The sequence below is a fragment of the Mesorhizobium sp. M0676 genome, assembly GCF_040320535.1.
Lineage (GTDB): Bacteria > Pseudomonadota > Alphaproteobacteria > Rhizobiales > Rhizobiaceae > Mesorhizobium.
Map to the genome: position 1 here is coordinate 111,528 of NZ_JAMYPU010000013.1, position 55,239 is coordinate 166,766.

The 55,239-nt window shown below is 62.5% G+C and carries 60 protein-coding genes, 1 tRNA gene and 1 pseudogene (2 of these 62 running past the window's edge); 45 read left to right on the forward strand and 17 right to left on the reverse strand.

All coding sequences use genetic code 11. The features are described 5' to 3' along the window. From coaD to tgt, 7 genes are all read left to right on the forward strand, one after another. A protein-coding gene (coaD, locus tag NKI35_RS16540; RefSeq protein ID WP_023670954.1) for a pantetheine-phosphate adenylyltransferase crosses the window boundary here: on the forward strand, positions 1-241 show its end. Its footprint begins 260 nt before the window's first position; the window shows 241 of its 501 coding nt (coding positions 261-501); its start codon lies beyond the left edge, outside the window; the stop codon is at positions 239-241. A 168-nt stretch (positions 242-409) separates the two neighbouring features. After that, positions 410-904 (forward strand): peptidylprolyl isomerase, encoded by a 495-nt coding sequence (locus NKI35_RS16545; RefSeq protein ID WP_352740972.1) that lies wholly within the window; start codon positions 410-412, stop codon positions 902-904. A gap of 43 nt (positions 905-947) precedes the next feature. Further along, positions 948-1,460 carry a peptidylprolyl isomerase gene (locus NKI35_RS16550; protein WP_023730156.1) on the forward strand — a complete coding sequence of 171 codons (513 nt, stop codon included), beginning with the start codon at positions 948-950 and terminating at the stop codon, positions 1,458-1,460. Between the two features lie 12 nt (positions 1,461-1,472). After that, positions 1,473-1,922 (forward strand): DMT family transporter, encoded by a 450-nt coding sequence (locus NKI35_RS16555; protein ID WP_352459386.1) that lies wholly within the window; start codon positions 1,473-1,475, stop codon positions 1,920-1,922. Next, positions 1,922-3,010 carry a tRNA preQ1(34) S-adenosylmethionine ribosyltransferase-isomerase QueA gene (gene queA / locus NKI35_RS16560; RefSeq protein WP_352740916.1) on the forward strand — a complete coding sequence of 363 codons (1,089 nt, stop codon included), beginning with the start codon at positions 1,922-1,924 and terminating at the stop codon, positions 3,008-3,010. The genes NKI35_RS16555 and queA overlap by 1 nt, the downstream gene beginning before the upstream one ends. Further along, positions 3,000-3,269 carry a hypothetical protein gene (locus tag NKI35_RS16565; protein ID WP_023684641.1) on the forward strand — a complete coding sequence of 90 codons (270 nt, stop codon included), beginning with the start codon at positions 3,000-3,002 and terminating at the stop codon, positions 3,267-3,269. Before queA ends, NKI35_RS16565 begins: the two co-directional genes overlap by 11 nt. Next, positions 3,262-4,392 carry a tRNA guanosine(34) transglycosylase Tgt gene (tgt, locus tag NKI35_RS16570; protein WP_352740918.1) on the forward strand — a complete coding sequence of 377 codons (1,131 nt, stop codon included), beginning with the start codon at positions 3,262-3,264 and terminating at the stop codon, positions 4,390-4,392. The genes NKI35_RS16565 and tgt overlap by 8 nt, the downstream gene beginning before the upstream one ends. A gap of 6 nt (positions 4,393-4,398) precedes the next feature. On the opposite strand, the gene NKI35_RS16575 is transcribed toward tgt, so the two are convergent. Beyond that, on the reverse strand, positions 4,399-4,821 hold the full coding sequence (locus NKI35_RS16575) for a DUF4864 domain-containing protein (RefSeq protein ID WP_023684643.1): 423 nt from the start codon (positions 4,819-4,821) through the stop codon (positions 4,399-4,401). Positions 4,822-5,014: 193 nt separating this feature from the next. On the opposite strand from NKI35_RS16575, the gene NKI35_RS16580 reads away from it, so the two are divergent. The 18 genes from NKI35_RS16580 to NKI35_RS16665 all read left to right on the forward strand — a co-directional run bounded on the left by NKI35_RS16580 (position 5,015) and on the right by NKI35_RS16665 (position 23,068). Further along, on the forward strand, positions 5,015-5,578 hold the full coding sequence (locus tag NKI35_RS16580; RefSeq protein ID WP_352740920.1) for a DsbA family protein: 564 nt from the start codon (positions 5,015-5,017) through the stop codon (positions 5,576-5,578). A 100-nt stretch (positions 5,579-5,678) separates the two neighbouring features. Then, positions 5,679-5,915, forward strand: coding sequence for an Lrp/AsnC family transcriptional regulator (locus NKI35_RS16585; protein ID WP_023670963.1), 237 nt, complete (start codon positions 5,679-5,681; stop codon positions 5,913-5,915). Positions 5,916-6,188: 273 nt separating this feature from the next. Continuing rightward, positions 6,189-7,601 (forward strand): circularly permuted type 2 ATP-grasp protein, encoded by a 1,413-nt coding sequence (locus tag NKI35_RS16590; RefSeq protein WP_023670964.1) that lies wholly within the window; start codon positions 6,189-6,191, stop codon positions 7,599-7,601. Between the two features lie 144 nt (positions 7,602-7,745). Beyond that, the gene (locus NKI35_RS16595) at positions 7,746-8,687 is read left to right on the forward strand and encodes an alpha-E domain-containing protein (RefSeq protein ID WP_023670965.1); all 942 of its coding nucleotides are present in this window, start codon (positions 7,746-7,748) and stop codon (positions 8,685-8,687) included. A gap of 85 nt (positions 8,688-8,772) precedes the next feature. Continuing rightward, entirely contained in the window at positions 8,773-9,567 is a 795-nt protein-coding gene (locus NKI35_RS16600; RefSeq protein ID WP_352740922.1) for a transglutaminase family protein, read from the forward strand. Between the two features lie 32 nt (positions 9,568-9,599). Then, positions 9,600-10,331: a proteasome-type protease gene (locus NKI35_RS16605; protein ID WP_023684646.1), complete on the forward strand. Its 732-nt coding sequence runs from the start codon at positions 9,600-9,602 to the stop codon at positions 10,329-10,331. A 90-nt stretch (positions 10,332-10,421) separates the two neighbouring features. Further along, positions 10,422-11,837, forward strand: a complete 1,416-nt coding sequence (locus NKI35_RS16610; protein WP_352740924.1) for a pyridoxal phosphate-dependent decarboxylase family protein — start codon at positions 10,422-10,424, stop codon at positions 11,835-11,837. Positions 11,838-11,851: 14 nt separating this feature from the next. Continuing rightward, positions 11,852-12,298, forward strand: a complete 447-nt coding sequence (locus NKI35_RS16615) for a hypothetical protein (RefSeq protein WP_023693406.1) — start codon at positions 11,852-11,854, stop codon at positions 12,296-12,298. Positions 12,299-12,413: 115 nt separating this feature from the next. After that, positions 12,414-13,181: a DeoR/GlpR family DNA-binding transcription regulator gene (locus NKI35_RS16620; RefSeq protein ID WP_023742487.1), complete on the forward strand. Its 768-nt coding sequence runs from the start codon at positions 12,414-12,416 to the stop codon at positions 13,179-13,181. Positions 13,182-13,298: 117 nt separating this feature from the next. After that, complete coding sequence (gene glpD, locus NKI35_RS16625) at positions 13,299-14,819, forward strand: glycerol-3-phosphate dehydrogenase (protein WP_023700779.1); 1,521 nt, start codon at positions 13,299-13,301, stop codon at positions 14,817-14,819. A 38-nt stretch (positions 14,820-14,857) separates the two neighbouring features. Continuing rightward, positions 14,858-15,937 (forward strand): ABC transporter ATP-binding protein, encoded by a 1,080-nt coding sequence (locus NKI35_RS16630; RefSeq protein WP_023696518.1) that lies wholly within the window; start codon positions 14,858-14,860, stop codon positions 15,935-15,937. A gap of 14 nt (positions 15,938-15,951) precedes the next feature. Then, complete coding sequence (locus NKI35_RS16635; RefSeq protein ID WP_023696519.1) at positions 15,952-17,043, forward strand: ABC transporter ATP-binding protein; 1,092 nt, start codon at positions 15,952-15,954, stop codon at positions 17,041-17,043. After that, on the forward strand, positions 17,044-17,910 hold the full coding sequence (locus NKI35_RS16640) for a carbohydrate ABC transporter permease (RefSeq protein WP_023670975.1): 867 nt from the start codon (positions 17,044-17,046) through the stop codon (positions 17,908-17,910). A 1-nt stretch (position 17,911) separates the two neighbouring features. Further along, the gene (locus tag NKI35_RS16645) at positions 17,912-18,826 is read left to right on the forward strand and encodes a carbohydrate ABC transporter permease (protein ID WP_023670976.1); all 915 of its coding nucleotides are present in this window, start codon (positions 17,912-17,914) and stop codon (positions 18,824-18,826) included. 67 nt (positions 18,827-18,893) lie between these two features. Next, a complete protein-coding gene (locus NKI35_RS16650; protein ID WP_023670977.1) occupies positions 18,894-19,181 on the forward strand; it encodes a DUF2160 domain-containing protein in 288 nt (95 codons plus the stop codon). A 77-nt stretch (positions 19,182-19,258) separates the two neighbouring features. Continuing rightward, complete coding sequence (locus tag NKI35_RS16655; protein ID WP_023670978.1) at positions 19,259-20,986, forward strand: ABC transporter substrate-binding protein; 1,728 nt, start codon at positions 19,259-19,261, stop codon at positions 20,984-20,986. An 89-nt stretch (positions 20,987-21,075) separates the two neighbouring features. After that, a complete protein-coding gene (gene glpK, locus NKI35_RS16660; protein ID WP_352740928.1) occupies positions 21,076-22,569 on the forward strand; it encodes a glycerol kinase GlpK in 1,494 nt (497 codons plus the stop codon). Positions 22,570-22,591: 22 nt separating this feature from the next. After that, complete coding sequence (locus NKI35_RS16665; protein WP_023826984.1) at positions 22,592-23,068, forward strand: DUF6882 domain-containing protein; 477 nt, start codon at positions 22,592-22,594, stop codon at positions 23,066-23,068. Between the two features lie 90 nt (positions 23,069-23,158). On the opposite strand, the gene NKI35_RS16670 is transcribed toward NKI35_RS16665, so the two are convergent. Next, positions 23,159-23,650, reverse strand: a complete 492-nt coding sequence (locus tag NKI35_RS16670; protein WP_023684657.1) for a BA14K family protein — start codon at positions 23,648-23,650, stop codon at positions 23,159-23,161. A 322-nt stretch (positions 23,651-23,972) separates the two neighbouring features. Between NKI35_RS16670 and NKI35_RS16675 the strand changes: the two genes are divergently transcribed. Continuing rightward, a tRNA-Lys gene (locus NKI35_RS16675) sits at positions 23,973-24,048 on the forward strand. 40 nt (positions 24,049-24,088) lie between these two features. On the opposite strand, the gene NKI35_RS16680 is transcribed toward NKI35_RS16675, so the two are convergent. The 6 genes from NKI35_RS16680 to NKI35_RS16705 form a co-directional block, all read right to left on the reverse strand. Continuing rightward, positions 24,089-25,150 (reverse strand): ABC transporter ATP-binding protein, encoded by a 1,062-nt coding sequence (locus NKI35_RS16680; RefSeq protein ID WP_352740931.1) that lies wholly within the window; start codon positions 25,148-25,150, stop codon positions 24,089-24,091. A 39-nt stretch (positions 25,151-25,189) separates the two neighbouring features. Further along, positions 25,190-26,011, reverse strand: a complete 822-nt coding sequence (locus tag NKI35_RS16685; protein WP_023700756.1) for a carbohydrate ABC transporter permease — start codon at positions 26,009-26,011, stop codon at positions 25,190-25,192. Further along, the gene (locus NKI35_RS16690) at positions 26,012-26,950 is read right to left on the reverse strand and encodes a carbohydrate ABC transporter permease (RefSeq protein ID WP_023670984.1); all 939 of its coding nucleotides are present in this window, start codon (positions 26,948-26,950) and stop codon (positions 26,012-26,014) included. Further along, a complete protein-coding gene (locus tag NKI35_RS16695) occupies positions 26,950-28,287 on the reverse strand; it encodes an ABC transporter substrate-binding protein (protein ID WP_023745127.1) in 1,338 nt (445 codons plus the stop codon). The genes NKI35_RS16690 and NKI35_RS16695 overlap by 1 nt, the downstream gene beginning before the upstream one ends. Before the next feature lie 63 nt (positions 28,288-28,350). After that, positions 28,351-29,010, reverse strand: a complete 660-nt coding sequence (locus NKI35_RS16700; protein ID WP_023706209.1) for a GntR family transcriptional regulator — start codon at positions 29,008-29,010, stop codon at positions 28,351-28,353. A 23-nt stretch (positions 29,011-29,033) separates the two neighbouring features. Beyond that, positions 29,034-29,918 (reverse strand): dihydrodipicolinate synthase family protein, encoded by an 885-nt coding sequence (locus tag NKI35_RS16705; protein ID WP_352740933.1) that lies wholly within the window; start codon positions 29,916-29,918, stop codon positions 29,034-29,036. Between the two features lie 249 nt (positions 29,919-30,167). Between NKI35_RS16705 and NKI35_RS16710 the strand changes: the two genes are divergently transcribed. Next, complete coding sequence (locus NKI35_RS16710) at positions 30,168-31,310, forward strand: hypothetical protein (RefSeq protein WP_352740935.1); 1,143 nt, start codon at positions 30,168-30,170, stop codon at positions 31,308-31,310. A gap of 235 nt (positions 31,311-31,545) precedes the next feature. On the opposite strand, the gene dprA is transcribed toward NKI35_RS16710, so the two are convergent. Genes dprA through NKI35_RS16730 form a run of 4 tightly spaced genes read right to left on the reverse strand, consistent with a single transcriptional unit; the run spans position 31,546 to position 35,577 of the window. Then, positions 31,546-32,673: a DNA-processing protein DprA gene (dprA, locus tag NKI35_RS16715; protein WP_023670989.1), complete on the reverse strand. Its 1,128-nt coding sequence runs from the start codon at positions 32,671-32,673 to the stop codon at positions 31,546-31,548. Beyond that, positions 32,670-33,275: a glycerol-3-phosphate 1-O-acyltransferase PlsY gene (gene plsY, locus NKI35_RS16720; RefSeq protein ID WP_023670990.1), complete on the reverse strand. Its 606-nt coding sequence runs from the start codon at positions 33,273-33,275 to the stop codon at positions 32,670-32,672. The genes dprA and plsY overlap by 4 nt, the downstream gene beginning before the upstream one ends. 56 nt (positions 33,276-33,331) lie before the next feature. Next, entirely contained in the window at positions 33,332-34,618 is a 1,287-nt protein-coding gene (locus NKI35_RS16725) for a dihydroorotase (protein ID WP_023706213.1), read from the reverse strand. Then, positions 34,615-35,577, reverse strand: a complete 963-nt coding sequence (locus tag NKI35_RS16730; protein ID WP_352740938.1) for an aspartate carbamoyltransferase catalytic subunit — start codon at positions 35,575-35,577, stop codon at positions 34,615-34,617. The genes NKI35_RS16725 and NKI35_RS16730 overlap by 4 nt, the downstream gene beginning before the upstream one ends. A gap of 196 nt (positions 35,578-35,773) precedes the next feature. Between NKI35_RS16730 and NKI35_RS16735 the strand changes: the two genes are divergently transcribed. The 3 genes from NKI35_RS16735 (at position 35,774) to NKI35_RS16745 (ending at position 38,455) form a co-directional block, all read left to right on the forward strand. Then, on the forward strand, positions 35,774-37,402 hold the full coding sequence (locus NKI35_RS16735) for a DNA alkylation response protein (RefSeq protein ID WP_023670993.1): 1,629 nt from the start codon (positions 35,774-35,776) through the stop codon (positions 37,400-37,402). Positions 37,403-37,526: 124 nt separating this feature from the next. Then, positions 37,527-38,114, forward strand: a complete 588-nt coding sequence (locus tag NKI35_RS16740; RefSeq protein WP_023670994.1) for a hypothetical protein — start codon at positions 37,527-37,529, stop codon at positions 38,112-38,114. After that, on the forward strand, positions 38,114-38,455 hold the full coding sequence (locus tag NKI35_RS16745; protein WP_352740941.1) for a DUF6105 family protein: 342 nt from the start codon (positions 38,114-38,116) through the stop codon (positions 38,453-38,455). Before NKI35_RS16740 ends, NKI35_RS16745 begins: the two co-directional genes overlap by 1 nt. Here the strand turns inward: NKI35_RS16745 and ruvX are convergent. Further along, positions 38,373-38,879, reverse strand: coding sequence for a Holliday junction resolvase RuvX (gene ruvX / locus NKI35_RS16750; protein ID WP_352740943.1), 507 nt, complete (start codon positions 38,877-38,879; stop codon positions 38,373-38,375). The genes NKI35_RS16745 and ruvX overlap by 83 nt on opposite strands. A 165-nt stretch (positions 38,880-39,044) precedes the next feature. On the opposite strand from ruvX, the gene NKI35_RS16755 reads away from it, so the two are divergent. The 7 genes and pseudogenes from NKI35_RS16755 (at position 39,045) to NKI35_RS16785 (ending at position 43,976) form a co-directional block, all read left to right on the forward strand. Then, on the forward strand, positions 39,045-39,752 hold the full coding sequence (locus NKI35_RS16755; protein ID WP_023684673.1) for a metal-dependent hydrolase: 708 nt from the start codon (positions 39,045-39,047) through the stop codon (positions 39,750-39,752). A gap of 44 nt (positions 39,753-39,796) precedes the next feature. Next, positions 39,797-40,213: a hypothetical protein gene (locus NKI35_RS16760; RefSeq protein ID WP_352740945.1), complete on the forward strand. Its 417-nt coding sequence runs from the start codon at positions 39,797-39,799 to the stop codon at positions 40,211-40,213. Between the two features lie 110 nt (positions 40,214-40,323). Then, positions 40,324-40,611, forward strand: coding sequence for an Asp-tRNA(Asn)/Glu-tRNA(Gln) amidotransferase subunit GatC (gatC, locus tag NKI35_RS16765; protein WP_023670999.1), 288 nt, complete (start codon positions 40,324-40,326; stop codon positions 40,609-40,611). A gap of 7 nt (positions 40,612-40,618) precedes the next feature. After that, positions 40,619-41,074: a GNAT family N-acetyltransferase gene (locus tag NKI35_RS16770; protein WP_023726661.1), complete on the forward strand. Its 456-nt coding sequence runs from the start codon at positions 40,619-40,621 to the stop codon at positions 41,072-41,074. Next, positions 41,074-42,639, forward strand: a complete 1,566-nt coding sequence (locus tag NKI35_RS16775; RefSeq protein WP_023693429.1) for an amidase — start codon at positions 41,074-41,076, stop codon at positions 42,637-42,639. The genes NKI35_RS16770 and NKI35_RS16775 overlap by 1 nt, the downstream gene beginning before the upstream one ends. 1 nt (position 42,640) lies before the next feature. Then, complete coding sequence (locus NKI35_RS16780) at positions 42,641-43,171, forward strand: hypothetical protein (RefSeq protein WP_023671002.1); 531 nt, start codon at positions 42,641-42,643, stop codon at positions 43,169-43,171. Positions 43,172-43,178: 7 nt separating this feature from the next. Further along, positions 43,179-43,976: pseudogene (locus NKI35_RS16785) on the forward strand (YdcF family protein). On the opposite strand, the gene NKI35_RS16790 reads toward NKI35_RS16785, so the two are convergent. Then, positions 43,925-44,668, reverse strand: a complete 744-nt coding sequence (locus NKI35_RS16790) for a DUF599 domain-containing protein (RefSeq protein WP_023671004.1) — start codon at positions 44,666-44,668, stop codon at positions 43,925-43,927. The pseudogene NKI35_RS16785 and the gene NKI35_RS16790 overlap by 52 nt on opposite strands. Positions 44,669-44,940: 272 nt before the next feature. On the opposite strand from NKI35_RS16790, the gene NKI35_RS16795 reads away from it, so the two are divergent. From NKI35_RS16795 to NKI35_RS16810, 4 genes are all read left to right on the forward strand, one after another. Then, on the forward strand, positions 44,941-46,344 hold the full coding sequence (locus NKI35_RS16795; protein ID WP_352740947.1) for an L-serine ammonia-lyase: 1,404 nt from the start codon (positions 44,941-44,943) through the stop codon (positions 46,342-46,344). Between the two features lie 78 nt (positions 46,345-46,422). Further along, positions 46,423-46,860 (forward strand): DUF1489 family protein, encoded by a 438-nt coding sequence (locus NKI35_RS16800; protein ID WP_352740949.1) that lies wholly within the window; start codon positions 46,423-46,425, stop codon positions 46,858-46,860. A 102-nt stretch (positions 46,861-46,962) separates the two neighbouring features. After that, positions 46,963-47,694, forward strand: a complete 732-nt coding sequence (locus tag NKI35_RS16805; protein WP_352740951.1) for a VWA domain-containing protein — start codon at positions 46,963-46,965, stop codon at positions 47,692-47,694. Beyond that, positions 47,694-48,392 (forward strand): DnaJ domain-containing protein, encoded by a 699-nt coding sequence (locus NKI35_RS16810; protein ID WP_023700739.1) that lies wholly within the window; start codon positions 47,694-47,696, stop codon positions 48,390-48,392. The genes NKI35_RS16805 and NKI35_RS16810 overlap by 1 nt, the downstream gene beginning before the upstream one ends. A 46-nt stretch (positions 48,393-48,438) precedes the next feature. On the opposite strand, the gene NKI35_RS16815 is transcribed toward NKI35_RS16810, so the two are convergent. Continuing rightward, entirely contained in the window at positions 48,439-49,833 is a 1,395-nt protein-coding gene (locus NKI35_RS16815; RefSeq protein WP_502897146.1) for an SPOR domain-containing protein, read from the reverse strand. Positions 49,834-49,901: 68 nt separating this feature from the next. On the opposite strand from NKI35_RS16815, the gene NKI35_RS16820 reads away from it, so the two are divergent. The 4 genes from NKI35_RS16820 (at position 49,902) to clpA (ending at position 53,603) form a co-directional block, all read left to right on the forward strand. Further along, positions 49,902-50,177: a hypothetical protein gene (locus tag NKI35_RS16820; protein WP_352740955.1), complete on the forward strand. Its 276-nt coding sequence runs from the start codon at positions 49,902-49,904 to the stop codon at positions 50,175-50,177. Then, a complete protein-coding gene (locus NKI35_RS16825; protein WP_023671011.1) occupies positions 50,174-50,503 on the forward strand; it encodes a phasin family protein in 330 nt (109 codons plus the stop codon). Before NKI35_RS16820 ends, NKI35_RS16825 begins: the two co-directional genes overlap by 4 nt. A gap of 277 nt (positions 50,504-50,780) precedes the next feature. Further along, a complete protein-coding gene (gene clpS / locus NKI35_RS16830) occupies positions 50,781-51,107 on the forward strand; it encodes an ATP-dependent Clp protease adapter ClpS (protein ID WP_023671012.1) in 327 nt (108 codons plus the stop codon). A 6-nt stretch (positions 51,108-51,113) separates the two neighbouring features. Further along, positions 51,114-53,603 (forward strand): ATP-dependent Clp protease ATP-binding subunit ClpA, encoded by a 2,490-nt coding sequence (gene clpA / locus NKI35_RS16835; protein WP_352740957.1) that lies wholly within the window; start codon positions 51,114-51,116, stop codon positions 53,601-53,603. A 99-nt stretch (positions 53,604-53,702) separates the two neighbouring features. On the opposite strand, the gene NKI35_RS16840 is transcribed toward clpA, so the two are convergent. Further along, positions 53,703-54,845, reverse strand: a complete 1,143-nt coding sequence (locus NKI35_RS16840; RefSeq protein ID WP_245265788.1) for a phosphatase PAP2 family protein — start codon at positions 54,843-54,845, stop codon at positions 53,703-53,705. Positions 54,846-54,918: 73 nt separating this feature from the next. Next, positions 54,919-55,239: the 3' portion of an HIT family protein gene (locus tag NKI35_RS16845; RefSeq protein ID WP_023742447.1), read on the reverse strand. The gene runs 108 nt beyond the window's last position; 321 of the gene's 429 nt are visible here — the last part of the coding sequence; its start codon lies off the right edge, out of view; the stop codon is at positions 54,919-54,921.

A 55,239-nucleotide genomic window follows, 5' to 3' on the forward strand; every position in this document is an offset into this window, starting at 1 on the left:
TGGCGCCTCGATCATGATCCGCGGCCTGCGTGACGGCACCGATCTCGACTATGAGATGCAGATGGCTGGAATGAACGAGACGATGGCGCCGGAACTGCAGACGGTTTTTCTGCCCGCCAGCCCGTCGGTACGCACCATTACCGCCACACTTGTGCGCCAGATAGCCTCGATGGGCGGCGACATCCGTCCGTTCGTGCCGGCCGCCGTTGCCGGCGCGCTCACCGCCAAATTCGCGAAATAGTGCATGTCGCCCAAAAGTGGATGCCGGTTTTGGGGCAACGACATGCACCCTAACAAAGACCTTCGGAGATCCCTTATGCAGCTGAAAAAGCTCGCCTCGTTCCTCGTCGTGCTTGCCGGTCTCGTGACCGCATCCGTTTCGGCCTTCGCCGCCGAGCCGGAAAACACCATGATCATCACCTTGAAGAACGGCGACGTCACCATCGCGCTGCGCCCTGATCTGGCGCCCAAGCATGTCGCGCAGATCAAGAAGCTGGTGCGTGAAGGCGCTTATAACGATGTCGCATTCCACCGGGTCATCAACGGCTTTATGGCGCAGACCGGCGACGTCAAGTTCGGCAACATGAAGAAGGGGTTCAGCCCCGAGGCCGTCGGCACCGGCGGTTCAGACCTGCCCGACCTGCCGGCCGAATTCTCGCAGAGCGAACATTTCAAGCGCGGCACGCTCGGCATGGCCCGCTCGCAGGATCCGAACTCCGCCAATTCACAGTTCTTCATCATGTTCGCGCCGGCGCCAAACCTCGATGGCCAGTACACCATCGTCGGCAATGTCGTCAGTGGCATGGAGCTGGTGGACAAGATCAAGAAGGGCGACGAGGCCGACAACGGCACGGTCAGCGACCCCGACCGCATGATCAAGGTACGCATCGCCGCCGACAAGTAAACCTATCAAATCATTCTGTTTTCTGAGATAAAGGAGATCCGACATGGCTGAGATCAAGGACCGCGAAAACGCGCTCATCCTGGAAACGACCAAGGGCAAGGTCGTCATCGAACTGTTCCCCGACCTGGCCCCCGGCCACGTCGCCCGGATCAAGGAACTGGCCCGCGAAGGCGCCTATGACGGCGTGGTTTTCCACCGCGTCATCGAAGGCTTTATGGCGCAGACCGGCGACGTCAAGTTCGGCAATTCGACCAAGCCCACTTTTGCCCCCTCCCGCGCGGGCATGGGCGGCTCGGAAAAGCCGGACCTGAAGGCTGAGTTCTCCAACGCCAACCATGGTCGCGGCACCTGCTCGATGGCCCGTTCGCAGAACCCGAACTCCGCCAATTCGCAGTTCTTCATCTGCTTCGACGATGCCGCCTTCCTCAACCGCCAGTACACGGTCTGGGGCCAGGTCATCGAAGGCATGGACAATGTCGACAAGATCAAGCGCGGCGAGCCGGTGGTCGATCCCGACAAGATCGTGTCGCTGAAGGTCGCGGCCGACGTCAAGTAAGGACAAACGACGATGATGGGCGTGGTCTGGTCGCTGCTCGGCATCCTGTCCGGCGCCTTCATCGCCATTCAGGCGCCGATCAACTCGCAGCTGGCGCGCGGCCTGGGGCTCCCGGTCGCGGCTGCTGCGTTTTCGTTCCTGTCGGGCGCGATCGTGCTTGGTATCATCTCCATTGCCGTTGTGCGGCTGCAGGACATCTCCCTCGACTGGAAGGCGCCGGCGCCTTGGCTGTTCATCGCCGGCGGCATGCTCGGCGGTTTCTATGTTACCCTGTCAACCATTCTTACGCCGCGCATTGGTGCAGCCGCGTTGATGGCGTTCCTGGTTGCCGGCCAGTTGCTGGCCGGCATGCTGATCGATCGCGTCGGCTTTCTCGGCGTGGCGGTGCGCGAGATTTCGCTCGGCCGCATCGCCGGCGCGGTGCTGCTGTTGGCCGGAGCGCTGCTCGTCCGGCTCTACTGATGCGCGTCGATCTCTTCGACTTCGACCTGCCGGAGGAGCGCATCGCGCTGCGCCCGGCCGAGCCGCGCGACAGCGCCAGAATGCTGGTGGTCAGGCCAGGCGAAGACTTTGCGGACCGCGCGGTGCGCGACGTTCCGTCCTTGCTCAGAACGGGCGACGTGCTGGTCTTCAACGACACCAAGGTCATTCCTGCCCAGTTGAGAGGCATCAGGCGGCGCGGCGAAGCGCAGGCGCAGGTCGACGCCACGCTGCATATGCGCATGGCGCCGGACCGCTGGCTGGCCTTCATGCGGCCGGGCAAGCGCATCGCCGCCGGCGACCGCATCCATTTCGGCCATGACGGCAATTCCTGTTTTCTCGGCCAACTCGACGCCACGGTCATCGAGAAGGGCGACGCCGGCGAGGCGTTGCTCGGCTTCGACCTCTCCGGCCCATTTCTCGACGAAGCGCTGCATGCCGTCGGCCACATCCCGCTGCCCCCCTATATCGCCTCCAAGCGCGACGACGACGCACGCGACCTGACGGATTACCAGACAATCTATGCCAAGGAGGAGGGCGCAGTCGCTGCCCCCACCGCAGGCCTGCATTTTACGCCGGAGCTGTTTGCCGCGCTGGATGCAAAAGGCATCGAACGCCGCTTCGTCACCTTGCATGTCGGCGCCGGCACCTTCCTGCCGGTCAAGGCGGACGACACCGCTGACCACAAGATGCATGCCGAGACCGGCTCGGTCAGCGAAGCAACAGCCGACGCTCTGAATGGCGCCAAGGCGCGGGGCGGGCGCATCATCGCTGTCGGCACGACCTCGCTGCGCCTGCTGGAGAGCGCGGCACGGCCTGATGGCTCGCTGACCGCCTGGTCCGGCCCGACCGACATCTTCATCACGCCGGGCTATCGGTTCAAGACCGCCGACCTGCTGATGACCAATTTCCATCTGCCGCGTTCGACGCTGTTCATGCTGGTTTCGGCCTTCAGCGGCCTAGATACGATGCGTGCGGCCTATGCTCATGCCATCGGGAACGATTACAGGTTCTATTCCTACGGAGATGCAAGCCTGCTTTATCGAGCGGAGATGAGCGATGGACGATGACCTGCAGGCCTTTGATCGCGAAAGCCTGATCGCCGAAGTGAAGAAATTGCGTGCCGGCATTCGCCAGCACCGAGATTCTACCGGCCATGATTTATGCTGGCATCATCCCAACCTGTGGGACCTGCTGCCGGAAAAGACCGATCCATCGATTGCCGTGCCGCCATGGCCGAAATTCATGCGCGGCTGCATCCAATACCGCCAGTCGCTCGACAGGCAGGCGCCAGGCGCGCCTGTCCATGACAAGGAATTCAATGGCTGAGACATTCACCTTCAAGATCCTCGCCACCGACGGCAAGGCGCGGCGCGGTTCCATCACCATGCCGCGCGGAGAAATCCGCACGCCGGCCTTCATGCCGGTCGGCACCGGCGGCACGGTCAAGGCCATGTATATGGACCAGGTGCGCGGCGTCGGCGCCGACGTCATTCTGGGCAATACCTATCATCTTATGCTGCGGCCAGGCGCCGAGCGCGTGGCGCGGCTTGGCGGCCTGCATGAGTTCGCCCGCTGGCCACAGCCGATCCTGACCGACAGTGGGGGTTTTCAGGTCATGTCGCTGTCGAAGCTCAGAAAATTGACCGAGAAGGGCGTCACCTTTCGCTCGCACATTGACGGCGCTGCCTACGAGATGTCGCCGGAGCGCTCGATCGAGATCCAGGGCCTGCTCGATTCCGACATCCAGATGCAGCTCGACGAATGCACAGCGCTGCCGGCCGACCTCAAGCAGATCGAGCGCGCGATGGAGCTGTCGCTGCGCTGGGCCGAGCGCTGCAAGACAGCGTTCGGCGACCAGCCCGGCAAGGCCATGTTCGGCATCGTCCAGGGTGGCGATAACGCAGCACTCAGGGTGCGCTCGGCGCAGGCGCTGAGCGCGATGGAGCTGAAGGGCTATGCCGTCGGCGGCCTGGCCGTCGGCGAGCCGCAAGCGGTGATGCTGGATATGCTGGAGATCACCTGTCCGGAATTGCCTGACGACAAGCCTCGATATCTCATGGGCGTCGGCACGCCGGACGACATCGTGAAATCGGTGGCGCGCGGCATCGACATGTTCGACTGCGTGATGCCGACCCGCGCCGGCCGCCATGGCCTGGCCTATACCAGGCGCGGCAAGGTCAATCTCAGGAATGCCCGCCATGCGGACGATCCGCGGCCGCTGGACGAGGAGAGTGACTGCCCGGCGGCACGCGACTATTCACGCGCCTATCTGCATCATCTCGTGCGCTCGCAGGAGGCGCTGGGCGCGATGCTTCTGACCTGGAACAACCTGTCTTACTATCAGAAGCTGATGCAGGACATTCGCGCCGCGATCGAGGCAAAGGCCTTCGAGGCGCACACATCAGACATTTCAGAGGGATGGGCGAGGGGCGATATTCCGGTGCTATAAGCACATCTAGGTGCTGAGCGAATTCGCTGCGCGCAAGCTGCAGCCGGTGATTTGAAAGCTGCCGTCGGGCTGCTGTTCCAGCGTGTAGACCGCCTCATAGTCCTTGCCGTCGGGCCCAACGATCAGCACTTGCTGGATTAGAGAAGTTGGCCCCATCTGCTCGACCTTGCCGAAGGAATAGCTCTGCGGCTGGCGCACCGGCGGATAGCCGTTGGTCACCATGTTCATGAAGGTGTCGACGGTCGGAAAGATGCGCTTCACATTTGGAGCGGCGAAACTGTACGCCTTGGCGCCATCATTGGCGATGAGCGCCTTCAACTGACCATCGATGACGGCCTGGCCGGCCTTGACTTCGGCGTCGCCGGCAAGGGCTGCCGACACGAACAACGCGAACAGCAATGAAACGACTGCGAATGCGGTGCGGCGCATGGCCTGTCTCCATTGTCCCCCAACAAAACCTGTCCCGGGACGCATCATACCATACGGTTTGCGGAGCCTCACGGTTTCAGCAACCGCAATATTCGCCACGCAAGTGCCACATGATCATGCTTAAGCCTCCTTTAACGCGGGGCGCGCATCGTAGGGACGGGTGGGGACCCGTTCGCGCAACCAGGGGACGACCATGTTCAAGCAGCCGATCGACCGGCGCCTTTTGCTGAAGGGCGCGGCAAGCCTCGCAGTTTTGGCTCCCTTGCCCGCCTGGGCAAGCACTGGGCCGACCGTCACGGAAGTCGCCTTCGATCCCGCCATTCCAGCGCTCGGCAACCCCGATGGCGACGTCACCATCGCCGAATTCGTCGACTATCAGTGCCCGATCTGCAAGCTCGTCTTCGTCGAACTGAAGAAGTTGATGGAAGAGGACAGCGGCGTTCGGCTTGTGATGAAGGACTGGCCGATCTTCGGCGACGTGTCGCGCGACGCGGCGCGGGTGACGCTGCTGAGCGGCGAACACTATGGCGCGGCGGTCGATGCGCTGATGACCAACCAGCGCGGCCTTTCGGAACGCCGCACCAACGACATCCTTTCTTCCGTCGGTGTCGATGTGGCGATGGTGCGTGCCGACCTCGCCATCCGTGAACCCGATATCGACGCTGCCCTTGTCCGCACCGAAGTCCAGGCGACGGCGTTCAAGCTGCGCGGCACGCCAGCCCTGGTCATCGGCGCGGCATGCCGGTGTCCGAACTGAGACAAGCCGTCGCCAAGGCGCGCTCGGCCTGATGCTTGAAAGCCGGGCGGCAGTCTGCCACAAGGGCCGCTTGTGTGCTGAAGCTTGATCGGGACCGGCAATGAAGACGTTTTTCATGCAGATAAAGTGCGATCTGGGCAAGTCCTATGAGGTCGCCAGCGCGCTCGCCGATGCCGAAATCGCCTCGGAAATCTACTCGACCGCCGGCAATTACGACCTGCTTGCCAAATTCTACGTCGACGACGAGGAAGATGTCGGCCACTTCGTCAACGAGAAGGTGCAGATTATTCCCGGAATCAAGGACACCTTCACGGTCGTCACTTTCCGCGCATTCTAAAGCAATTCCAGGAAAAGTGTGAAGCGGTTTTCCGTCCGGAATTGCGGCAAAGCAAAAAGCCATGGCAGGTCGCCGTTTCCATGAAACGGTGAACTGCTATGGCCGCATCAGGCACTTGCCCGGCGACAAGGCAGAGCCTGATTAAGGTCCTGTTCCGACTGCCCGAATTTTGGGCAGTCGGAACATACTGATCGCCGATATCCTCCAAATCACCGATTGCGCTTGATTTTCTCCCGCGACGCCAGTGAAATGGCGTCACAGGGGAGTATGCGATTGGCAGCGTTCGATGAAATGCTTCCGGAAGTTTCCGGGCTTAGACAACCGTATACGGCTTACGACCGCTGGCTGAAGGAGCAGGACCCGGCCAGGCTTACCGAAAAGATGCAGGACGCCGAGCGCGTCTTCCGCAAGACCGGCATTACCTTCGCCGTCTATGGCGAGCAGGAAGCCTCCGAGCGGCTGATCCCCTTCGACATCGTGCCGCGCATCATCTCCGGCAATGAATGGCGAAGGCTGACGCAAGGCATCGAGCAGCGCGTGCAGGCGCTGAACGCTTTCCTCGACGACATTTACCACCGCCAGGAAATCCTGCGCGCCGGCCGCGTGCCGAGGGAGCTGATCGCCAGGAACGAGGCGTTCCTGCCGGAAATGATCGGAGTGCGGCCACCGGCCGGCGTCTACACCCACATTATCGGCGTCGATATCGTCCGCATCTCGGAGAACGAGTTCTACGTGCTGGAGGACAATGCGCGCACGCCGTCGGGGGTCTCCTACATGCTGGAGAACCGCGAGACGATGATGCAGCTCTTTCCCGAGCTGTTCCAGCAGATCAAGGTGCGGCCGGTGGAGAATTATCCGCAATTGCTGCGCCAGTCGCTGGCGGCAGTGCGGCCGCAAAGCACCAAGGGCGCACCGACCATTGCCGTGCTGACGCCGGGCAGCTTCAACTCCGCCTATTTCGAACATGCCTTCCTCGCCGACCAGATGGGCGTGCAACTGGTCGAAGGCCAGGATCTGCGCGTTGTAGACGGCCACGTCGCCATGCGCACGACCGAAGGCTACAAGCAGATCGACGTGCTTTACCGGCGCGTCGACGATTCCTTCCTCGATCCGCTGACCTTCCGGCCGGACTCGGCCCTTGGCGTGCCCGGCATTATGGACGTCTACCGCGCCGGCAACATCACCATCGCCAACGCGCCGGGAACCGGCATCGCCGACGACAAGGCGATTTATTCCTACATGCCCGACATCGTCGAGTTCTACACCGGCCGCAAGGCCATCCTCGGCAACATCCCGACCTGGCGCTGCTCGGAGCCCGACAGCCTGAAATACGTGCTCGAACACATCCATGAGCTGGTCATCAAGGAAGTGCACGGCTCCGGCGGCTACGGCATGCTGGTCGGCCCGGCTGCGACCAAGAAGGAATGCCAGGATTTCGCCAAGAAGCTGCAGGCGAAGCCCTCCAACTACATCGCCCAGCCGACGCTGGCGCTGTCGACTTGCCCGATCCTGACCGAAAAAGGCCTGTCGCCGCGCCATGTCGATCTCAGGCCCTATGTTCTGGTCTCCGACCGAATCCAGATCGTTCCCGGCGGCTTGACGCGGGTGGCGCTGAAGGAGGGGTCGTTGGTCGTGAATTCCTCGCAAGGCGGCGGCACGAAGGATACGTGGGTGTTGGACGATTAGGTAGACAGTAGACAGTAGGCAGTAGGCAGTAGGCAGTAGGCAGTAGGCAGTAGAGGGACAAGAAATGCCATATTCCACAGAGATTCAAATGCTTACTAATCCCTACTCACTATTCCCTACTCACTAGCCCGAAGGCCACTTCACATGCTTCTCGGCCGCACCGCCAACGGGCTCTACTGGATGAACCGCTATATCGAGCGGGCGGAAAACATGGCGCGTCTGGTCGATGCCGGCCTTCGCATGGCTCTGACCCGCACCCAGAGCGCGTCGGAAGAGTGGAATTCGGTGCTGCTCAGCGCCGGCTCCGACGTCACCTTCACGCAGAAATACAAGGACTATACCGCCGCCAACGTCGCCGACTTCCTGCTGCGCGACACCTCGAACCCGTCGAGCACGATGTCGGCGATCGAGACCGCTCGCAACAATGCCCGCATGGTGCGCACCGCGCTGACGCGCGAGACGTGGGAGAGCATCAACGAAGCCTGGATGGCCCTGAAGCGCATGCTGGCAAAGCCGATCGACGAGCGCGACCTGCCGAGTGTGCTCGACGCCATCAAGCGCGAGACGGCGCTGATCCGCGGCTCGTTCTACGGCACGATGCTGCGCAACGAGATCTTCGACTTCTCACAACTCGGCACCTATGTCGAGCGGGCCGACAACACGGCACGCATCCTCGACGTGAAATACTACGTGCTGCTGCCGTCGATCTCCTGGGTCGGCTCGAGCCTCGACAACTACCAATGGGAATCGATCCTGCGCTCGGTGTCGGCGCACCGTTCCTATCGCTGGGTCTATGAGGCCGACTACAAACCGACCAACATTGCCGACTATCTGATCCTCAATGTGCGCATGCCGCGCTCGCTGACCTTCTGTTATCGTTTTCTCGCCGAGCATCTGAAGTTCCTCGGCGACGATTATGGCGACCGTCATGCCTGCCACGCCACCGTCGACAGGACACAGGCGATGCTGCAGGCAGGGTCGATCAAGGACATATTCGACACCGGCCTGCACGAATTCCTGGCCAGATTCATTCAAGACAACACCAAGCTTGGCGAAGAGATCGCACAAGATTACCGGTTCAATTGAGCATGATCGCGAACCGGAGGACCGCGCTAGCGACAAGTGAGACCCGGTTTTCGGATAAGATCATGCTTACAAACGGAAAATAAGCATGCGGCTCAAGATCACCCACCGTACCGAATACCGCTACGACGCGCCGGTGCACTATCTGTTGCAGCGGCTACGCCTGTTACCGGTCAGTGGCCCGACGCAGACCGTGCTGTCCTGGGCGCTGAAGATCGAGGGCGCGCGCGAGGAAGTCCGCTTTAACGACCATTTCGGCAACGATAACAGGCTGTTGAGCGTCGAGGGCGAGCGCGACTTCATCACCGTCGAGGCCTCCGGCGAGGTTGTCACGCGCGACACAGCGGGCGTCTCGGGTCCGCATCAAGGCTTTGCGCCGCTGTGGCTGTTCAGCCAGGAGACAGCTTTGACCATCCCGGGCGAGGGCATAAGCGAGCTTGCCGCGGCGGTCGGCAAAGGTACCGACATCGAAAGGCTGCATCGGCTGATGGCGCTGATCGTCGAGCGCGTCGCCTACACGCCGGGCACCACCAGCGTGACGACCCCGGCGGAAGAGGCATTGGCGCTGAAGACCGGCGTTTGCCAGGATCACAGCCACATCTTTGTCACCGCAGCCCGCGTCATGGGTTTTCCGGCCCGCTATGTCAGTGGCTATCTGATGATGGATGCGGCCATCGAGCAGGCGGCAAGCCATGCCTGGGCCGAAGCCCATGTTCAGGGTCTCGGCTGGGTCGCCTTCGACGCCGCCAACGGCATTTCCCCCGATGAACGCTATGTCAGGGTAGCCACCGGCCGTGATTATCGCGACGCCTCGCCGGTGTCGGGAATTCGACTGGGACAGGCGGAGGAACAGCTTGCAGTCACCGTCACGGTAGAGCAGTAGTCTCCGGCAAGATTGCTGCCTGAAGAGATTCCATGACTTATTGCGTCGGCCTCAAGATCGATCGTGGGCTCGTGTTCATGTCGGACACGCGCACCAATGCAGGGATGGATTCGATCTCCACTTTCAAGAAGATGCATGTCTGGGAAGAGCCGGGCGAGCGCGTCATCGTGCTGATGTCGGCCGGCAATCTGGCTACGACGCAGGCCGTGGTCAGCCTGCTCGACGAGCGCACCAAGGCGGTGGCGGAACGCCACGCGACGCTGCTCGAGACCCCATCCATGTACCAGACGGTGCGGCTGGTCGGCGACACCGTCAAGGAAGTCATCGCCAGCTCGTCGCCTGCCGGCGAAAAGGCGGATTCCTATTTCAACGCCTCCTTCATCCTCGGCGGCCAGATCAAGGGCAGCCCGCCACGGCTGTTCATGATCTATCCCGAGGGCAATTTCATCGAATCGACCGACGACACGCCGTTCTTCCAGATCGGCGAGACCAAATACGGCAAGCCGATCATCATCCGTGCCTATGAAAGGACGATGAGCCTGGCTGAAACGGTCAAGCTCTTGCTGGTATCGTTCGATTCGACGCTGAAATCGAACCTGTCCGTCGGCCTGCCTCTCGACCTTCTGTTCCTGGAGGAGGACACGTTCACGGTGGGTTTGAAAAAGCGCATCGGCCAGGACGATCGATATTATCGTGCTATTTCCGAAGGCTGGTCGAACGCGTTGAAGACAGCCTTTGCCAGCCTGCCGGATTTTCCGGGGTAGCGCGGGAACCTTCGTCGCGGTTGCCTGTCTCTATTTAACATGTTAATCAAAATTCAAACGGCTGGGCTGATCGGCGCGTCGGGAGGATCCATGGACAACGAGCAATTCCGCGACTGGTCGAGGCGCGCCGCCGACTGGGGCGCTGATTACCGCGCCGGCCTTCGCGATCGGCCCGTGCGACCTGCCGTAGCGCCGGGCGAGATCTTCAGGAGCATCGAAGCTTCTCCGCCGGAGGCCGCGGAATCGATGGAGACGATCTTCGCCGATTTCGAAGCCAAGATCGTGCCCGGCATGACGCATTGGCAGCATCCGCGTTTCTTTGCTTATTTCCCGGCCAATGCAGCACCCGTCTCGGTGGTGGCCGAATATCTGGTCTCTGCGATGGCCGCGCAGTGCATGCTGTGGCAGACTTCGCCGGCGGCGACAGAGCTTGAGACGCGCATCGTCGACTGGATGCGCCAGGCGCTCGGCCTGCCCGAAGGCTTTTCCGGCGTGATCCAGGACTCCGCATCATCGGCGACGCTGGCCGCCGTGTTGACCATGCGCGAGCGCACGCTCGACTGGCAGGGCAACAAGAAGGGTCTTTCCGGGCAGGGCAGGCTGCGCGTCTATTCCTCCGACCAGGTGCACACCTCGATCGACCGCGCCATCTGGGTCGCCGGCATTGGCGAGGAAAACCTCGTCCGCATTCCCGTCGCTGGCACCTACCGCGCCATGGATACCGCGGCTTTGGAAGCGGCGATTGTTGCCGACCGCGCGGCCGGCCTGTTGCCGGCCGGCATCATCGCGTGCGTCGGCGGCACCAGCACCGGCGGCACCGACGACATCGCTGAAGTGGCCGCGGTGGCCAAACGCCAGGGGCTCTATCTGCATATCGACGCCGCCTGGGCCGGATCGGCGATGATCTGTCCGGAATACCGGCATTTCTGGACCGGTGTCGAGCGCGCGGACTCGATCGTCTTCAACCCGCACAAATGGCTGGGCGCGCAATTCGACTGCTCGATCCAGTTCGTCCGCCAGCCGGAGGATCTCGTGCGCACGCTGGCGATCAAGCCGGACTATCTGAAAACTCGCGGCCATGACGGCATCATCAACTACTCCGAATGGTCGGTGCCTCTCGGCCGTCGCTTCCGGGCGCTGAAGCTGTGGTTCCTGCTGCGCGCCCATGGCCTCGAGGCGCTGCGCACCATGATCCGCAATCACGTCGCCTGGAGCGAAGGCATAGCAGCGCGCCTGGCCGAGGAGGAGGATTTCGAGCTCGCCAGCCAGCCGATGCTGTCGCTGTTCTCGTTCCGGCATCGCGCCGCATCCGGCGTTGACTCCGACGAGCACAATTTGCGTCTGGTCGACGCCATCAACAATGACGGCCGTATCTACCTGACGCAGACGCGTGTCGATGGCCGGGTCGCCATCCGCTTCCAGGCAGGCCAGTTCGAGACAACCGCGGCCGATGTCGATACCGCCTTCACTGTCATCTGCGAGTGTGCAAGATCCCCGAAGGACTGACAGGGATTGCCCGGGTGGTTGCCGCCGCCGGGGCAAGCCAGCAAGGACTTGCGAGCAAGCATATGGCCGGAAGGGCCGAAGGGGTTAGCCAGAATCTGACGGGCGTCTGGAGCGGGCGCTATTTCTATCCGCGCGAACTGCCGCCGGTTTCCTTCGTTGCAACGCTGATCGAGACGGCAACCAGCTTGACGGGGATGACCCACGAACCGGCGGCGACCAGCACGGCAAGATACGCAAGCCTGCAGGGGCAGCGAGAGGGCAACGCCGTCTCCTTTACCAAGACATACGACAAGGCCGAATTGAAGGCGCACCCGATTCACTACAGCGGCATCATCAACGGTGATGCAACCGAGATCAAAGGCACTTGGCGAATCCCGGGATACTGGTCCGGCAATTTCCTGATGATCCGCTCGCCAGGTAAAGTCGCGGCTGTCACCCGCAAGGTGGCGGAGCGGGTCTGAGCCGTATCTGCCCGGTTCGCCTTTGCAATCATCGATATTTCATTAGCCGGCGTCTCCCTTTTCATTGCTTTCGTTTTCAGCTACAAACAAGAAAAACGAAAACGGGAGGTTCTCAGTGTATTTGTCGCCGCGCCATGCCGAAATCATCCAGATGGCGAAGGACCATGGCCGTGTGCTGGTCGATGACCTCGCCACGCATTTCAACGTGACGCCACAGACCATCCGCAAGGACCTCAACGATCTCTGCGACCAGCGGTTGCTGACGCGCATCCATGGCGGGGCCCTGTTCCCGTCCGGCATCGAGAACATGGAGTATGAGGCGCGCCGCAAGATTGCCGCCGACGAGAAGGAGGCCATCGGCCGCGCGGCGGCCAGGCTGATACCCGACAACGCCTCCCTGTTCATCAACATCGGCACCACGACCGAGTCGGTCAGCAAGGCGCTGCTCGACCATACCGGGCTGATGGTCATCACCAATAATATCAATGTTGCCAACAGGATGCGCATCTATCCTTCGATCGAGGTGGTAATCGCCGGCGGCGTCGTGCGTGGCTCCGACGGCGGCGTTGTCGGCGAGGCCGCGGTCGATTTCATCAGGCAGTTCAAGGTCGACTATGCGGTGATCGGCGCCTCGGCCATCGACCATGACGGCGCGTTGCTCGATTTCGACTTTCGCGAAGTGAAAGTGGCGCAAGCCATTATCGCCAATGCCAGGCATGTCATCCTGGTCTCCGACCAGACCAAGTTCGAACGCACCGCGCCGGTTCGCATCGGCCATCTCTCGCAGGTAAACACCTTCATCACCGACCGTTGCGACATCCCGTCGGTGCGCCGGATCTGCGAAGAGGCCGAGGTGCAATTGATTGAAACGTCGCTCGGATAGCGGCGCTATCACAGCCCCGTGATATTTCGTTTGACATTCGTTCTTATTTCGAAATAATCCCGCTACGGTTTCGTAAATACCTAAAAATGCTGCAATGCGAAATCGCGGGAGGGCTTTGTGGACGCAGTCCGTGACATCTTCGTCATCGGTGGCGGCATCAATGGCTGCGGCATCGCCCGCGACGCCGTTGGGCGGGGCTTTTCGGTGTTTCTGGCCGAGATGAACGACCTCGCCAGCGGAACCTCCTCCGGTTCGACCAAGCTGATCCATGGCGGCCTGCGCTATCTCGAATTCTACGAGTTCCGGCTGGTGCGCGAGGCGCTGATGGAGCGCGAGGTTCTTTGGAAGAACGCGCCGCACATCATCTGGCCGATGCGCTTCGTGCTGCCCTATGCCAAGGGCCTGCGCCCGGCCTGGCTGATCCGGCTCGGCCTGTTCCTCTACGATCATATTGGTGGCCGCAAATTGCTGCCGGCGACCCGAACACTGGACATGTCCAAGGATCCGGCGGGCAAGCCGCTGAAGCCGCTGTTTCACAAGGCCTTCGAGTACTCGGACGGCTGGGTCAACGATGCCCGGCTGGTGGTGTTGAACGCGCGTGACGCCGCCGACCGCGGCGCCACCATCCGCACCCGCACGAAAGTCGTCGGGGCGCGGCGCGAAGGCGATCTATGGGCGATCCGCGTGGAAGACGTGCGGACGGGAGATGCCGACGAGGTCAAGGCCCGGCTGCTGGTCAATGCCGCCGGTCCATGGGTCGATCACGTCCTGTCGACCACCGTGGGCCAGAACGACGTGCACAATGTGCGCCTGGTGCAGGGCAGTCATATCGTCATCAAAAAGAAGTTCGATGATCCGCGCGCCTACTTCTTCCAGAACAAGGACGGGCGCATCATTTTCGCCATCCCTTACGAGGAAGAATTTACGCTGATCGGCACCACCGATCGCGACTATCCCGGCGATCCGCATGACGTGAAGATCAGCGACACCGAGATCGACTATCTCTGCGCGGCGGCGAGCGAATATTTTGCTGAAGCCGTGACGCGCCCCGACATCGTCTGGACCTATTCGGCCGTGCGCCCGCTCTACGACGACGGCGCTTCGAAGGCGCAGGAAGCGACCCGCGACTATGTGTTGAAAGCCGATGGCGGCGAGGGCAAGGCGCCGATCGTCAACGCTTTCGGCGGCAAGATCACCACCTACCGCCGGCTGTCGGAATCGATGCTGGAAAAGATCGAAGGTTTTCTCGGCAAGCGCGGCAAGCCGTGGACGGCGAACGCGCCCTTGCCGGGCGGCGATTTCCCGGCCACCGGTTTCGACGTCCAGGTGGCGAAGCTGAAGAGCGCCTATCCTTTCCTCGACCAGCGCCTGGCGCGTCGGTTGACCAGGCTTTACGGCACGCGCGCGCAAGTGCTGCTCGGCCTCGCCAAGTCGAACGCCGATCTCGGCCGCAATTTCGGCGCCGATCTCTATGAGGCCGAGGTACGCTACCTCAGCGAAAACGAATGGGCGCTGACCGCCGAAGATGTATTGTGGCGTCGCACCAAGCGCGGTCTGCATCTCAGCCGCGAACAGGCCTCGGCGCTTGACGAATTCATGCGCGGCATCAGCCGGCGCCATGTCGCGGCAGCGGAATAGGGAAGGCGATTGATGCACAAAGCCTGGGAGGAGGCATCATGCTGGAACTGAGAAACGTGACGAAGATGGTCGGCGCGGTGGAGCATATCCGCGACGTGTCGCTGACGCTTCAGCACGGCTCGCTCAACGTTTTGCTCGGGCCGACACTGTCGGGCAAGACCAGCCTGATGCGGCTGATGGCCGGACTCGACGTGCCGACCACCGGTTCAGTCTGGTTCGACGGCCAGAATGTCACCGGCATGCCGGTGCAGCAGCGCAAGATCGCCATGGTCTATCAGCAGTTCATCAACTACCCCGCGATGACCGTCTACGAGAACATCGCCTCGCCGTTGCGCGTCGCCGGCACCGACCAGGCCAAGATCGACAAGGAAGTCCGCAACGCGGCAGGGCTTTTGAAGCTCACACCCTATCTCGACCGCACGCCGCTCAGCCTGTCCGGCGGCCAGCAGCAGCGTACGGCGCTGGCCCGCGCCATTGTCAAGAATGCCAGCCTGGTGCTGCTCGACGAGCCGCTCGCCAACCTCGACTACAAATTGCGCGAGGAGCTGCGCGCCGAACTGCCCAAGATATTTGCCGCCGCCGGCACTATTTTCGTCTACGCCACGACCGAGCCGCATGAAGCCTTGCTGCTCGGCGGCAATACGGCGACGCTGTCCGAGGGGCGGATCACCCAATTCGGGCCGACCATCGACGTCTTCCGCAAGCCGATCGACCTGGTGACGGCGAAAACCTTTGCCGATCCGCCGCTCAACACCATCGTGCTGGCCAAGAAAGGTCCCGATTTCCTTCTCGAGGGCGGCGTCAAGCTGCCGGTACCGGCCGAACTCGCCGGCATTTCCGACGCCAACTACACGATCGGCTTCCAGCCGCATCATCTGTCGCTCGAGCGGCCCAACGCTGCCGCCGTGCCGGTGCGCGCCAAGGTGACGATCACCGAGATTACCGGCTCGGAAAGCTTCATCCATCTCGATTTCGCCGACGCGCGCTGGGTCATGCTGACCCACGGCATCCGCGATTTCGAGCCCGACGCCGAGATCGAGGTGTTTATCGATCCGCGCCACATCATGGTCTTCGACAGCAACGGCAGCGCCGTCGCCGCGCCGAAGCTTGCGGCCTGAAGGGGAAGAAAGAGATGGCGCGCATCGACGTCAACCATGTCAGGCACTCCTACCTGCCCAACCCGCAGAAGGATGCCGATTTTGCGCTGCGGGAAGTGCACCACACTTTCGAGGATGGCGGCGCCTATGCGCTGCTTGGGCCCTCGGGTTGCGGCAAGACCACGCTGCTCAACATCATTTCGGGACTTCTGCAACCCTCGCACGGTGAGTTGCTGTTCAACGGCAAGGACGTCACCAATCTGTCGACGCAGGAGCGCAATATTGCGCAGGTGTTCCAATTCCCGGTCATCTACGACACCATGACGGTGTACGACAATCTGGCCTTCCCGCTGCGCAACCGCGGCGTGCCGGAGGCCGATGTCGACCGCAAGGTGCGCGAGACGTTGGAGATGATCGACCTGGCGTCGTGGGCGAAGAAGAAGGCGAGGGGCCTGACCGCCGACCAGAAGCAGAAGATCTCGCTCGGCCGCGGCCTGGTGCGCTCGGATGTCAATGCCATCCTGTTCGACGAACCGCTGACGGTCATCGATCCGCATATGAAGTGGGTGCTGCGCTCGCAATTGAAGCAACTTCACCGCCGCTTCGGCTACACCATGGTCTATGTCACCCATGACCAGACTGAAGCGCTGACCTTCGCCGACCAGGTCGTCGTCATGTATGATGGCGGTATCGTCCAGATCGGCACGCCGGCCGAATTGTTCGAGCGCCCGCGCCACACTTTCGTCGGTTATTTCATCGGCTCGCCCGGGATGAACGTCATGCCGGTGGCGATCGACGGCAAGACCGCGACCATCGGCAGCCAGCGGATCGAGCTGCCCGGCGCGCCAAAGACCGCCGCTGGGAGCTCCGGCGCCATCGAACTCGGCATCCGCCCCGAATATGTCAGGCTCGGCCGTGACGGCATGGCGGTTAAAATCAGCAAGGTCGAGGATCTCGGCCGCCACAAGGTGGTGCGCGCCAGCCTCGAAGGCCGCGAGATCGCTGCCGTCATCGGCGAGGACGAGAGCGTGCCGGCCGACCCAAAGGTTCGCTTCGATCCGGCCGGCATCAACATCTATGCCGATTCCTGGCTGGTTGAGATGGGGCGTGTCGAGATGGGGGCATAGATGGAAAAGACCTGGAACAACAAGGCCTGGTTCCTGGTGCTGCCGGTGCTGGTGCTGGTGGCGTTCTCGGCCGTCATTCCGCTGATGACGGTCGTCAACTATTCGGTGCAGGACACCTTCGGCAACAACGTCTTCTTCTGGGCAGGCACCCAGTGGTTCGAGGAACTGCTGTCGTCCAGCCGCTTCTGGGAAGCGATGGTGCGCAACCTGATCTTCTCCTTCATCATTCTGGCCATCGAAGTGCCGCTCGGCATATTCATCGCGCTCAACATGCCGAAGAAGGGCTGGGGCGTGCCGGTCTGCCTGGTGCTTATGTCGTTGCCGCTGCTCATTCCGTGGAACGTTGTCGGCACCATCTGGCAGGTCTTCGGCCGCAACGACATCGGCCTGCTCGGCTACTACGTCAACGCGCTCGGCATCGACTACAATTACGTTCAGGATCCGTTCGACGCCTGGGTCACCATCATCATCATGGACGTCTGGCACTGGACCAGCCTTGTCGTGCTGCTCTGCTATGCCGGCCTGGTTTCGATCCCGGATGCCTTCTACCAGGCGGCCAAGATCGACGGCGCCTCGCGCTGGGCGGTGTTCCGTTATATCCAGCTGCCGAAGATGCAGCGTGTGCTTTTGATCGCCGTGCTGTTGCGCTTCATGGATAGCTTCATGATCTACACCGAGCCCTTCGTCGTCACCGGCGGCGGCCCCGGCAACTCGACCACCTTCCTGTCGATCGACCTCGTCAAGACCGCGCTCGGCCAGTTCGACCTCGGTCCGGCGGCCGCCATGTCGCTGGTCTACTTCCTGATCATCCTGTTGTTGTCGTGGGTGTTCTACACCGTGATGACCAACTACGACGCGGAGCGCTGAGATGAGCGGCGCCAACGAAAGAGCCGACAGAGTGAGCGAAACCACCGCTTCGGGAAAATTGGCGAGCACGCTTTCGCAGGATCAGGTCGCCCGGCTGATGCGCAAGCGCGGCGAGGAATCGCGCTGGTGGTGGATCGTGCCGACGATCTACATCATCGTGCTTCTGCTGCCGATCTACTGGCTCATCAACATGAGCTTCAAGACCAATGCCGAGATCGTCTCCTCGCTGACGCTCTATCCACATCAGCCTACGATCGCCAACTACGTCACTATCTTCACCGATGCGTCCTGGTATTCGGGCTACATCAACTCGATCACCTATGTTGTCATGAACATGGTGATTTCCGTGGCTGCGGCGCTGCCGGCGGCCTACGCCTTTTCGCGCTACCGCTTCCTCGGCGACAAGCATCTGTTCTTCTGGCTGCTGACCAACCGCATGGCGCCGCCGGCAGTGTTCGCGCTGCCGTTCTTCCAGCTCTATTCGGCTTTCGGCCTGATCGACACCCACATCGCTGTGGCGCTGGCGCACTGCCTGTTCAACGTGCCGCTGGCGGTGTGGATCCTCGAAGGCTTCATGTCGGGCGTGCCCAAAGAGATCGACGAAACAGCCTATATCGACGGCTACTCCTTCCCGCGCTTCTTCGTCAGGATATTCATGCCGCTGATCGCCAGTGGCATCGGTGTCGCCTGCTTCTTCTGCTTCATGTTCTCATGGGTCGAGCTTTTGATCGCTCGCACGCTGACGACCACCGATGCCAAGCCCATCGCCGCCACCATGACCCGCACCGTTTCGGCCGCCGGCATGGATTGGGGCCTGCTTGCCGCCGCCGGCGTGCTGACGCTGATCCCCGGCGCGCTCGTCATCTGGTTTGTCCGCAACTACATCGCCAAGGGCTTCGCCCTGGGGAGGGTGTGATGAAACAAAAGCACGGGTTCATCCTCACCACCACCGCCAAGGGCTTTGCCCTGGGGAGGGTGTCACCATGAATCTCGACCTCACCTGGATGGCGTGGACGTGGCCGACGGCGGCGTTCTTCGGCACCATTCTTCTGCTGCTGTGCGGCATGGCGTTTTGGGAATTTGCCTCGCCGGGCGGCAATCCGCGCGTCGGCATCCTGCGCTTCGAGACGACGCGCGGCGACCGTCTTTTTCTGTCGCTGCTTGGCAGCGCCTTTATCCATCTCGCTTGGCTGGGTCTTGTCGGATCCAACCTATGGTGGGCTCTCGCTCTCTCCGTGGTCTACGCCGTCGGCGTGTTCCGCTACGTATAGAGGGGGAAACTGTTGGATCGACCGCGTGCCGGCGGCCGTTCCAGATCGCACTTGAAACCTAAATGTGGAGGAAACCTATGCGACGGCAATTTTTAACATCAACAACTGCCCTTGTCCTGTTGCTCGGGGTAGGCAACGCCTACGCCGGAATGGATGAGGCCAAGGCGTTTCTGGACAAGGAAATCGGCCCGCTGTCGACGCTCGACCGCGCCGGCCAGGAAGCAGAAATGCAGTGGTTCATCGATGCCGCGAAGCCTTTCGCCGGCATGGACATCAAGGTCGTGTCCGAAACCATCGCCACCCACCAGTATGAATCGCAGGTGCTGGCGCCGGCCTTTACCGCCATCACTGGCATCAAGATCACGCATGACGTCATCCAGGAAGGCGACGTCGTCGAGAAGATCCAGACCCAGATGCAGACCGGCCAGAACCTTTATGACGGCTGGGTCAACGATTCCGACCTGATCGGCACCCACTGGCGCTACCAGCAGGTCCGCAACCTGACCGACTGGATGGCGGGCGAGGGCAAGGACGTTACCAATCCCAACCTCGACCTGAAGGATTTTATCGGCACCTCCTTCACCACGGCGCCGGACAAGAAGCTCTATCAGCTGCCCGACCAGCAGTTCGCCAACCTCTACTGGTTCCGTTATGACTGGTTCAACGACGAGAAGAACAAGGCCGACTTCAAGGCGAAATACGGCTACGACCTCGGCGTTCCCGTCAACTGGTCGGCCTATGAGGACATCGCCGAGTTCTTCACCGGCCGCGAGATCGACGGCAAGAAGGTCTATGGCCACATGGACTACGGCAAGAAGGACCCGTCGCTCGGCTGGCGCTTCACCGACGCCTGGCTGTCGATGGCCGGCAACGGCGACAAGGGCCTGCCGAACGGCCTGCCGGTCGACGAATGGGGCATCAAGGTCAACGAGAAATCACAGCCGGTCGGCTCCTGCACGGCGCGCGGCGGCGACACCAACGGCCCGGCTGCCGTCTACTCCATCCAGAAATACCTCGACTGGCTGAAGGCCTACGCTCCGGCCGAAGCCCAGGGCATGACCTTCTCCGAATCCGGCCCGGTGCCGGCACAGGGTGCGGTCGCGCAGCAGATATTCTGGTACACCGCCTTCACCGCTTCGATGGTCGACGCCGGCGCCAAGGCGGTGCTGAACGACGACGGAACGCCGAAGTGGCGCATGGCCCCGTCGCCGCATGGCGTCTACTGGAAGGACGGCATGAAGCTCGGCTATCAGGACGTGGGTTCCTGGACGCTGATGAAGTCGACGCCGACCGACCGCGCCAAGGCCGCCTGGCTCTACGCGCAGTTCGTGACCTCGAAGACGGTCGACGTGAAGAAGAGCCATGTCGGCTTGACCTTCATCCGCGAAAGCACGATCCACGACAAGAGCTTCACCGAACGTGCGCCGAAGCTCGGTGGTCTGATCGAGTTCTACCGCTCGCCGGCCCGCGTTCAGTGGTCGCCGACCGGCACCAACGTGCCCGATTATCCGAAGCTGGCACAGCTCTGGTGGCAGGCGATCGGCGATGCCTCGTCCGGCGCCAAGACGGCGCAGGAAGCCATGGACTCGCTCTGCGCCGAGCAGGAAAAAGTCATGACCCGCATCGAGAAGTCGGGCGTCCAGGGCGATATCGGCCCGAAGATGGCCGAAGAGCATGACCTCGCCTACTGGAACGCCGACGCGGTCAAGAACGGCAATCTCGCGCCTCAGCTGAAGATCGAGAACGAGAAGGAAAAGCCGATCACCATCAACTACGACGAACTGGTGAAGAGCTGGCAGAAGTAATCTTGGCGTACGCGCCAGGATCATAGTGAACGGGGAGGCGGCATCTTGCCGTCTCCCCTGTTTGTATAGGCGAGCTACCGGGAGGACTAATGACCGGATACATCCTTGCAATCGACCAGGGTACGACATCGACCAGGGCGATCCTGTTCGACGGCGCGATGAAGGTCGCCGGCAGCAAGCAGCAGGAATTCACGCAGCATTATCCTGCCTCCGGCTGGGTCGAGCATGATCCGGAAGAGATCTGGGCAAGCGTCGTCGCGACGGTCAAAGGCGCGCTGAAGGCCGCCGGCCGCGAGGCCTCAGATGTGGCGGCGATCGGCATCACCAACCAGCGCGAAACCGTCGTCATCTGGGACAAGGCGACTGGCAAGCCGATCCACAATGCCATCGTCTGGCAGGACCGCCGCACCGCGCCGCTCTGCCAGAAGCTGAAAAAACAGGGCCTGGAGAAAAAGTTCACCAAGAAGACCGGCCTGCTGCTCGATGCCTATTTCTCCGGCACCAAGATCGCCTGGATGCTGGACAAGGTGAACGGTGCGAGAAAGCGAGCCGAAAAGGGCGAACTGCTCGCCGGCACCATCGACAGTTTTTTGATCTGGCGGCTGACCGGCGGCAAGGTGCATGCGACAGATGCCACCAACGCCTCGCGCACGCTGGTCTACAACATCGAGAAAAATGTCTGGGACGACGAGCTGCTCTCCATCCTGCGCATCCCGGTGGCGATGCTGCCTGAGGTTAAGGATTGCGCCGACGACTACGGCGTGACGGAAAAAAGCCTGTTTGGCGCCGAAATCAAAATCCTTGGCGTGGCCGGCGATCAGCACGCAGCGACCATCGGCCAGGCCTGTTTCGAGCCAGGCATGATGAAATCGACCTATGGCACCGGCTGCTTTGCGCTGCTCAACACCGGCGCCGATCTGGTGCGCTCGAAGAACCGGCTGTTGACCACCATCGCCTATCGGCTGAACGGCAAGACTACCTATGCCTTGGAAGGCTCGATCTTCATCGCCGGTGCCGCCGTGCAATGGCTGCGCGACGGCATCAAGGTGATCGGCAAGGCCGAGCATAGCGGCGTTTTGGCGGCAACCGCCGACCCCACGCAGAACGTCTATCTGGTGCCGGCTTTCGTCGGTCTCGGCGCGCCGCATTGGGACGCCGAGGCGCGTGGCGCGATCTTCGGGCTGACCCGCAACTCTGGCCCGGCGGAGTTCGCCCGCGCGGCGCTGGAATCCGTCGCCTACCAGACGCGCGATCTCCTCGACGCAATGCGCAAGGACTGGAAGGGGGCGTCGGCCAAAACCGTGCTTCGCGTCGACGGCGGCATGGTGGCCTCCGACTGGACCATGCAGCGGCTGGCCGATATCCTCGATGCGCCGGTCGATCGCCCGACCATTCTGGAGACGACGGCGCTGGGTGCGGCGTGGCTTGCCGGCTCGAAAGCAGGCGTGTGGCCGAAGGCGAAGGATTTTGCCAAGAGCTGGGCGCTCGAGCGCCGCTTCAAGCCGGACATGGATGCCACGGTGCGTTCGGCAAAACTGGCCGGCTGGCGCGATGCGGTGCGCCGGACGCTGAGCGTACGGTAGTAAATCGTGGCGGGGGAAGGGGATGAATCCACACTGGTATGTCGCCTGGCGCGACGAGGCTGTCGAACAATTGGATGCAAAGAATGCACGCTTGCAGCAGGCATTCCGACTCGGCAGTTGGCCTCGCTATGACTATGATCTGACGGAAGGAAAGCTTCTGTTCTCGGACAACGGCATCACCAAGGTCGTCGCCGAAATCCAAATCGCCGGATCGACGAGTGCCAAGGCCAGCAACTGGCTCTGGGCTTGGGCAAATTCAAACCTGCCTGGCGAACTGCTTGCCGACGCAAAGCTGGTTCGGTCATTCGGACAGGAGCATTCCATTGATGAGCTGGCTCAATCCTATGCGATAGATTTGAACAACGACCTGGAAGTGCTCGGCTGGAAGATGACCGCAGTTGCGGTTCGAATCTGCAACGGCCTCGGTGCATACCGTTCTCCGCGTGGTGAAGGCGGAGCCCTGTATCTGATCTTCAAGAGCGTCAATTGGGCCAGCTAATCCGCCGCGCCCGTACCCAAGCAACCTACGGAAAGGCCCGCGCCGTTGCCGGCGCAGGCTTTTCTACTCAACACTTGGTACCAACTCAGCTCAATAGGGCGAATTGCACTGTTGACGCGGGCCGTAATTGGGCTGGAATGTGTTGTCCGAAGCGCGGTACGACCGATAGCGGTCGTAGCACCACTGCACATGGGCATCGCCGCGGTTGTTCTCGCTGTTGACGATCGCACCGGTGATCAAGGCGCCGGTGGCGAAGGCAGCCAGCGGGAACCAGTAGTCGCCGTGACGGCGATAGCCGCGGTGATATTCGCGATAGCCGCGATGGCCATTCCAATAGCTGCCGCCATCATTGTTGCGCGAGAACTGGCGGCCTACGCGGAAATCGCGATTGCCGGAATTGCGGTTGCCATGGCGCATCCACCGCCAGTTGTCATGACGAGAATCGCCCACATTCACGATGTCGGACGAAGTTGCTGATGACTGGGGCACGAACATCTGGGCGGCATTGGCCGGCATAGCGGCGGCCGCGGCAAACGAAATTGACAGGGTGGTCGCCAGTAGACCCGTTGCGATCTTGTTCATGATCTTCTCCTTGAAGGGTGGTTGACGTCCCTTGTGAGACGAAAACGGCCCGCTCGTGCGATGGTTTCCACCAAAACAGTAAGTTGCTGATTTGTAATGTTTCTCGAATTTGGCGCGTGAGAAAAGGCGCGTTTCGCGCGCCAACAGATCGAAGCGGCGACCACGTTGCGGGAGCGGCTCACCGGGCTGGTGACGACGCAATTTGCGGCGCGTCGGGCGATGGCCGAAACCCCGGTGGAACGGCCATCTTTTTCCGGTTGACCGGTCGCGGCACTCTCCCTATGTTCCGCGCAATTTCGAGGGCGGCCTTTAGAGCCCGCGGGAGCGCGTAGCTCAGCCGGTAGAGCAACTGACTTTTAATCAGTAGGTCTCGGGTTCGAACCCCGACGCGCTCACCAGAAATATTTCGTGCGAAAGTTGCTCCCTGTCAGCAGCCCCCTACAATCGCCGCCCGGTCTTGACGTCGAACAGATGAGCACAGGCGCGGTCAATCTCGATGCGCATCTGCTCGCCCTGTTTCAGTGCCAGCCGCTCGCGGAAAAGGCAGGAGATTTCTTCTCCGGCGCAGTCGACCCTGGCAAAGATTTCCGAACCCGTTGCTTCCAAAAGCACGATCGTGCCGGGGATTCCTTTGGCGGTCGTCGCTCGGATGTGTTCGGGCCGGATGCCGTAGATGAGGTCGCCGCCGGGAATGTTGGTCAGGTCGATGCCTTCTGGCAGCGGCAAGATCAGTCCACCGGCGCTGCGGAAAACGCCTTCCTCGACATGGCCGCGAATGAAATTCATCGCCGGCGAGCCGATGAAGCCGGCAACGAAGAGGTTGGCCGGGCGATCGTAGAGATCGAGCGGCGCGCCGATCTGCTCGACAAGGCCGTCATGCAGCACGACGATCTTGTCGGCCATGGTCATGGCCTCGATCTGGTCGTGGGTGACGTAGATGGTGGTGGTTCCCAGCCGCTGGTGCAGCGCCTTGATCTCGCCGCGCATCTGCACGCGCAATTTGGCGTCGAGATTGGACAGCGGCTCGTCGAACAGGAACACCTGCGGGTCGCGCACGATGGCGCGGCCCATGGCGACGCGCTGGCGCTGGCCGCCGGAAAGCTGACGCGGATAGCGGTCGAGCAGCTTGTCCAGGCCGAGAATGCTGGCGGCCCTCCCGACGCGGCCGGCGGTGTCGGCCGGATCGGCTTTCTTGATCTTCAGGGCAAAGCCCATATTGTCGGCCACCGTCATATGCGGATAGAGCGCGTAGTTCTGGAACACCATGGCGATGTTTCGGTCGCGCGCCCTGAGATTGTTGACGACGCGATCGCCAATGGCGATCCTGCCGCCCGTGATCGTTTCCAGTCCGGCAATCATGCGCAGCAGCGTAGACTTTCCGCAGCCCGACGGCCCGACCAGGATGACGAATTCGCCATCGGCGATGTCGACGCTGACATCGTGGATGATCTTGGCGGCTCCGAAAGCCTTCTGAACGTTGTTGATTGTTACCGATGCCATTGGATTTCTCCCGGAAATGAGTCATGTCGGGGCCGTGCCTCAGCCGCCCTTGACGGCGCCTGCGGTCAGCCCGGCGACGATCTGCCTTTGCGCGAACAGGGTCAGCACCAGCACCGGCAGCGTGACCACAAGTGCTGCGGCGGCGAGCGGACCCCAGCTCACCTGCTCGTAGGAAAGCATGTTGTAGACGGCGACCGGCAGCGTGCGGGTCTCGCGGCTGGCGAGCACAATGCCGAAGACGAAATTGTTCCATGAGAAGATGATCGACAGGATGAAGGCGACGACAATGCCCGGCTTGGCGATGGGCAAGGCGACCAGCCGGAACACCTGCCAGGAACTGGCGCCATCGATGTTGGCCGCTTCTTCCAGCTCCATCGGCGTGGTCTCGAAATAGCCGATCATCACCCAGACCACGATCGGCACCGTCACCACCAGATGGATGATGATCTGCGGCCACAGCGTGCCGAGAATGCCGACCCACTGGAACAGCAGGAACAGCGGAATGAGATAGGAAAGCCCCGGCGTCATGCGGGCGATCATGATGACCACCGCCGAGCGTTCGGCCTTGAGACGCGCGATGCCATAGCCCGCCGGCACGCCGATCAGCAGCGCCAGCAACGTTGCCGTGCCCGTCACCAGAACCGAATTCCAGAAATAGAGCAGGAAATTGTTCTCCTCGAATACCTTCACATAGTTCGACCAGGCGAGATGTTCCGGGATCAGGATCGGCGGGTAGGCACCGTTGTCGATCTCGAACTTCAGCGACAGCGAGATCATCCAGAGGAAGAACAGGATCGCCGGCGAGACGAAGACCAGAGCCGCGAAAAACAGCCCGATCCGGTTGAGCAGCCGTGAACTCATCTATTTGCCCTCCACCCCGATCCATTGGGAGCGCTGGCGCAGCATCAGCAGGATGAAGGACAGCGCGACGATGACGATGAAGAACACCACGGCCATGGCCGAGCCATAGCCGATGTCGTAGTAGGAGAAGGCGGTGTTGTAGAGATAGATGTTGATGGTTTCCGAGGCCGTGCCCGGTCCGCCCTGGGTCATCGCGTAGATGATGTCAAAACTCTTCAGCGCATCGATGGTGCGGATGATCATGGCGATCATCAGGAACGGCGCGATCATCGGCAAGGTGAGATAGCGGAACTGCTGCCAGGCGTTGGCGCCGTCGATCTCGGCGCTCTCGAAGGGCTCGCGCGGCACGGAGGCCAAGCCGCCCAGCACGATCAGCATCACCAGCGGCGTCCACTGCCAGGTCTCGACCGCAACCAGGGACGGGATGACCGTCCTGGCGTTAAAGATCCATTCCTGCGCCGGAATGCCGACCAGCGACAACAGATAGTTGAGCACGCCAAGCTGGGGATGGAACATCATCGTCCAGACCAGCGCCACGGCGACTGGCGTTGCCATCATCGGCATGACGAAGACGCCGCGCAACAGGCCGCGCAGCGGAAATTTGGCGTCGAAGATCAGCGCCGCGACAGTGCCAAGGAACATCGGCGCCGCGACCGAAAGCGCCGTGTAGGTCAGCGTATGGAAAAGCGATTCCCAGAAGCGTTGGTCGACTGCCAGCCGCAGGTAATTTTCCATCCCGGCAAAGCTTCGCGCCTGTCCGAGGGTCCAGCGGTTGACGCTCATCCACAGCGTGAAGGCCCAGGGAAAGACGATCACGGCGCCGACGACGACGAGCGCCGGGACGACGAAAGGCCAGTAGTTGGGAGCCAGACGGATGGTCTGGCCCCCTTCGATGGCTTGCGTCGTCACCCCGGTGCGTTCTGGGGTGATGGCGGACATCAGCCTTGCTCGCTCCGGTCGAGCACCGGCTGGAACTGCTCGGTGGCCTTCTTCAGTTCCTCTGCCGGATCGGCGCCGGCGATCAGATTGGTCAGCGCCACGCCATAGATGTCGCGGAACTCGGTGACCGGAATGATGACCGGCAGCGACAGCCGGCTGACATTGCCCGAGCCGACCACGGCATCGAGCCAACTCGCCGGCATGGTGACGCCTTCGCGCACCTTGGGGTCTTCCAGCACCGACTTGCGGAACGGCACGCCGGCGCCAGCCTGCAGCAGGCGCGCACCCATCGCAGGCGAAATCGCCCACTGGCAGAACAGATAGGCAGCTTCCTTCTTCTCGCTGGTGGCCGTCACGCCGAGGCCGTCACCAAAGGTGCCCGCGGCATGCGCCTTGGGGCCCTTGGGCATGACGCCGTAGCCGACCTTGCCGACCACACGCGACTTTTCCGGATTTTCCATCGGCGGGGCAAAGCCGACGCCATCGAACCACATGCCGATCTTGCCTTGCAGGAAGGCGGACTGGGCTTCGGCCCAGTTGAATCCGGTGACGCCTGGAGGCGCCGACTTGGTCATCAGCCGCTGGTAGAGGCTGGCGGCCTCGATCGCCTCGGGCGAGGTCGTGCGCAGCTTGCCCTTGTCATCGAGCGGCGTCATGTCGTAGCCGAGCATCAGCGACGTCCATACCGGCGTGTTGGCGTTTTTCAGGCCGCGGGCGACAAAGCCGTAGGTGTTGGTCGACGGGTCGGTCAGCGCTTCGGCGGCCGCCACCAGTTGCTCGAAGGTTTCAGGGTATTTGAGGCCCTTGGCCTCGAACAATTCCTTGTTCCAGTAGACGATCCAGTAATCCACCGAGAACGGCAGCGAGCGCAGCACGCCCTGGCCGTCCTTGGCAAACAGCATGCCGGCATCGGCGAAATCGGTTTCCACCAGCGCAGGATCGGTCAGGGTCGGGTCAGCGAGATAGCCTGATATGTCGGCCAGCCAGTCGCCCTTTTCGAACTGGCGCTTCTGCACGTGGTAGCTCAGATGCACGACGTCGAAGCTCGGTTTGCCGGAGCTCAGTTCGATCACCGTCTTCTGGCGCTGCTGCTGTTCCGGCGTCGCTTCGGCATTGACCTTGATCCCGGTCAGTTCCTCGAACTCGGCGATGTATTTTATCAGCGTGTCGCTGCGCGGGCTTTTCACCAGATTGACGTCAAGCGTCGTTCCCGCAAAGCGCTTCCAGTCGACGCCGGCGGCAAAGCTTGGGCGAACGCCCGCAAAGCCGGCGGCGGCAAGCGCCGCGGTTCCCTGAAGCAGTTGCCTCCTGGTTGGGTTGAACAGATTGCACGACATTTCTTCCTCCCGGTTGTTGTCGTTATCGATTGCATCGCGGACCGCGGTGCGGCTCAGGTTTCCTCAGATCTGCAGCGCCAGCCGGCGCGCCTTGTCGATATGCAGACTGATCGCCTCGACCGCCTTCCCTGGATCGCGGCTCTCCATGGCTTCGATCACCGCCAGGTGCTCGCGCATCACCGGCACGACGCGCCCGTCGATACGGAACCGCTCCTGGTGGATCAGGCGGATCTTCACCGAATTGACCAGATAGGCCTTGGCGATGATCTCGTTGCCCAGCGCATCGATGAACGTGTCGTGCATGGCCCAGTCGATGGTCTGCGCCTTGGCCTCCATCTCCGGCGTCGGGGTCTGCGCAAGCGCCTGGGCATGCATGTCCTCATGCTCGCGCCGCAAGCGGGCAAGCTCGGCATCGGAGGCGCTGACCGTAAACAGCGCCACCGCTTCACGCTCCATGAACAGGCGGAACTGAAAGGCCTCGCGGATCAGGCTGATATCTATATGGGCGATCTGCATGCCGCGCTGCGGAATGGTCGTCAGCAGTCCTTCCGCCTCGAGACGCGGCACGATCTCGCGAATGGCGCCGAGCGGCAGTCCGGTGAAGGCAACCAGCTCACGTTGCGACACGAACTGGCCTGGCTTGAAGTCGCGCGCCAGCAAATGCCGCGTGAAGCTGGCATAGGCCTTCTCCCTGAGGGTGGTCGGTTCGTTGCCGTCTTCCATTTCGGCGCGCTTCCCTTTGCCGGTCAGGCCGGTTCCCTGGCAAACAAGCTGTCATAGGCTGAGGCAAGCTGCTGCTGCCCTTGCAACGCGATCGGCTCCAGCGGCGGACGGACCGCCAGCCAGCGCTCGTCGCCGGTCTTACGCGCCACCATCACCTTTACCGCCGGGGTGACCGGATATTTGAGCAATTCGAGCACAAAACTCTCGACGCGAGGATCGTCGCGCCCGTCCTCGGCCATGGCGCGGATTTCGCCCGGGACGAAATTGGCCATGCCCGAGATTGCGCCTTGAGCACCCAGTCGCACCGCACGCGCCAGATGCCTTTCATCGCCGATCAGGATCACCAGATCGCCATAGGCGGCAAGCAGCGCCTCGCTGTAGCTCCAGTTTCCACCGGAATCCTTCACCCCGGCGACCACGTCGGGAAAAGCAGTGCGCAATCGGCCGATCAGGCCAAGCGAAAGCTGCACCATGGTAACCGAAGGGATGTTGTAGAGCAGCACGTCACGGGCGAGGGGGCCAAGCGCGGCAAAGACGGCGGAGAACCAGCCGAAAAGGCCCTCCTCGCCGACATTCTTGAAGTAGCTCGGCGGGGCCAGCAGAATGTTTCGGGCGCCTCGCTGCAAGGCATGCTGTGCCTGTTCGGCGGCGTCTTCGGCGGCGTCGACCAGCACGCCGGCAACGAGTTGATGCGGCAGGATTCCAGCAGCCAGCATGGCTTCGGTCACCGACCGCCGCTCCGTCGTGCCCACCGACGCGCCTTCCCCTGTGGTGCCGAAAAGCGTCACGCTGCCGCAACCCTGCGCCAGGCAACTTTTGGCCTGAGCGATCATGGGATCGGTGGCGATCTGCCCGCGGGCATCGAAAGGCGTGGCGAGAGCGGCCGAAAGGCCAAAGCATGATGTCACCGGAAGGTCTCCGAAGTAGGTGTGTATGCCGTGCTAGCACACTAACATGTTAGTCGTAAATTGGGGTGGTGCGCTTTTTAACAGCGGAGGGCCTTATCGAGCGGTTCACGGGTTCGAAGCCCATGGCGGATCGAGACCATTGGCGAAACAGCAGGATGGCCCAGTGTTGGGGCGCGGAGCGGCAGCTCCAACCTTGTCCCCATCCCAGTCGATGGCTAAACTCAGCCTTTCCCAGGGGAGGGTTCTGACATGACACTTCAGCTTTCGGCGGATGCTGTCGCTCCTAAGCCGGCGGCGCCTCAAAAATACCTCTTCGGCCCGGTCGCCGATTTCCTCATGCTGGGCGGCAGCGCCTTTCTCATCCTGCCGGTGCTGTTTCTCGTTCCGCTCGAATATGAAGGTCCGGTGGCCGCAACGATGGTCTTCGTAGCCTATCTCGTGAACTATCCCCACTTCGCCCACTCCTACCAGCTCTTCTACCGCAATTTCGGGCGCAAGGTGACGGGCGACGGCTACGACAGGAGCCTGCAGCTCCGCTACATTTTCGCGGGCATTGTCGTGCCCCTGGTCATGGCCGGGTTCTTTGCCTATGGCGCCGCGGCGGCGAACACGCGCCTGCTCGGCTATGCCACCAACGCCATGTTCTTTTTTGTCGGTTGGCACTACGTCAAGCAGGGCTACGGCATGCTGATGGTGGATGCGGTGCTGAAGCGCAAATTCTTCGACGACCGGGACAAAAAGGTGCTGCTGGTCAACTCCTATGCCGTGTGGATCCTGGCGTGGCTACAGACGAATACGGCGGTCACCCAGGGCAAATATTATGGCCTGGACTATTACACATTCGCGGCCCCTTCCTGGATCACCGACATTGCCATGCTGGCGGCCGTTGCGTCGACTGCGGCCACGCTCTTGATGCTGGTCAATCGTTGGCGGAAGAACGGCGGCGGCCTGCCCTATAACGGTTTGGTGGCCTATGTGGCGTCGCTCTATCTCTGGATCTTGATTGCGCGCGTAAACCCGCTTTGGCTGCTGATCGTGCCCGCGCTCCACTCGCTGCAGTATCTCGCCGTGGTCTGGCGCTACCAGACGAACGTCGAGCGCGACAGTTCCGATGCCGAAAGCGATCCGCAGCCGAAAATCCTGTCCTTTCTCGGCCCCCTCTACAGGTTTCGGCTCGTCGGCTTTATCGTCGGCGGCACGGCCCTTGGCTATCTCGGCTTCTGGCTGATCCCATCCGCGCTGACGGCCTTGATTCCCTATGACAGGCAAGTGCTGGGGTCATCGCTGTTCTTCTTCATCGTGCTGATCTTCATCAATGTGCATCATTATTTTCTGGACAATGTGATGTGGCGCCGAGGCAATCCGGAGGTATCGCGGTATCTGTTCCGCTGACTGATGCGCAGACTGTCGAGCCCGGTTTTCGTCAGCTGTCGAGTATGCCATTGCGAGCGTGATCGTCAGTGCAACGGAGAGCCCTGGAATGGCGGAGTGCTTTTCCGGGAGCCGCCTGGAAAATACCCTACGGTGGCATCTGTACCGGCGTTGGCGACTATACCGAGGTTGGCGCCGCCGGCGTGACCCTCGACGCGTGAGTTGCGGCCGACGTGCGGCGGGATCGGCTGGAACGTCACGAAACCAGTGAGACATTGCCGCCGGCATGGCGCTCGATGCGGCCGGCAAGGTCGAGTTCCAGCAGCACCATGGAGACTTGCGCGGCGTTGAGGCCGGTGTGGCGGATGATCTCGTCCACGCCCACCGGCGTTGGGCCCAGCGCCTCGAGCACGCCGCTGCGTTCGTCCTCACCGGGCGGGGGTGTTGCCGAAAAATCGGGTGCCTTTTCTGGCGGCGCAATGCTTCGCGTTCGCGTGCCCGCCAAGGGTGCGATCGCACCGGAAACATCGGCCGCCTCGGTGACCAGGGTGGCGCCATCCTTGAGCAGCCCGTTGGAGCCGGCGCAGCGCGGATCGAGCGGCGAACCCGGTACGGCAAAGACCAGCCGGCCCATCTCGCCGGCCAGGCGCGCGCTGATCAGCGAGCCGGAGCGTTGCGCAGCTTCGATCACCACCAGTCCGAGGGCGGCGCCCGCGACAAGCCGGTTGCGGCGCGGAAAATCCTGCGCCCGCGGCTGCCAGCCGAACGGCATTTCCGAAATAACGGCGCCGCCACGCTCGGCAATGTCGTCGCACAAGCCGATATTTTCGGGCGGGTAGGGGACATCGAGCCCACCGGCCAGCACACCCACTGTACCAGTCGAGAGACTGCCCTGGTGTGCTGCCGTGTCGATGCCGCGCGCCAGGCCGGAAACGATGACGTAGCCGTCGCGGCCAAGATCCGCCGCCAGCATGCGCGCCATCTTGATGCCGGCGAGCGACGCGTTGCGGGCGCCGACGATGGCCACCGCCGGCAGGCGAAAGACGGCTGCCTCGCCCTTCACGGCAATCAGTGGCGGCGGATTGTCCATGTTTTTCAGCATCGGCGGGTAGTCGGCCTCGCCGATGCCGACGAAGCGGGCGCCGTTTTCACTGGCTGCGTCGAGTTCCGCTTCGGCTTCCTCCACGGAAGGAATGCGCATGATCCTTTTGGCTCCGCCCGAAATCATCAGCTCGGGCAGCATCTCCAACGCCGCCTCCGCCGAACCAAAGCGGTTGATCAATTCGCGAAACGAGGCCGGGCCGACATTTTGTGTGCGGATCAGCCGCAGCCAGCTCAGCCGCTGCCGGTCGCTGAGGCGCGGCCCGGCGGCGGGCTTGCTCAACCCTTGGCTCCGATCTTGCCTTCGGTGCCGGCAAGAAGGCGCGAAATGTTGGCGCGATGTTTGAAGATGACGATCAGGCTCATCACCAGGAACAGCCCGGCGGTCTCAGGTGTGCTCCAGAAATAAAGCGGGATCGGCACGATGACCGCCGCCGTCAGCGCTGCCAGCGAGGAATAGCGAAACAGAAAAGCCATCGCCAGCCAGACGACGATAAAAATCAGCGCCACATGCCAGCCGAGCGCGATCAGCACGCCGAGATAGGTCGCCACGCCCTTGCCGCCCTTGAAACCGAGCCAGACCGGAAACAGATGGCCAAGGAAGGCGCCAAGGCCCGCCCAGAGTCCAAGGCCGGCCCACAGTCCGTAGTCGTGTCCAAAATGGCGCGCGATCATCACCGCCGCCGTACCCTTCAACGCGTCGAGCACCAGCGTCGCGGCGGCGAGGCCCTTGTTGCCGGTGCGCAGAACGTTGGTGGCGCCGATATTGCCGGAGCCGATTTTGCGCACATCGCCGAGGCCGGCCGCGCGGGTGATCAAGAGGCCGAAGGGAATCGAGCCGAGGAGATAGCCGAACAGCAATGCCAGGATAACGTTATAACTCATTGTTTGCCCCCGCATTTCCCCAGCAACATATCGGTCTGCGACGTGGCGCGATCGCTCTAGCTCGAAAACACTGTGCGGCCCGCCACCAGCGTTTGCAAGACCATGCCTTGCAGCCGCGCACCTTCGAAGCAGGTGTTTTTCGAGCGCGAGCGGATGCCGCTTTCACTCACGATCCAGGGTTCTTCAAGGTCGATCAGCGCAAGATCGGCCGGCGCTCCCGGCTTCAGCGTGCCGCCCGGCAGGCCGAACAGCCTTGCTGGTGCGGTGGACAGTGTTTCGACCAGCCGAAGTAGCGGCACGTCGCCATTGTGGTAGAGCCGAAGCGCTGCTCCAAGCAGCGTCTCCAACCCGATCGCGCCGGCAGCTGCATCGGCGAAGGGAAGGCGCTTGGTGTCGACATCCTGCGGGTCGTGCGAGGAGACGATGATGTCGATCGTGCCGTCCTTGACCGCCTCGATCATGGCCAGCCGGTCTTCCTCCGCGCGCAAAGGCGGCGTCAGCCGGAAGAAGGTGCGGTATTCCCCGACATCGTTCTCGTTCAGCGACAGATTGTGGATCGCCACGCCCGCCGTGACATTGGCCTTGTCGGCTTTCGCGCGCGTCATCGCTTGCGCTGCCATCGCCGTCGAGATCTTGGCCGCGTGGTAGGCGCCGCGCGTCAGCCGTGCCAGCGCCAGGTCGCGCTCCAGCGGGATGGACTCGGCCTCGCGCGGAATGCCGGCAAGGCCGAGCCAGCTGGCATACAGGCCTTCATTCATCACGCCTGCCGAAGCGAGGTCGCCATCCTGTGTCTCATGTGCGATGACGCCGCCGAAATCGCGGGCATAGGTCAGCGCCCGGCGCATCACCAGTGCGCTGGATATTGTGTGCCGCCCATCGGTGAAGGCGACCGCACCGGCCTCGCGCAACAGGCCGAATTCGGTCATCTCGCGACCGGCGAGGCCTTTGGTGATCGCCGCCGCCGGAAAGATGTTGACGCTTGCCGTGTCCCGGGCGGTGCGCAGCACGAATTCGACCAGCGCGACATTGTCGATCACCGGGTCGGTGTCGGGCATCATGACGACGGAGGTAACGCCGCCGGCCGCCGCCGCAACGCTGGCCGAAGCGATGGTCTCGCGATGTTCGCCGCCCGGTTCGCCGATGAAGACGCGCGCGTCGATCAGGCCGGGAATGATTGCCTTGCCGGCGCAGTCGACCACGGTGGCTCCCGCCGGCAGGCCCTGGTTCAGGGCAGCCTTGCCGGCGGCAACGATCTTTTTCCCTTCGACGATGACGGTGCCGACCTCGTCGATGCCGCGTGACGGGTCGACGATGCGGGCGCGCTCAAAGACCGTCGTGCTCATGCCACCCGGCCCTCGTTGCGGCGCGGGTCGAGCAGCGCTTCCATCACCGCCATGCGCACGGCGACACCCATCTCGACCTGTTCCTGGATGACGCTTTGGGGACCGTCGGCGATTTCGGACGCAATCTCGACGCCGCGGTTCATCGGACCGGGATGCATCACCAGCGCGCCGTCCTTGGCGGCCTTCAGCTTTTCGGCATCGAGGCCGAAATAGCGAAAATATTCGCGCACCGAAGGCACGAAGGCGCCTTCCATCCGCTCACGCTGCAAGCGCAGCATCATCACCACGTCGGCGCCCTTGAGGCCCTCGGCCATCGAGCGCGAGACGATGACGCCCATTTTCTCGATGCCGGACGGCAGCAGGGTCGACGGCGCCACCACACGCACCTGCGCACCAAGCGCGTTCAACAGCATGATGTTGGAACGCGCCACGCGAGAATGCAGGATGTCGCCGCAGATCGCTACGATCAGTTTCGACAGCGGCCCCTTCGCGCGGCGGATAGTCAGCGCATCGAGCAGCGCCTGCGTTGGGTGCTCATGCGCGCCGTCGCCGGCATTGACCACCGAGCAGCCGACCTTCTGCGCCAAAAGGGCGGCGGCGCCCGCCGATTGGTGGCGGATGATCAGGATGTCGGGCCGCATGGCGTTCAGCGTCATCGCCGTGTCGATCAGCGTCTCGCCCTTCTTCACCGAAGAGCTCGCCACCGACATGTTCATGACGTCGGCGCCGAGCCGTTTCCCGGCCAGTTCGAACGACGACTGCGTGCGCGTCGAGGCTTCGTAGAAGAGGTTGATGTGGGTGCGGCCGCGCAGCGTCGAGGTCTTCTTTTCGGACTGCCGCGAAATGGCGACGGCGCGATCGGCCCGGTCGAGCAGGAGCTCGATATCACCGGGGGAAAGATCGCGGATGCCCAGAAGATGGCGGTGAGGATAAAGCGGCAGGGACGAAGCGTCGGTCATCTCAAGGCGCTGCTATAGGGGGGAGAATTCCTTGCCGCAAGCGCCAGCTTGGGATTGCGGCCTTTCTCCCCGGTATTTTCGTCGCGCGCGCCGCCTGGCTTGGGCTATATCTAGCCGATTGCTTCGGATTCGAAGCCTTGTGATGATAAGGCCTTTCTACCGTTAGAAGGCCCTTCTACTTTCAGAAGGATTGGGCGTGACCGACGACGTGACCAACCAGCCGCCGCCGCTGACGGGCGGCAACGCCTGGCGGGGCGATCCGTTGCTGATCCAGCTTGCCGAGCGTTTTTCCGATCCGGTGCGCAAGGACCTCGACGGGCTTGGCCGGTTCGTCCTGACGCAGGAGGCGCAGGAGCTGGCGCGCCTCGCCAATGTCGAGACGCCGAAGCTCCGCACGCATGACCGTCAGGGCCGGCGCATCGACCTCGTCGAATTCCATCCGGCCTATCATGCGCTGATGCGCCGCTCGGTTGCCGGCGGCCTGCATTCCTCGATCTGGGAAAACGGCGATAGCGAGATCGGCCGTCGCCATCAGGTGCGCGCCGCGCGTTTCTACCTGACCGCCGAACTCGAGACCGGGCATCTCTGCCCCATCACCATGACCAGCGCTTCGCTGGCCGCCCTGATGGCCAGCCCAAAGCTGTTTCGCGAATGGGCGCCGCGCGTGACGACGCGCAAATACGACCAGAGCCAGAAGCCGCCGGTCGACAAGGCCGGGCTGACGCTCGGCATGGGCATGACCGAAAAGCAGGGCGGCACCGACGTGCGCGCCAACACCACACGGGCCGAACGCGCCGGCAGCGGCTTTTATCGCCTCACCGGCCACAAATGGTTCATGTCGGCGCCGATGTCGGACGCTTTTCTCGTGCTTGGACAGGCGCCGGAAGGGCTTTCCTGTTTTCTCGTCCCGCGCATCCTCGGCGACGGTTCCGGCAACGGCTTCCGCTTTCAGCGGCTGAAGGACAAGCTCGGCAACCGCTCCAACGCCTCATCGGAGGTAGAGTTCGTCAACGCCATCGGCGAGATGGTCGGCGAGCCCGGCGCCGGTATAAAGACGATCATGGACATGGTCACGCTGACCCGGCTCGACTGCGCCGTCGCCTCGTCGGCAATCATGCGAGCGGGGCTGGCTGAGGCCGTGCATCACGCCCGTCACCGCCAGGTGGCCGGCTCGACGCTGATCGAACAGCCGCTGATGCAGCGCGTGCTGGCGGACATGGCGCTCGATGTCGCCGCCGCCACGGCACTCTCGTTCCGACTGGCGCGCTCCTTCGACGAGGCTGCCGGCGACCGCGGCGAGGCTGCTTTTGCCCGCGCCATGACCCCGGTGGTCAAATACTGGGTCTGCAAGATCGCGCCGCCACTGCTCTATGAGGCGATGGAGTGCCTCGGCGGCAATGGCTATGTCGAGGAAGCGCCGCTCGCCCGCTACTACCGCGAAGCCCCGGTCAATGCGATCTGGGAGGGCTCAGGCAATGTCATGGCGCTCGACGTGCTGCGCGTGCTCGGCCGCGCGCCCGGCCTGTTCGAGGAGGTGCTGGCCGGCATCGACCGCGATCTCGGCGCCGGCGGACGCGGAACCATTGGCGTGCTCAAGGCGGCCATGCAGGTCGCCGGCACCGATGAGGGGTCGGCCCGCCTGCTGACCGAACAGCTGGCGCTGTCGGCGGCAGCTGCGGAATTGCGCCGGCTGGGGGCAGGGCGGATTGCGGACGCCTTCGTCGAGACGCGGCTCGCCGGCCAGTGGCGCAACACCTATGGCATGCTCGATTCGCGCCACGATGCGCGCATGATCATCGACACGCTCTATCCGCCGGTGAATTGAGGGCCTTCCGCCAGTCCGTGAACGAATTTGCCTGCCTGTGGACAGCCGTTAACCTTAACGAATGGTTTCCGTTGCAGCCGCAGGCCGCAGACCCCACTGTCTTTGTCACCAAAGCAGGAATGCCATGCGGCACATTTTGACGTCCTTTCTGGCCTTGCACTGGGCGCTGGTTTTCGCCCTGCTGGCGTTCATCTGTGTCGATGGAAACCGCGGCGTTGCGGGCGCTCTGGGCGTGCTCGGCGTCGTCGTGGAAAACACTCGTCTGGCCGATCTCGACAATGCTGCCGTCGTGGCGCCGCTGGCCATCGCCTTGCTGGTCGTGGCGGTGCTGTTTTGCTGGGTCTTCGTCGAGAGTCTGGTTAACGCCGCAGCGAGCCCGGACGGAGCCGACAGTGTGGCGCGGACCGCCTTCATTTCGGCATCCGCGGTGTTGTCGCTGATCCTGATCGGCGGCGCAGCGCGAGGCATCAACGGCCTGTTTTTGGTTGTCGCCGTGCAATTGGCGGCACTTCTGGCCTCCTATGTCGCCATGCTGGCCGAGCGGAGGTCGGTCTTCGCTGTCATGGTTTCTCGGGAGGCAGAGAGCCGCGCCACCGCCCATGCCATGGCCAAGGGTGCCGCGCACGGCTCCTTGCTGTCGCGCATTTCCGGCCGTCCGGACATTGGTCCCAGCGGTCGCAGAGGCGGCTCCAGCCGCAGGGACGGTCACTGATGCGCACGCTGTTCGCATTGTGGGCCGCGCCACTCGCTCTGTTCTGGGGCTGGTTCTTCCTGTCGCTCAACGACATCAATTTCGGCTACGTCATGCTCAGCCGGCAGCTGCATGATTTGGTGTTTCAGCTCTACGGGCAGATGCTGGGCATCGATCCGGCGATCATTCCGGGCATGGTGGCAAGGGCCTGCATCTTCGACGGCTTCCTGCTGATGGCATTGTGGGCGTTTCGCCGCCGCCGCAACATCACGGCCTGGGTCAGGCGGCAGGCGGGGAATCCGGTTCCGTCCGATCGCGTGGGTCAAGCGACTGGAGCCGGTCCAGAACTCCCTGCAGAATAAAGGCCGCAGCCGCCGAATCGATCTTGCCGGCGCGCTTTCGGCGCGAGAAATCCATCTCGATCAGCGTCCGCTCCGCCGCCACCGTCGACAGCCGCTCGTCCCACAGCACGAAGGGCAGGTCGGTTATGCCTGCCATGTTGCGCACGAAGGCGCGCGACTTCTGGGCGCGGGGACCTTCCGAACCGTCCATGTTGATGGGGAGACCGAGTACAAACGCACCGACATTGTCCTTCTGCAGCTGGGCGAGCAGCGCTGCCGCATCCAGCGAAAACTTTTTACGCAGGATGAAAGGGCGCGGATGGGCAAAGGACAGGCCGCGGTCGGAAACGGCGACACCGATCGTCTTGTCGCCGAGGTCGAGCCCGGCCAGCGTCCTGCCGCCCTCCAGGCGTGTCGGCAGATCCTCGATTGCTATGATGCCCAACGGCTTTCCCCAACCAGCGTTACCGTGACTCAGTCTATTGCGACCCAGACTTGCCGTCACAAAGAGCGCGACACGTTCTTTTGAAGCGCGAGCACACTATGTCACTTTAATTTTGCTGCCGGCGTTCTATCTTCCGGCGCAACCAAAAATCGAGGAACACGATCGATGAAATTGACCTGGTACGGACATTCCGCCTTCCGCGTCGAGACATCAGGCGCGACAATCCTGATCGACCCCTATCTCGTCGGCAACCCATCATGGACGAGCGGCTGGGAGGGGCCGGCGGAAGGCGTCACCCATGTGCTTCTGACCCACGGCCACAGTGATCATGTCAGCGGCGCGGTGGAGGTGCTGAAGAAGAGCGGCGCCCAGCTGGTCGCCAATTACGAGATCTGCATGTACCTGGTCGGCAAGGGCGTCGACGGCAAGAAGATCAATCCCGGCAATCATGGCGGCACCGTCGATTGCGGTGCCTTCACCACCACCTTCGTGCAGGCACTGCATTCCTCGTCGTTTGGGCTCGATGGCGGCCAGAACGTCTACCTCGGCAATCCCAACGGGCTGGTCCTGCATTTCCCGGAGGACAAGACGCTCTACCATATGGGCGACACCGACATCTTCTCCGATATGGCGCTGATCGAGGAATTGCATGAGCCGAAGATCGGCCTCGTGCCGGTCGGCGACCGCTTCACCATGGGCGGCGCGGTGGCGGCCCTGGCCTGCCGGCGCTTCTTCCACTTCGACACCGTCGTGCCATGCCACTTCGGCACCTTCCCGATCATCGACGCGACGGCGGAGAAGTTCGTGGCCGGCCTCGAAGGATCAGGTGTCGACGTAGCCTTGCCAGCCATCGGCCAAACGATCACACTATAGAGCGATCGTTGAAACGATCCCTTGTCGCAAAGGGGAATTAAACCATGGGTTTGAGAGAGACTCTTTGCGTTTCGATGCTGGTCGCTGCGTCGCCCGCATCCGCCGCCGAGGACTTCATCAAGGGCGTTTACCTCCAGACCCAGGAGCTTTGCGCGCAAGCCAAAAAGGACACGCTGCAGACGCTGATTGAGACCGGCAATGTCATCTTGTCGGCGGACGGCCTGCAAAGCGTCGAGTATAATTGCGAGTTCGTCCAGGTCACCAAGGCGACGCGCTCGCCGAGCTGGGCGGTCACTGCCATCTGCCAGGAGCCGGGCTTTCTCTTTCCCGATATACTGTCGATCACGCAGATGAACGCGACCCAAATCGACATCGTCTCGGTGCGCCCGACCGCCGACGAAGGCGAGCAGGCCGGCAATGGCGGCAGCTATTATCTGTGCGAGGGTGTATCGCTGCCCTAGGCTGAAATGCCGCCCTGGCATGAACGGGCTCTATCCCCAAGCACGATCGATGTTGCGCGGCACGCGCCACGCCGCTATAGCGCCATCTGGTTTTCCCAAAGGCTAAAGACATGTCCGTTGATCTGCAAACTGTGAAGCGCGTCGCGCGTCTCGCCCGCATTGCGGTGAGCGAGGAGGATGCCGAGCGCATGACCGGCGAGCTGAACGCCATTCTGGGCTTTGTCGAGCAGCTGAACGAGGTCGATGTCTCCGGCGTCGAACCGATGACATCGGTGACCCCGATGGAGATGAAGAAGCGCCAAGACATCGTCACCGACGGCAACAAGGCTGCCGATATCGTCGCCAACGCGCCGGCCACTGACGAGAATTTCTTCCTCGTGCCGAAGGTCGTGGAGTAGCTGGCCGATGGCAATCGAGATCGCCGTCGAAACGCCGCTGCAGGACGATGTCCGCGCTTTGGTCGAGGAGCTCAACGCGACGCTGCTCGAACTGACGCCGCCGGAGCATTGCTACCATCTGACGGTCGAGCAGATGGCTGGCGACGACACCACCGTGTTCATCGCCCGCGACGACGGGCAAGCCATCGGTTGCGGCGCGCTGAAGCGCCATGATGCCCGCGTCGGTGAGGTCAAGCGTATGTACACGCGGCCTTCGCATCGGGGCAGGAAGATCGGCGCCAAGATCGTCGAACATGTCGAAACGCTGGCGCGCAGCGAAGGGCTGAAGCGTCTGGTGCTGGAAACCGGCGACCGCCATCCCGCCGCCTGGACCGTCTATGAACGCGCCGGCTTCTCGCGCTGCGGGCCGGTGCTGGATTATCCCGATTCCGAGTGGTCGGTGTTTTACGAAAAGAGCCTTTGATGAGCGAACTGACCCATCTGACAATTTCGCAGGCGCGCGCCAAGCTGCGCGCCAAGGAGATTTCTGCCGTCGAAATCACCGAGGCCTATCTCGGTGCCATCGAGCGCGCCAATCCGGTGCTCAATGCCTACATCGTCGTCACCGGCGACAAGGCGCGCGATATGGCCAAAGCTTCCGACGCCAGGCTCGCCAAGGGCCAGGGCGGTGCGCTGGAAGGCATCCCGCTCGGCATCAAGGACCTGTTCGGCACCGAAGGTATCCACACCCAGGCCTGCAGCCATGTGCTGGACGGCTTCAAGCCGCGCTACGAATCGACCGTCACCGCCAATCTGTGGGCAGACGGCGCCGTCATGCTGGGCAAGCTTAACATGGACGAGTTCGCCATGGGCTCGTCCAACGAGACCTCCTATTACGGCCCTGTCGTCAATCCGTGGCGGCGTTCGCGCCTCGACACGGTGGTGATGCCGACCACGCATCAGGGCGATGGCGGTTTCGTTTCGGCCGGCGGCACCAAGACCGCGCGCACGCTGGACAATGCCCAACTGGTGCCCGGCGGCTCCTCGGGGGGCTCGGCTTCCGCCGTCTCGGCTTTCCTGTGCGCCGGCGCCACCGCCACCGACACCGGCGGCTCGATCCGCCAGCCAGCCGCCTTCACCGGCACCGTCGGCATCAAGCCGACCTATGGCCGCTGCTCGCGCTGGGGCATCGTCGCCTTCGCTTCGTCGCTCGATCAGGCCGGCCCGATCGCCCGGGACGTGCGCGATGCCGCGATCATGCTGAAGTCCATGGCCTCGGTCGACCCCAAGGACACCACTTCCGTCGACCGGCCGGTGCCGGATTACGAGGCGGCGATCGGCAAACCGATCAGGGGCATGAAGGTCGGCATTCCCCGGGAATACCGCGTCGACGGCATGCCGGAAGAGATCGAGGCGCTGTGGCAGAAGGGCATTGCCTGGCTCAGGGATGCCGGCGCCGAGATCGTCGACATCTCGCTGCCGCACACCAAATACGCTTTGCCGGCTTATTATATCGTTGCGCCCGCCGAAGCGTCATCCAATCTGGCGCGCTATGACGGCGTCCGCTACGGCCTGCGCGTGCCGGGCCAGGACATTGTCGACATGTACGAAAAGACCCGAGCCGCCGGGTTCGGTCGGGAGGTCAAGCGTCGCATCATGATCGGCACCTATGTGCTGTCGGCGGGCTATTACGATGCCTACTATCTGCAGGCGCAGAAGGTGCGCAATTTGATCAAGCGCGACTTCGAGACGGTTTTTGCCGACGGCGTCGACGTCATCCTGACGCCGGCGACGCCGTCGGCCGCCTTCGGCATCGCTGACGAGGACATGGCCGCCGATCCGGTGAAAATGTACCTCAACGACATTTTCACGGTGACCGTGAACATGGCCGGACTGCCGGGCATTGCCGTGCCTGCCGGCCTCGATGCCAAGGGCCTGCCGCTCGGCCTGCAGCTGATTGGCCGTCCCTTCGACGAGGAAACCCTGTTCCAGACAGCCGCCGTCATCGAGCAGGCGGCGGGAACCTTCCAGCCGGAGAAGTGGTGGTAGCATGCCGCCTCCGTCTCGCATTTCCATCGTCGAGACGGGAAACGAACTGCTGATCACGAACCCGCCACGCACCTCGGATTTCAGGACAGTCTTTGTCCTGATCGGGGCCGCGATCGTCGCCTACACCGGCTACATGGGATTGACGGATATGTCGTCCGCAACGCTCACCAGCGGCACGCTCGGCCTGCTGTCCTTCGTGGCGGTCATTGCCCTCTTCACCTATTTCCTGGGCAAGGATTTCATCTGGCGGGTGTTCGGCAGGGAAACCCTGCGGCTGACCGACACTGCAGCCGTGCGCTCGGTGAGGGGTTCCTTGCGAAATCGGTGGTCACTGCCTTTGAAAGGGCATCTTAGGGTCGAAATCCTCGACCATACCTATCCCACGGACGAAGTGGGACTGTCGGAAGTCATCAGCTTGACCAACGCGAACGGCGTCCTTGTTTTCGGCAGGGAGTTAAGCCGCCTCGAAGCGGAAGCGGTAGCGAGTGCGGTCGAGCACTTCACCGGCCGTCACAATTTGAGCTGGAGATAGGCAGGCAATGTTCTTCTATCTCTCCAAGGTATTCTGGTTCTTCGTCCAACCACTCAACCTGGCGATCTTCCTGCTGCTTGCCGGCTTGCTCGCGGCGCTGATCGGCCGCCGGCGATTGGCGGCGACGGGCAGTGTGTTCGCCTTCCTGATTCTGGCGCTGTCGGCCTGGACGTCGCTTGGCGCCATGATGCTCAATCCGCTCGAAGAGCGCTTCCCAAAGCCGCCGCTGCCGCGGAAGGTCGACGGCATTGTCGTGCTCGGCGGCGGCTTCGAGGGCGCCATCAACTAGGCGCGCGGCGGCTATGAGCTGAATTCCGGCGGCGACCGCATGGTCGAGGCGGCGATCCTTGCCCGGCGCTTTCCCGAGGCGAAAGTGGTTATCTCGGGCGGCACCGGTGAACTGTTCATCGATGGCGAGGGGGATGCGGCCACCGCGCCGCGGCTGCTCGGTGCGCTTGGCGTCGACGCCGATCGCCTGATGCTCGAGAGCAAATCCCGCAACACCTATGAGAATGCCGTCTTCACCAAGGAACTGGTAACGCCGAAATCGGGCGAAACCTGGCTGCTGGTGACCTCCGCCTTCCACATGCCGCGCGCCAAGGCGCTGTTCGACAAGGCCGGCTTTCACACGGTCCCGTGGCCGGTCGACTATCGCACCTCGGGCAAGGAAGGCTTTGGCCTGTTTCGCGACAACGCACCCGATTCGCTGCAGACCACGACCATGGCGATCCGCGAATGGATCGGGCTCGCCGCCTATTGGCTATCGGGCCGGATCGACCAGCTTTTCCCCGGCCCGGGCGGCTGACCGATCACCGCTTGCCTTGCGGCGGAAAAGAACTGACGCCGCACCAGCACCGCCAGTAGCAGCAGCGTCGACAGCACGAACACGATCGGGTCGACGAACCAGCCGAGATAGCCGATCGAGAAGAACACCGCGCGCAGGCCTGAATTGAAATGCTTGCCGGCCAGCATGTTCATGCGCGCCGCGCGCCACACCGCCGTTTCGCTGACCGGGTTGCGTGACGCCTCGCCATAGGGGATCGGCACCGCGCCGATCAGGATCGTGCAGTAGTTGAAGAGACGGTAGGCCCAGCCGAACTTGAAGAAGGCGAAGGCCAGGATCAGGACCAGGCCAAAGACCTTGATCTGAAAGGCGGAGCGCGATGAGGTCGCGTTCAACGGCAGGTCGTTCAGCACGGCAAGGACCTGATCCGAGGCGCCAAGCAGCGCGAAACAGCCACCGAGCGCAATCAGCGAACTGGAGGCGAAAAAGGCGGTGCCTTGCTGCAGGCCGCTCATGATGGCGGTGTCGACGATGCGGATTTCGCGCTCGGCCATGGTGCGCATCCAGGCCTCGCGCTGCACGTTCATGGCCATCGTCAACGACACCCGGCTGACCAGTCTGCCGTCGGATGCCAGCGTATGCAGCAACCATGCGAGCAGGAAAAAAGCCAGCGCCGCCAGATCAGCCGTCGACAGATGGAAGGAATCGCCCATGCCCCCTTTTACCACAGGCAAAGCGGTCAGTTCGATGCTCCAATGCATGCCGCCCAGAGGTGAGCTGCGGTTCTGGGACAACCACATGCATTAAAACAAGAACTTAAAGCGCGTCGCATGAATCCGTTTCAGCGCGACGCGCTTTCAGCCGGGGATGTCGCTGCCGGAGCAAACAAGGTCGGCAGGTGCAGCGCCGCAATCCGCAAAACAGCACAAACATCATGGAAAGTCCTATATGTAGGTCTTGATCCCATTCCCGGAGACGGCGCAGCGTGTTTCTTTCGGTTTTCGACTTGTTCAAGATCGGCATCGGACCGTCGAGTTCGCACACGATGGGACCGATGACGGCGGCGCGGCGGTTTCTCGACGAGATCGCCGGCGATGACTGGCCGCGCCCGGCCGGCGTCAAGGTCGATCGCATTGGCGCCAGCCTGCACGGCTCGCTCGCCTATACCGGTATCGGCCATGGCTCGGATCGCGCCGTTGTCCTCGGACTTGCTGGCCTGACACCACAGACGGTCGATCCCGATCAGGCCGAGGGAATCGCCACGCGCATCGCCGCCGAGAAGCGGATATCGCCACGCGGCCATCCCTCCTATCGCTTCGACACGGCGACGGATCTGGTGCTCGACCGCAAGACGCCGCTCACCGGCCACGCCAACGGCATGGCCTTCTACGCTTACGATGCCGGCGACCGGCTGCTGCTCAAGCGCATCTACTATTCCATCGGCGGCGGCTTCGTGGTGTCCGAGGAAGAGCTGCAGCGGATGAAGGTGAAGGGCTCGGTGACCACAGAAGGCAAGAAGGTGCCCTATCCCTTCAAGAATGCCGTCGAGATGCTGAAGATGGCAGGCAAAAGCGGCCTGTCTATCGCCGACATGAAGCGCATCAATGAAGAGACGCATATGTCGCGCGAGGAGCTCGACAGCGGCCTTGATGCGATCTGGGGCGCCATGAAGGGCTGCATCGACCGCGGCCTGTCGCAGGACGGCATCATGCCGGGCGGGCTGAAAGTGCGCCGTCGTGCCCGCATGCTGCACGACAAGCTGCAGGAGCAATGGCAGCAGAACAAGCCCAACCCTTTGCTGGCCAATGACTGGCTGTCGATCTACGCAATGGCGGTGAACGAAGAGAACGCCGCCGGTGGACGCGTCGTCACCGCGCCGACCAATGGCGCGGCCGGCACATTGCCGGCGGTGCTGCGTTACTGGCTGCATTTCCACCCCGAGGCCGACCAGCCGAGCATCCGCGACTTCCTGCTCACGGCGGCCGCCGTCGGCGGCATCATCAAGACCAATGCCTCGATCTCCGGCGCCGAAGTCGGCTGCCAGGGCGAGGTCGGCTCGGCCTCGGCGATGGCTGCCGCGGGTCTCTGCGCCGTCATGGGCGGCACGCCCGAGCAGGTCGAGAACGCCGCCGAAATCGCGCTCGAACATCATCTCGGCATGACTTGCGATCCGGTCGGCGGTCTGGTCCAGGTGCCTTGCATCGAGCGCAATGCGCTCGGCGCCGTCAAGGCGGTCACCGCCGCCTCTCTGGCGATCAAAGGCGACGGCGTCCATTTCGTGCCGCTCGACGCCGCGATCGAAACAATGCGCCAGACGGGCCTCGACATGAACGAGAAGTACAAGGAAACCAGCCTTGGTGGGCTCGCCGTCAATGTCGTGGAATGCTGACCGCGCAACGCCACTGGCACTGTGGAGAAGTCGGGCAGGGCCGTTGACGCAATCGCGCGCCGGACTAAACCTTAAGCGATGGCACTCAACCTCCTAAAACTGTGCGTCGGTTGCGACAGCGTCGAGGACCTCGAAGAATGGATCGCCTTCCGCCTCGATGAGCGCCGCCGCGCCGGCGAACCCGCCGAGCACTGGCACACCACCCGCATGGTGCCGACGCGCGGCGCCGAGATCACCGATGGCGGTTCGCTTTATTGGGTGATCAAGGGCAGCGTGCAATGCCGCCAGCTGATCACTGATATCAGGCCCTTCACGGACGACGAAGGCATCGGCCGTTGCCGCCTGATGCTCGACCTCGACGTCGTGCGCACCGACTGGCAGCCGCGCCGCGCCGTCCAGGGCTGGCGTTATCTCAAACCTTCGGATGCGCCCGCAGATATCGGCAAGGGCAAGGCCGGAATGGTCGAGATGCCGCCGAAACTAAAGCGCGAGCTCGCCGATCTGGGCTTGCTGTAGAGCCAAGGGCGCGGCCGCTTCTCCAGAGCGTCGAGCGCTGGCCCTTCATCTTGTCCAAGGCTGGACTTGCAAGGGGGCCGACAACGCCACATCTTGCTTCTTATGAGCGACAAGAAGCAGCGCGTGCCCGCAAGGGCCAGTCCTGCGCCGGTCAAGCCTCAATCCAATGCCGGCGAGATCGACGCCTTCATCCGTCAGGCCCGGACGCTTGCCGCGTCCGCGACCGGCACGGGCCGGCTGATCCTTGCCCTCGACGCAACGATGAGCCGCCAGCCGACCTGGGATCTCGCCACCAAGCTGCAGGGCGAAATGTTCGACGCCGTCGGCAAGGCCGGCACCCTCAGCGTCCAACTGGCCTATTTTCGCGGGTTGGGCGAGTGCCGCTCGTCGGCTTTTGTCGTCGACACCAATGCCCTGAAGCAGCTGATGACGCGGATCGACTGCCGTGCCGGCCACACCCAGATCGGCAAGGTGCTGGCGCATGCGCTGAAGGAAACGGCGGCGGCCAAGGTCAACGCTCTGGTCTATATCGGCGACGCCATGGAAGAGGATATCGACGAGCTGGCGCAGAGGGCCGGCAGCCTCGGTCTGCACGGCGTTCCCGTCTTCGTCTTCCAGGAAGGCCATGATCCAGGCGCAGAAAAGGCGTTCAAGGAGATTGCGCGGCTGTCCAAAGGCGCTTGGTTCCGATTTGATCGGCGGGCTGCCGCGACCTTGGCCGGGCTGCTTTCGGCGGTCGCCGTCTATGCGACGGGCGGATTGAAGGCGCTCGAGGCAAGGGACAGGCCGGGAGACCGGCTGCTGATCGAGCATCTCAGGGGCGGCGGGAATTGATGGGCGCTATCATTGCACTTGTTGCACTGTTTCTGGTGCTGCTCGGCGCGGCGACGATCTTTGTCCGCGCCGATGCGCAAAAACTGGCAAGCGGCATGCGCACGCTCGGGCCGGTGCTTCTGGCGCTGGTCGGGCTTGCCGTTCTGGTGGTCGGGCGCGAAGGCATTGCCGGCCTCATTCTGGCCGCGGCCCTTGCCTGGTACGGTTCGATGCGAATGAAGCGGCCGTCGGTCGGGCCGGCGCCCGGCAAGCGCTCGACGGTGCGGACCGCCGCACTGGAAATGGAGCTTGATCACGATACGGGCGGGCTTGAAGGCCTGGTTCTGGCCGGCCGCCATGAAGGCAAGATGCTGGGCGCGATGGGCCTGGCCGAGCTGCAGCAGCTTTACCGCGAACTCCCCGGCGACCCGGAGAGCCGCCAGCTCCTAGAGACGTATCTTGACGGCCGTTTTCCCGTCTGGCGCAAAGACGCTGAGGCGAACGGTGGCGAAGGGCTGGGTGTTGCGCCAGGTGCGGGCGCCATGACTAAGGAGGAGGCCTACAAGATCCTTGGTCTTGAAGCGGGGGCCGCCGCGGCGGATGTCCGCAAGGCGCACCGCCGCCTGATGCAGCGCCTGCACCCCGACATCGGCGGCACGTCTTTCCTGGCGGCGCGGATCAACGAAGCCAAGGACGTCTTGCTCTCCAATCACAATTAGTCTCCTTCGACGCAGTAAATTTCCGGGAGATGGTTCCGACGCCGCCCTACTGTTGGACGGCGTAGCAGGCGATTTTCTTTTTCTTCAGGGCATTGCAGGCATTCCAGGCCGCGTCCTTCGAGCGGAAGCCGCCGAACCGGGCGCGGTAATAGGTCTCGCCATCCTTTTCGAAGGCGACGGTGAAACCGGAAGCAGCCCCAAGAACTTTGGGCGCCAGCTTGGCGGTCTTGTCGAGGAAAGCCTGGGCTTCGGAATGCTTGGGCGACGACGCCACCTGCACCGCCCAACCAGCCGGCACCGAGGCCGTGTTGACCGGGTCGACCGCCTGTGGGGATACAGGCGTGGGTTCGGCATAGGCAGCCACAATCTGCGCAGTTTCGACCTTCGGCGCCGTCACGATGACGGTTTTGACCTTCCTGGTCTTGACGACGGGGGCGGGCTCTTCGACCGCGGCCACCGTCTGTTCGTCGGCAGACTGGCCTTCAGCAGACTGCTCGTCAGCGGATGTCGGATCGTCATTGGACGCTACGGCATCGTCTTCAACGATCGGCTTGCCATCCGGCGTCGGCGCGTCATGCTTGGGCAGGAAGACCTTGGCCAGCGCCGTGACCGGATTGTCGCCGCCGGCCTTGGCGACCAGGGCGCCGCCGCCGCGGGTCGATGCGCGCGGCATGTAGGCGTTGATCAGGCCGGCCATCTGGTTGTCGCGGCTGCGCCCCGAAGTGCCGCCCATGACGACGGCGACGAGGCGGCGGTTGCCATCCGAAACCGACGAGACGAGGTTGAAGCCGGAGGCGCGGGTATAGCCGGTCTTGATGCCGTCGACGCCCTTGATGCGGCCGAGCAGACGGTTGTGGCCATTGATGCGCTGGCGGCCGTAAAGGAAGGAGCGCTGCGAGAAATAGCCGTAATACTGCGGATAATGTTCCCTGAGCGCTATGCCGAGCATCGCCATGTCGTGGGCGGTTGTGAACTGGCCGGGATCGGGCAGGCCGTTGGCATTGCGAAACACGGTGCCGTCCATGCCGAGCGCGCGCGCCTTGGCGGTCATCATGCGGGCGAAATTGCTTTCGCTGCCGCCGAGCAGTTCGCCGAGCGCGGTCGCCGAATCATTGGCCGACTTGGTCACCATCGACAGGATGGCGGTCTCGACCGAAACCGCTCCGCCCGCCTTGACGCCGAGCTTGGTCGGCGGTTCGGCCGCCGCTTTGGCCGAGAACGGCACGGGCGTGTTCCTGCTGATCCGGCCCTTCGCCATGGCCTCGAAGGTCAGATAGAGCGTCATCATCTTGGTCAGCGACGCCGGGTAGCGCCGGCCGTTGGCATCGGACGAATAAAGCACCTTGCCGGTCTTGGCGTCGACGACGATCGCCGAAGACCTGGCGGCCATCGAGGACGCGGCATCCGCAACGACAAATGACATCGCCAAAGCGAGGATCATGATCGTTTTGAGGGAAGATGCGGATTTTGAACCGAAGACCGACAACGCCTGACGCACTGATAGTTCCTTTGAAACTCATTGCCCTGGAGGCGGCAAAGGGATCCGACCTCACTTGTCGTCAAACTATCGCGACCAGCGTTACCAATCCGTTTATGGTAACCGGCCCGTTCACCATTTTCCTCGGGCTTGAGCCTTTCTTTATTCGAATTTTAGCTGTTGCCGGCGCAGCGCGGCCTGATGCCGCTGAAATCTTGACTTTTGTGCAGCGCACAATATATTCTCGTGCATTGCACAACCGCGCTCAGGCAAGGGCGCTTCAAAACGCCAAGGGAAACGTCAAATGACCCAGACCTACGAGGACTTCTCGAAATACGGCAAGGAGTTTGCCGATACCGGATTGAAGAGCTTCACCTCGCTCTCCAAGGGCGCGCAGGCGATCGCCACTGAAGCCGGCGAATACACCAAGAAGAGCTTCGAAGCCGGCAGCGCCGCGGTCGAAAAGCTGTTCTCCGCCAAGTCGCTGGAAAAGGCGGTCGAGATCCAGTCCGACTTCGCCAAGCAGAGCTATGAGAGCTTCGTTGCCGAGGCGACCAAGTTCGGCGATCTCTATGCCGATCTCGCCAAGGAGGCTTACAAGCCCTTCGAATCGATTGTCGCCAAGGCGAAGTAATTTCGCTCGAGAATACCAGGCACGGCCTTTCGGGCTTGCAAAACAGACCCGGTCGCGGATGCGCGGCCGGGTTTTTTCATGCCGGTTTCAATTCCGGGGCTTTGGCGGTTCACGATTTTGAAAATCGCCTCGGTTTGCCCACCTAGCCATATTGTCAGCTAACAAGAAGGGCTTAAAATCGTCCATCGAACACCTACATATCGAACTCGCCATGGGGATTCGAAAGAGGCAGGATTACGTGACTTCAGGTTTGACTGCCACGACAAGCGTGGTGCGGATGCAAAGTGACGGCGACGGCAATGAGGCCGGTCGCGGCACAGCCGTCATTACGCGCACGAAGACCAAGACCAAGAAGCCCAGCCTTTACAGGGTCCTCATCCTCAACGACGACTATACGCCCATGGAGTTCGTGGTTCACGTCCTGGAGCGTTTTTTTCAAAAGGACCGCGAAGCCGCCACACGCATCATGCTTCATGTTCACAATCATGGGGTGGGCGAGTGCGGGGTCTATACATTCGAGGTGGCCGAGACCAAAGTGTCTCAGGTCATGGATTTCGCCCGACAGAATCAGCATCCGCTGCAATGCGTGATGGAGAAGAAGTGAGGTAACATGCCGGCTTTCTCCCAAGGCCTGGAAAAGGCGCTTCACCAGGCGCTGACGCTCGCCAATGAGCGGCACCATGAATATGCAACCCTAGAACATCTGCTGCTCGCCCTCATCGACGACACCGAGGCGGCCGCCGTTATGCGCGCCTGCAACGTCGATCTCGACGAGCTGAAGCACACCGTTCTGACCTATATCGACACCGAACTCGACAATCTGGTCACCGGTTACGATGAGGATTCCAAGCCGACCGCCGGCTTCCAGCGCGTCATCCAGCGCGCCGTGATCCATGTGCAGTCATCCGGCCGCGAGGAAGTGTCCGGCGCCAACGTGCTCGTCGCCATCTTTGCCGAGCGCGAGAGCCATGCCGCTTATTTCCTGCAGGAACAGCAGATGACCCGCTACGACGCGGTCAACTACATCTCGCACGGCATCGCCAAGCGCCCCGGCGCATCGGAGACGCGCTCGCCGCGCGGCGCCGATGACGAGCAGGGCGGCCAGAACGGCGCCGAGCCGCAGGAGGAAGGCGGCAAGAAGAAGCAGCAGCAGGATGCGCTGACGGCTTATTGCGTCAACCTCAACAACAAGGCCAAGGCCGGCAAGATCGATCCGCTGATCGGCCGCGAGAGCGAAATCAACCGCACCATCCAGGTGCTGTGCCGCCGCTCCAAGAACAACCCGCTCTATGTCGGCGATCCCGGCGTCGGGAAGACGGCGATTGCCGAAGGCCTGGCCAAGCGCATCGTCGAAGGCGACGTGCCCGAAGTGCTGCAGGACGCCACCATCTTCGCGCTCGACATGGGCACGCTTCTGGCCGGCACCCGCTACCGTGGCGATTTCGAAGAGCGGCTGAAGCAGGTTGTCAAGGAGCTAGAGGATTATCCCGGCGCCGTGCTGTTCATCGACGAGATCCACACGGTGATCGGGGCCGGCGCCACGTCAGGCGGCGCGATGGATGCGTCGAACCTGTTGAAGCCGGCGCTGTCTTCGGGTGCCATCCGCTGCATCGGCTCGACCACTTACAAGGAATTCCGCCAGTTCTTCGAGAAGGACCGCGCTCTGGTGCGGCGCTTCCAGAAGATCGACGTCAACGAGCCGACCATCGAGGACGCCATCGAGATCATGAAGGGCCTCAAGCCCTATTATGAGGAATTCCACAAGGTGAAGTTCACCAACGAGGCGATCAAGGCTTCGGTGGAACTGTCGGCCCGCTACATCAACGACCGCAAGCTGCCGGACAAGGCGATCGACGTGATCGACGAGACCGGCGCCTCGCAGATGCTGGTGCCGGAATCCAAGCGCAAGAAGACGATCGGCATCAAGGAGATCGAAGCCACGATCGCCACGATGGCCCGCATCCCGCCGAAGACGGTTTCGGCCGACGACGAGAAGGTGCTGCAAGGCCTCGACATCGAGCTGAAGCGCGTCGTCTATGGCCAGGACACCGCCATCACCGCGCTGACCTCGGCAATCAAGCTGGCGCGTGCCGGCCTGCGCGAACCGGAAAAGCCGATCGGCTCCTACCTGTTCTCAGGCCCGACCGGCGTCGGCAAGACCGAAGTCGCCAAGCAGTTGGCTGCCTCGCTCGGCGTCGAGCTGATCCGCTTCGACATGTCGGAATATATGGAACGCCACACCGTTTCGCGGTTGATCGGCGCGCCTCCCGGCTATGTCGGCTTCGACCAGGGCGGTCTGCTCACCGACGGCGTCGACCAGCATCCGCACTGCGTGCTCTTGCTGGATGAGGTCGAGAAGGCGCATCCGGACCTGTTCAACATCCTGTTGCAGGTCATGGACCACGGCAAGCTGACCGACCACAACGGTAAGCAGATCGACTTCCGCAACGTCATCCTGATCATGACCACCAATGCGGGCGCATCCGATGCGCAGCGCGCGGCGATCGGTTTCGGATCGACCAAGCGCGAAGGCGACGATGTCGAGGCCATCAACCGGTTGTTCACGCCGGAGTTCCGCAACCGTCTCGATGCGATCATCCCGTTCGGCTCGCTGCCAGTGCCGGTCATCCATCAGGTGGTGCAGAAGTTCGTCATGCAGCTCGAGGCCCAGCTCTCCGAGCGGGGCGTCACCTTCGACCTGTCGTCCGACGCGATCGCCTGGCTGGCCGACAAGGGCTATGATGAGCGCATGGGTGCGCGGCCGCTCGGCCGGGTCATCCAGGAGCACATCAAGAAGCCGTTGGCCGACGAGGTGCTGTTCGGCAAGCTCAAGAAGGGCGGCACGGTGCGCGTCACCGTCGAGAAGAAGGAAACCGGCGAAACCGGCCTGAAGCTCGAATCACTGGCCGACGAAGCCCCGGTGCAGCCGAAGCAGGAGCCGGAAGAGACGCCGAAAGCCCGCAAGGCGGTGGCCAAGAAGCCCGTCGCCAAGAAGGCGGTGGCGCAGAAGCCTCAGCCCAAGGGAAAGGACGAGCCTGAGCCCAAGGGCAAGGATGGCGGCAAGCGCAGCCTGGTGCCGCAACTGCCGCGCAAGAGCTGAAAGGTTCGCCTATGAAGGGCCCGGTGACGGGCCCTTTTTTCATTGGCTGGCCGGTTTGCCGACACAGCGCCCCTGCTTTTCAGGGCAGATGTTGTTAGGTCAGGCGGCGACGCCCTCGGGTGCAAACTTGCCCAGGAAGTACCCGCACGCCTTCCAGATGGCGATCGAAATCAGAACGCTCGCATAGCCATCCACGGCATAATGCCAGCCAAGGACGACCGAGCCGACCATGATGATTGCGGCGAATGCCCACATCAAAAGGCCGGCCAACCGTGAGCGGCGTGTTGCATAAAGCGCGAAAAGCACCGCCATCGCTACATGCATGGACGGGAAGGCGGATATGCCGAGACTGCCTGGCGTCGCCCCGATATAGCCGCTCCACACAATGTCCTGCGTGCTGAGCGCCCAGATCGGATAGATGCGATCGGCGGCGGCGAGTGCTTGCATCAGGGAATGATAGTCGCTGCCCAGCCCCAGTCGCTCGTAAAAGCACGGCCCTGCCGAAGACAGGCCCATCGCCAGGAAAAAACCCGCCAGTATCCACACGAGCATGAAGCTCATCAGGAACTGGTGACGCAGCTTCGTGTCCCTGCGCGTGATGCAAGCGATGAAGACCGAGGCGATAAGGACGACGAACCAGGAATTGTAAGCCAGGTTGAACGATCTTACGGCGAGCGGCGACTGGACGATAAACCACAGCCATTCATGGGGCGCTCGGCCGAAATGCAGCACCCGGTCGGCCTGAGCCAATGCGTGATCCCATGCGAATGGCGAAAGGATCGCGACCGCGCCTTTCAACACACCGAAAGCGGATATGAGCGCAATGCACGCGGCCAGACCATTCAGGCTGTTGGCGTTGCGCTCGGCGTCGCCGAAGACGCCGCCGATCGATCGCAGAAAAGTGCCGAGCGGCTCAGGATCCCGCTTGATGAGTGCAAGGTGAAAAAAGCTGCCGAGTGCGAAGGCGCAGCCACCGATCCAGAAAGCGAAAAGAAGGTATTGGGAATAGTCTTCCAGCACGCCGAAATCCGGCATGTTTCCGGTGCGCAGGCCGACCGCGGCTGCCAAAAGCAGGGCAGCGATGGCCATCGCGTGCAGCAGGCGGTGTCGCCGGTACGCGTCCGCCAAGGTGCGCAGAAAGGCCCGCCCGGCAGCTGCTTTTACCAACGGCTCTGATGTCGCAACCGAATGTTCCACGATTTTGAAAACCCAAACGCATCCCGGTACGGAGCACGTTATCACGGCGTGGTTTGATATTTTCCTAACCGACGTGGTGGATTGTGGCTGAGCGCATCGCCCTGAGGCGCGCGCCACCTCAACCGTTCAGCGCTGCTCGGATCTTCGCCGCGTTCTCCGTCAGCACTTCGGGCTTCTCCATCTGCCCCGTATGCGGCTTGAGCGCGATGCCTTCGAACCGCGGGATGACATGGACATGTAGGTGGTAGACGGTCTGGCCGGACGCCGGTTCGTTGAACTGCAGGATGGTGACCCCGTCAGCGCCGAAAGCCTTTTTGACCGCCAGCGCGACCGTTTGGACCCTGGTGAACAGCCGGCCGAGCGTCGCGGGATCGGCATCGAGCAGATTGCGCGACGGTGCTTTGGGCACCACCAGCGTGTGACCGGGGCCTTGCGGCAT

Bases quoted from the DNA above. Each gene is read 5' to 3' on its own strand.
- NKI35_RS16545 (WP_352740972.1), top strand. From the start codon at position 410: ATGATCATCACCTTGAAGAACGGCGACGTCACCATCGCGCTGCGCCCT.
- NKI35_RS16550 (WP_023730156.1), top strand. From the start codon at position 948: ATGGCTGAGATCAAGGACCGCGAAAACGCGCTCATCCTGGAAACGACC.
- NKI35_RS16555 (WP_352459386.1), top strand. From the start codon at position 1,473: ATGATGGGCGTGGTCTGGTCGCTGCTCGGCATCCTGTCCGGCGCCTTC.
- queA (WP_352740916.1), top strand. From the start codon at position 1,922: ATGCGCGTCGATCTCTTCGACTTCGACCTGCCGGAGGAGCGCATCGCG.
- NKI35_RS16565 (WP_023684641.1), top strand. From the start codon at position 3,000: ATGGACGATGACCTGCAGGCCTTTGATCGCGAAAGCCTGATCGCCGAA.
- tgt (WP_352740918.1), top strand. From the start codon at position 3,262: ATGGCTGAGACATTCACCTTCAAGATCCTCGCCACCGACGGCAAGGCG.
- NKI35_RS16575 (WP_023684643.1), bottom strand. From the start codon at position 4,821: ATGCGCCGCACCGCATTCGCAGTCGTTTCATTGCTGTTCGCGTTGTTC.
- NKI35_RS16580 (WP_352740920.1), top strand. From the start codon at position 5,015: ATGTTCAAGCAGCCGATCGACCGGCGCCTTTTGCTGAAGGGCGCGGCA.
- NKI35_RS16585 (WP_023670963.1), top strand. From the start codon at position 5,679: ATGAAGACGTTTTTCATGCAGATAAAGTGCGATCTGGGCAAGTCCTAT.
- NKI35_RS16595 (WP_023670965.1), top strand. From the start codon at position 7,746: ATGCTTCTCGGCCGCACCGCCAACGGGCTCTACTGGATGAACCGCTAT.
- NKI35_RS16600 (WP_352740922.1), top strand. From the start codon at position 8,773: ATGCGGCTCAAGATCACCCACCGTACCGAATACCGCTACGACGCGCCG.
- NKI35_RS16605 (WP_023684646.1), top strand. From the start codon at position 9,600: ATGACTTATTGCGTCGGCCTCAAGATCGATCGTGGGCTCGTGTTCATG.
- NKI35_RS16610 (WP_352740924.1), top strand. From the start codon at position 10,422: ATGGACAACGAGCAATTCCGCGACTGGTCGAGGCGCGCCGCCGACTGG.
- NKI35_RS16630 (WP_023696518.1), top strand. From the start codon at position 14,858: ATGCTGGAACTGAGAAACGTGACGAAGATGGTCGGCGCGGTGGAGCAT.
- NKI35_RS16635 (WP_023696519.1), top strand. From the start codon at position 15,952: ATGGCGCGCATCGACGTCAACCATGTCAGGCACTCCTACCTGCCCAAC.
- NKI35_RS16640 (WP_023670975.1), top strand. From the start codon at position 17,044: ATGGAAAAGACCTGGAACAACAAGGCCTGGTTCCTGGTGCTGCCGGTG.
- NKI35_RS16645 (WP_023670976.1), top strand. From the start codon at position 17,912: ATGAGCGGCGCCAACGAAAGAGCCGACAGAGTGAGCGAAACCACCGCT.
- NKI35_RS16650 (WP_023670977.1), top strand. From the start codon at position 18,894: ATGAATCTCGACCTCACCTGGATGGCGTGGACGTGGCCGACGGCGGCG.
- NKI35_RS16655 (WP_023670978.1), top strand. From the start codon at position 19,259: ATGCGACGGCAATTTTTAACATCAACAACTGCCCTTGTCCTGTTGCTC.
- glpK (WP_352740928.1), top strand. From the start codon at position 21,076: ATGACCGGATACATCCTTGCAATCGACCAGGGTACGACATCGACCAGG.
- NKI35_RS16665 (WP_023826984.1), top strand. From the start codon at position 22,592: ATGAATCCACACTGGTATGTCGCCTGGCGCGACGAGGCTGTCGAACAA.
- NKI35_RS16670 (WP_023684657.1), bottom strand. From the start codon at position 23,650: ATGAACAAGATCGCAACGGGTCTACTGGCGACCACCCTGTCAATTTCG.
- NKI35_RS16680 (WP_352740931.1), bottom strand. From the start codon at position 25,150: ATGGCATCGGTAACAATCAACAACGTTCAGAAGGCTTTCGGAGCCGCC.
- NKI35_RS16685 (WP_023700756.1), bottom strand. From the start codon at position 26,011: ATGAGTTCACGGCTGCTCAACCGGATCGGGCTGTTTTTCGCGGCTCTG.
- NKI35_RS16690 (WP_023670984.1), bottom strand. From the start codon at position 26,950: ATGTCCGCCATCACCCCAGAACGCACCGGGGTGACGACGCAAGCCATC.
- NKI35_RS16695 (WP_023745127.1), bottom strand. From the start codon at position 28,287: ATGTCGTGCAATCTGTTCAACCCAACCAGGAGGCAACTGCTTCAGGGA.
- NKI35_RS16700 (WP_023706209.1), bottom strand. From the start codon at position 29,010: ATGGAAGACGGCAACGAACCGACCACCCTCAGGGAGAAGGCCTATGCC.
- NKI35_RS16710 (WP_352740935.1), top strand. From the start codon at position 30,168: ATGACACTTCAGCTTTCGGCGGATGCTGTCGCTCCTAAGCCGGCGGCG.
- plsY (WP_023670990.1), bottom strand. From the start codon at position 33,275: ATGAGTTATAACGTTATCCTGGCATTGCTGTTCGGCTATCTCCTCGGC.
- NKI35_RS16725 (WP_023706213.1), bottom strand. From the start codon at position 34,618: ATGAGCACGACGGTCTTTGAGCGCGCCCGCATCGTCGACCCGTCACGC.
- NKI35_RS16730 (WP_352740938.1), bottom strand. From the start codon at position 35,577: ATGACCGACGCTTCGTCCCTGCCGCTTTATCCTCACCGCCATCTTCTG.
- NKI35_RS16740 (WP_023670994.1), top strand. From the start codon at position 37,527: ATGCGGCACATTTTGACGTCCTTTCTGGCCTTGCACTGGGCGCTGGTT.
- NKI35_RS16745 (WP_352740941.1), top strand. From the start codon at position 38,114: ATGCGCACGCTGTTCGCATTGTGGGCCGCGCCACTCGCTCTGTTCTGG.
- NKI35_RS16755 (WP_023684673.1), top strand. From the start codon at position 39,045: ATGAAATTGACCTGGTACGGACATTCCGCCTTCCGCGTCGAGACATCA.
- NKI35_RS16760 (WP_352740945.1), top strand. From the start codon at position 39,797: ATGGGTTTGAGAGAGACTCTTTGCGTTTCGATGCTGGTCGCTGCGTCG.
- gatC (WP_023670999.1), top strand. From the start codon at position 40,324: ATGTCCGTTGATCTGCAAACTGTGAAGCGCGTCGCGCGTCTCGCCCGC.
- NKI35_RS16770 (WP_023726661.1), top strand. From the start codon at position 40,619: ATGGCAATCGAGATCGCCGTCGAAACGCCGCTGCAGGACGATGTCCGC.
- NKI35_RS16775 (WP_023693429.1), top strand. From the start codon at position 41,074: ATGAGCGAACTGACCCATCTGACAATTTCGCAGGCGCGCGCCAAGCTG.
- NKI35_RS16780 (WP_023671002.1), top strand. From the start codon at position 42,641: ATGCCGCCTCCGTCTCGCATTTCCATCGTCGAGACGGGAAACGAACTG.
- NKI35_RS16790 (WP_023671004.1), bottom strand. From the start codon at position 44,668: ATGGGCGATTCCTTCCATCTGTCGACGGCTGATCTGGCGGCGCTGGCT.
- NKI35_RS16800 (WP_352740949.1), top strand. From the start codon at position 46,423: ATGGCACTCAACCTCCTAAAACTGTGCGTCGGTTGCGACAGCGTCGAG.
- NKI35_RS16805 (WP_352740951.1), top strand. From the start codon at position 46,963: ATGAGCGACAAGAAGCAGCGCGTGCCCGCAAGGGCCAGTCCTGCGCCG.
- NKI35_RS16810 (WP_023700739.1), top strand. From the start codon at position 47,694: ATGGGCGCTATCATTGCACTTGTTGCACTGTTTCTGGTGCTGCTCGGC.
- NKI35_RS16815 (WP_502897146.1), bottom strand. From the start codon at position 49,833: ATGATCCTCGCTTTGGCGATGTCATTTGTCGTTGCGGATGCCGCGTCC.
- NKI35_RS16825 (WP_023671011.1), top strand. From the start codon at position 50,174: ATGACCCAGACCTACGAGGACTTCTCGAAATACGGCAAGGAGTTTGCC.
- clpS (WP_023671012.1), top strand. From the start codon at position 50,781: ATGCAAAGTGACGGCGACGGCAATGAGGCCGGTCGCGGCACAGCCGTC.
- clpA (WP_352740957.1), top strand. From the start codon at position 51,114: ATGCCGGCTTTCTCCCAAGGCCTGGAAAAGGCGCTTCACCAGGCGCTG.